This window comes from Burkholderia sp. BDU5, assembly GCF_001522845.1.
Classification (GTDB): Bacteria; Pseudomonadota; Gammaproteobacteria; order Burkholderiales; family Burkholderiaceae; genus Burkholderia; species Burkholderia mayonis.
Window position 1 is genome coordinate 115,344 of sequence record NZ_LOWC01000171.1, and the last position, 49,279, is coordinate 164,622.

Sequence of the window (49,279 nt, forward strand, 5' to 3'; positions counted from 1 at the left end):
GCTTCAGCACCGCGACCTTCGGCGACATCCTGCTCTTGCCGAACAGGATCGCCTCGATTGCCTCGGGAATCCCGTGGCCGCGGATCTTGTCCGAACCGAAGCGCGCGATCAGTCCGACGACGCCGCCGCCCACGACCGGCGCCGCGACCACCCAGGGTCCGAGCGTGTTCAGTGCGGGCGAGCGGTCGGCGAACGAAAACTGCTGGAAGAAGAACAGGTTCGTGAACAGGTGGATGAGACTCAGCAGCGCGAATGCGGCGAACGTGCTGAGCACGCCGATCGCGAGCGCGAGGAGCGCGATGCGCGGCAGTCGTGCGTTCGACGCGAAATCGCGTTTGTGTGGGGCGGCGATGCTCATGATGTCGGGGGAACGTGGTTGGTTTTATCGGATCAGTAATCGATCTGCGGCACCTGGAACGCGCCGCGCAGCGATTTCAGCTCCGCGCGGTGCAGCTCGGCGAGCCGTGCGAGCACGCGCTCGCCGGCCGGCTCCAGATGCACTTCGACTTGCCGGCGATCGGTCTCGCTCGGCTTGCGCCGGACGAGCCCGACCGCTTCGCAGCGCGTCACCAGCGCGACGACGCCGTGATGCTGCGCCTGCAGCCGCTCGGCGAGCTCGCCCACCGTCGCCCAGTCGCGCTCGGGATAGCCCTTGATGTGGAGCAGCAGCAGGTATTGCAGCGGCGTGATGCCCTCGCTTTGCGCGGCCCGCTCGGAGAAGCGCTCGAAGCGCCGCATCTGATAGCGGAATTCGGAAAGCTGTTCGAAGTCTGCCTTGCGCAGCTCGCGTGCCGGTTTCGTCATCGACGTTCCAACGTGATCGAAAAGTGCGCAAATATATCATAATGTGATGTATTTTGACGGCATCCGGCGTGCTCGAATTCATTGTGCCGATTCCTTGCGCGATTCCTTGCGCTTACGCGGCGAGACGCACCTGCGACTGCCGATAGAGCCCGGCGATCAGGTCCGCCTGCGTGACGATGCCGGCGAGCGTCTGGTTCGCGTCGACGACCGGGATGTGGTGGTGGCCGTGATCGGCGAAGAGCGGCACGAGCTCGGCGATCGGCGTCGTCGTGCGCACCGTGTGCACGCGCGTGCTCATCACCGTCCGCGCGACGAACGCCGGGCCGGCGAGCGTGCGCGGCAGCCGCGCGGACAGGCTGCGCAAGAGGCTTGGCGTCGCGTACGGCGCGGCCCTCGACAAGTCCGCGCGCGTGACGATGCCGACGACGCGCGTATTCGCATCGACGACGGGCAGCGCCTTGATCCGGTGCCGGTCGAGCAGCGTCATCGCGGCGGGCAGCGGCGTGTCGGGCGCAATGCTGATCGTCGGGCGCGTCATGATGTCGGCGCACGACAGCTCGTCGAACGTGCGCGCGTACGCGCGCAGCTCGGTTTCGCGCAGCAGCGATTCGAGGTCTTCCGGCGCGACGTCGAGCCATTCGCTGCGGCTTTTCAGCACCGCTTCGAGATCGGCGCGCACGAAGCGCGCGTGCAGCGGCGTCACGGCCGCATCCGACTTCGGTTCCGGCTGCGGCTGCGCGCCGCCGTGCGGATAGCGGTGGCCGGTGAGTGCGTGATAGACGAGCGCCGCGCCGAGGAGGGCGGCCGATTGCAGCGCGATCGGCTCGACGACGAAGCGAAAGCCGAGCGCGTGCACGGCCGGGCCGCCGACGACCGCCGTCAGCGCGACCGCGCCCGACGGCGGATGCACGCAGCGCAGCGCGAACATCGCGCCGATCGCGCACGCGATCGCGAGCGACGCGGCGAGCACGGGATCGGCGATCCATTGCGCGCACCCGACGCCGACCGTCGCCGCGACGAGGTTGCCCCCGATCAGCGACCACGGCTGCGCAAGCGGGCTCGCCGGCACCGCGAACAGCAGCACGGCCGAAGCGCCCATCGGCGCGACGAGGAGCGGCACGTCGCCCGGAATGCCCGGCAGCATGCGCATCGCCACACCGACGCAGCCGATGCCGGCGAGCGCGCCCGCGCACGAACGCAGGCGTTCGCGCCAGCCGAGCGTCACCGGAATCGGGACGAAACGCAGGAGCCAATGATGAAGGCGATGACGAAACACGAGAGACGAAGACAAGGTCGGACTGCCGTAGCGTAAAGGGAAGGTGCGCCGGTCGGTCGCGCGCCGAGCGCGAAATTATATGTCATTGTGATACAAATTGCCGACCTCGCCGAGCACGGGGCCGGCTGTCGGCGTTTCGGGATGCGGGAAAATGGGCGCGAGCGAGCGCGCCGGCGCGCATCGGCGTACAATTTCGCCGATCTGATCCCGACGAATCACATAATTTGCCGTCCCCGATGCCCGCCTTCCGCCTTCCCATGGCCTGCGCATCCGGTCGATCAGCCGCCTTCCGGCCGCGTTCAGCGGCGCTTGCCGCATCTCGCCGGCCATCGTTTCTCATCCCTACCCGAAGCCAATCCCATGGACATGCTCGATAACATGCGCCTGTTCGTGCGCGTCGTCGAAGCCGGCAGTTTCACCGCGGTCGCGAAGGAAATCGACGCGACCACCGCTCAGGTGTCGCGTGCCGTTTCGAATCTCGAAGCGCACGTGCAGACGCGCCTGTTGCACCGGACGACCCGTCACCTCGGGTTGACCGAAAGCGGCCAGCGCTACTTCGAACGCGCGAAGTCGATCCTCGCCGAGATCGACTACGCGAACGCCGAGGCGCGCAACGCGCTACTGCGGCCGAGCGGCAAGCTGCGCATCCATGCGATGACGGGGCTCGGGCAGAGTCACGTGGTGTCGTCGATCGTTCGCTATCAGGAGGACAATCCCGACGTGTCGGTCGAGCTGACGCTCGCGCAGCGGATGCCGAATCTCGTCGAGGAGGGCTACGACGTGTCGATCGTGTCGGCATCGCATCTGCCCGATTCGGGCTACGTCGCGCAGACCTGCGGGACGAGCTGCAGCGTGCTCGTCGCGTCGCGCGAGTATCTCGCGCGGCACGGCACGCCGACGACGCCGGAGGCTCTCGCGAAGCACGTGTGCCTGCGGCTCGACACGCCGGCGTCGCCGGGCGGCGAATGGCGGCTCGAGCGCGACGACGGCGACGAGACCGTGTATGCGCTGCCGCCCGCGCCGTTTCAGGCGAATGTGCCCGATGCGCTTTCGGTCGCGGTGCGCGCGGGGCGCGGGATCGGCTCGATCGCGCTGTACACGGCGCTCGACGACATCCGCGAAGGGCGGCTCGTCCGCGTGCTGCCGAACTATCGGCTCGACACGCTGAGCGTCTACGCCGTCTATGCGACGCGCCGCTACCTCGACGCGAAGATCCGCACGTTCCTCGATCATCTGCGCACGACGTTGACGCCCGCGCTCGCCGAGGACGTCGTGGAGCTCGACCGGCTCACGCGTGCCGCCGCCCAGCCGGCGCGCAAGCGCGCGTGAGCGTGAACGTGTGAGCGGCTGCCGCGTTCCGTGCGCGCAATGATCGCAACGCAACGCGAACGGCGCGGGCCCGGCGGCTCGCCGCCGAATTCGACAGAGGGAGACGTGAAGCGAAGCCGCGCGCACCGGACGGTGCCGACGCGCGCGGGCGGCGTCAGTGCGTGACCGACAGGAACAGGTAGGCGGCGAACAGCGACAGGTGCACGACGCCGTGCAGCACGGTCGTGCGTCCCAGGCTCAGCGTGAGCGTGCTGACGAGCAGCGTCAGCGACAGCAGCACCGTCTCCATCCCGCCGATGCCGAGCGTGAGCGGGGCGCCCGTCGAGATGAACACGGCCGCGACGGTCGGGATCGTGAGGCCGATGCTCGCGAGCGCGGAGCCGAGCGCGAGATTCATGCTCGTTTGCAGCCGGTTCGCGCGCGCCGCGCCGACCGCGGCGAGCCCTTCCGGCAACAGCACCAGTGCGGCGATCACGATGCCGACGGCCGCTTCGGGCGCGCCGAGCCTGAACACTGTGCGCTCGACTGCGGGCGACAACAGCTTCGCGAGCAGCACGACCGCGATGAGGCTCACGAACAGGAACACGATGCTCGTGAGCGTGGTGCGGCCGCTCGGCGGCACCGCGTGGACGGATTCGTCGGCGCTGCCGTCGATCAGGAAGTAGTCGCGGTGACGGACCGTCTGCACGAACACGAACATGCCGTACAGCACGAGCGACGACACGCCGGCGAACGCGAGCTGCGACGTCGACAGATGCGGGCCGGGCGCGGCGCTCAGGTAGTTCGGCATCACGAGCGACAGCACCGACAGCGACGCGAGCACCGCGAGCGCCTTCGTCGCGCCGCGTCCCTGGAAGTCCTGCTCGCCGTGCTTCCAGCCGCCGACGAGCAGGCACAGCCCGACGATCCCGTTGCAGACGATCATCACCGCGGCGAACACGGTATCGCGCGCGAGCCCGGATTTCTCGGGGCCGCTCGTCAGCATCACCGACACGATCAGCGCGACCTCGATCACGGTGACGGCGATCGCGAGCACGAGCGTGCCGAACGGCTCGCCGACGCGATGCGCGACGACTTCGGCATGATGGACGGCGGCGAACACGGCGCCCGCGAGCGCGGCGGCGACGATTACGATGACGAAGCCTTCGGCCGGCACGACGCGCGACAGCGCGAGCACCAGCCAGGCGGCGAGCGGGGCGGCGAGTGTCCAGCGCGGGAGGGCGGGCGATGAGATCGGCATGGCGTGTCCTTGGTCGAGGCGAGGCGCGAGCGGGGATTCTAACAGGCGGTCCGGCGCCGATATCCGGCAAGCGGCCGCGCGATGCGGCGCGGACCACGCAGACGGCCAAGCCGAAACACGCCGCCGTCGCGCCGCCGACGGTTGCGAGAACTGTAAGACATCTCGATGGCCGGCGGGCGTCGCGGTGCTGCCCGCGGGCGCGATTTCGACGACCGCGACGGGCAAGGCGAAGCGGGTGATCGACCGGCGCGGCGAGGCGGCGTGAAGGCGGCGGCCGCGTGGCGGCGCGCATGCGGCCGGCCGTTTTGCGCGCCGCGCATGCTCTACAATGGCGCGGCCGCGCGCGGCGTCTCTCAACCTTTCGTCTTCCCGGCCACTCGATGATCGTCGACCGCCTGATCTCCGAAATCCTGTTCGGCTTCACCGGCCTCATGGGCATCATCAATCCGTTCGGCATCGCGTTCCTGTTCCTCGAACGCACCGAGTCGCTCACCGAATCGCAGCGCGCGGCGCTCGCGCGCAAGGTCGCGATCAACGCGTTCATCGTGCTGCTCGCCGCGTTCTTCGTCGGCACGCCAGTGCTGCATTTCTTCGGGATTTCGCTCGAGGCGCTGCGGATCGGCGGCGGCCTGGCGGTTGCCGTCGCCGGCTGGCAGATGCTCAACCAGCCCGACGTGCCGAGCGGCGGCGACACCGCGGCGCAGCCCGTCGAACCGCGCAACGCGATGGCGCGCGCGTTCTTCCCGCTGACGATTCCGCTGACGACGGGCCCCGGCTCGATCGCGACCGCGATCGCGCTGAACGCGAACCGCACGCACAAGCTGTCGGAGTTCTTGCTGTCGAGCATCGTGTCGGTCGCGGTGTCGGCGCTCGCCGCGCTCGTGATCTGGCTGACGTACAGCCGCGCGGCATTCCTCGCACGCTACCTCGGCAGCGAAGGGACGAAGGTTGCGATGCGGGTGTCGGCGTTCCTGCTGCTGTGCGTCGGCGTGCAGATCATGCTGACGGGCTTCTCCGAGTTCCTGCAGCCGCTCGCCGACCAGATCAAGTGATCGACGCGGCGTGACGCGCGGCCGGACCGGCCGCGCGCGAGAAGACGCTCAGCGTGCGGCCGCGAGCATCGGATAGGTGAACAGGCCGAAGTGCGCGAGATTCAGGCCGACGTGCGCGAGCACCGCGGCTTGCAGTCCGCCCGTGCGATACGCGAGCCCGTAGCCGATGCCCGCGACGGTCGCGAGCGCGATCCATTGCCAGCCCCCTGCGGCGTGCGCGGCGCCGAACAGCAGCGCGGCGGCGACGAGCGCGACCGCGCCTGCGGCCGGTACGCGGTTCGCGAGCAGCCGGCTCAGCCCGCCTTGCAGATAGCCGCGGAACAGCGCTTCTTCGGCGAAGCAGACGAACAGCAGATTGTTCGCGAGCCACAGCCATGCGGAGTCGGGCCACTTCGGCGCCCAGCCGACGAGGCCGACGCCGAGCGCGAACACGAGGCAGACCGCGGAGGTCGCGACGGCCGCGACGATCCCCGTGCGCCATGCCCGCGCGCGGTCGTCGATCGGCTGGAGCCATGGCAGCACCCACAGCAGCCAGAAGCCGGCGAGCGGCTTGTCGAGATTCACGTACATCGTAAACGGCGCGGCGTCGGGCGTGTAGCGCACGGGGCCGATCACGCGCGGGTTGTGAAAGCCCGGCAGCCAGTGGAGCATCAGCGCGACCGCGAGCACGACGAAAACGACGTGTCCCGCAACGCGGACGGCCGCGGGGCGCTGGGGGGCGACTGCGTACGCCGCGGCCGCGAGGAGCGCGATCGGCGCGAGCGCGACGGGTGCCATCAGGCCGGTCGCAAATGCCCCCGCATAGCCGAGCGCGCCGAGGCCGATGCTCGCCGCGCGCAGCTTCGGAATCCAGACGGCCGCGAGCGCGGCGACGAAGAGAGCGGCCCATGGAGCCGCGAGCCAGAGGGTATTGCCAGACATGAATCGCACCACGAATGATCTGATGAAAGGCCGCACATCATAACGCGTTCGTGGTCGCGAGCCGGACGCTCGTGGCGCGGACTCGCATCGGAGGCGGTGCGGCGCGCGTCGAATCGTCTGTTTTCCGGGCCATGCGGCGCGCCGGGCGGCGTCGTCCGACGTTGCCGCGCCCGCGCGCGTCGGGATCGCCGAGTGCGGATATCGGGCGCGCTCCGGCTCCAGGCTAACGCGCCACCCACGCGAACAGCCGTTGTCCATACCGGGCGCCGGCAACCGACGCGAGCACCGCGACGCCGACATTCCAGACGAGAATCATCGCCGTCGCGTCGATCGGATGGAACAGCGACAGCGCGACCGCGGACAGCGCGGAAACCGCGAGCCCGCCCGCCGTCGCCACCGGCATCGGCGCGAGTCGCGCGACGTGGCGCGACATCAGCAGCAGGGCGAGCGACAACGGCACGCCGACGAGCGTGAGCGTCGCGAAGCAGCGCAGCGTTTCGCCGGGCGATATGCCATTCGGCCCGATCTCGACCCAGTCCGTCAGGCAGCCGTAGCCGATCGTCGACATCCAGACGAGCAGCGCGGGCGTCGGCAACAGCAGCCATCGCAGCGAGCGTCCCGGGATGCCGACGACGAACGCGGCGACAGCCGACAGCACGCCGGTCAGCATGGCGGCGGCCACGCGCGTCGCGAACATCGGCTCGTGCAGCTTGAGCGGCAGGTCGGGCCGCGTCCGGTGCGCGACGGCCACGCACACGAGCAGCGCCGCCGCGAACAACAGCCATCCGGCCGCCCGCCAGGTCGGCGCGTGCAGGCGCCGGACCGGCGCGGCATCGGTCACGAGCGATTCGATCAGTGCGCCGGTCGACCTCATCGGCCATTTCCCCGTTGTTGCAGCAGCTTGCGCAGCGTCGCGACGCCGCGATGCACGGCGACCTTCAATGCGGCGACGGTCATCCCGGTCGCCAATGCGGCTTCCTTCAACGACATCTCCTCGAATTTCAGCAGACGGATCGCGTCGCGCTGTCCGGCCGGCAGCCGGGCCAGCATCTCGCGCAGCACCGCGGCGTCGGCGGCTTCCTCCATAAGATTCGCTCCGACGCCGGGCAAGGTTTCATGCTCCGGATCGAGCGGGATTTCGCGAGCGGCCGCGCGTCCCGAGCGGCGCAGCGCGTCGACCACGCGCCGGCCGGCGATCGCCACGAGCCACGGGCCGAACGGCCGCTCGGGCGCGTACGTGTGACGCATCTGATGAAGGGTGATCAGGATGTCCTGCACGGCATCCTCGACGGCATCCGGATGGACGCCGTGGCGGGCCGCGAAGCGCCGAAGGTACGGCGCGACGCTGTCGAGCAGGCGGCGGTACGCGCCGCGATCGCCTGCCTGCGCGCGCGCCATCAGCGTCGACCAGTCGGGCGAGCCGTCGGCGCGGATCGCGGTGTGCGCGCAAGCGTCGTCTCGCGCGCTGGGGGCGGGGGGCGGCTCGCTCGCCCGGAGCCGCGTCCCGTCATGATGCATTTCGTCGGTCATGGTCGTCCACGCTCTGCGTCGGTGGCGCGGCGCAAAAAATCTTCGTTGCGCCGCGTAACCTTTTGTCGCGCCGGCGCGAAATTTCTGACAAGGTCGCATCCCCGCGATCGCAAATCCCCTCTCAGGAGAAGACACCATGAGCAGATCCGCTTTGACGATTTCGTCGCTGTCCGCCGCGATCGGCGTCGCGCTCGCGATGCAGGCCGCGCCCGGGCAGGCGCAAGGCATGAAGGACATGAGCGGCATGCCGCAGATCGTGAAGGACAATATGGCAAGGATGGCGCAAAACAAGCTCGAGAAGTGCTACGGCATCAATGCGATGGCGAAGAACGACTGCGCGGAAGGCGCACATTCTTGCGCCGGCCAGGCGAGCCAGGCGCGCGACCCGAAGTCGTTCGTGCTGCTGCCGGCGGGCGATTGCAGCAAGATCTCGGGCGGCATGCTGAAGGCCGGCTGACGCGCGCCCGATCATGAGCACGATCCCGGCGCGGATGCGCCCGACGCCCGGTGACGCATCGCCCGGCGCGATTGCCGGGCGAGCGGGCATCGGCCTGCGTTTTCGCCATCATCGGGCGGTGCTCGACGAGCGGCCCGCCGTCGCATGGTTCGAGGTGCATACCGAGAACTACATGGGCGGCGGCGCCGCGCCGCGCGTGCTGGACGCGATTCGGCGCGACTATCCGGTGTCGCTGCACGGCGTCGGGCTGTCTCTCGGCAGCGCCGACGGGATCGACGCCGCGCATCTGGCCCGCGTGCGCGACGCGGTCGCGCGCTACCAGCCGGCGCTCGTGTCCGAGCATCTGTCGTGGAGCGCGGTGGGCGGCGCGTATCTTGCCGATCTGCTGCCGCTGCCGATGACCGAAGAGGCGCTCGACGTCGTGAGCCGGCACGTGGATCAAGTGCAGACGGCGCTCGGCCGGCGGCTGCTCGTCGAGAATCCGTCGACCTATCTTCGCTTCGCGCATTCGACGATACCCGAGTGGGAATTTCTGGCGGCGCTCGCGCGGCGCACCGGCTGCGGCATCCTCTGCGACGTCAACAACGTCTATGTCAGCGCGTGCAATCACGGCTGGAATCCGCTGACTTATCTTGCGGCGCTGCCGCCCGCCGCGATCGGCGAGATCCATCTTGCCGGCCATCGCATGGTGCGGCTAGACGGGGGCCGCGTGCTGCGCATCGACGATCACGGCTCGCGCGTCGCGCCCGCGGTTTGGGCGCTGTATCGCGTCGCGCTGCACAGCTTCGGCGCGGTGCCGACGCTGATCGAATGGGACACCGACGTGCCGCCCGTCGGCACGCTGATGCAGGAAGCGGCGATCGCCGAGTCGGCGCTGGAGGAGGTTCGACATGAATCCGCGAACGCCGACGCTGGCTGAATTGCAGTGGGCCGTTCGACGCAGTCTGTCCGATGGCGGCGCCGCCGGCCCCGAGGCAACGGACTGGGTGCTGCCGGACGGGCTGGCGCCGGCCGCGCGTCTGCGCGTCTATCGGAACACGTCCGCGAGCGTGCTGCGGGACGCGCTGCGGCTTGCGTTCCCCGCGACGGAGCGGGTGGTGGGCGCCGCGTTCTTCGAAGGCGCGGCCGGTCTTTTCGCTCGTGCATCGCCGCCGGCGAGCGCGTGGCTCGACGCGTATGGCGCCGAGTTTCCCGCATTTCTCGCGCGGATGCCGGAGACGGCTTGCGTGCCGTATCTGGCGGACGTCGCGCGTCTCGAATGGCAGGTCGATCTCGCGCTGCACGCGCCCGATGTGGCGACCCTCGATCTCGCGCGCCTTGCGCGACTCGGCGAACCGGCGCTTCGCGCGCTCCGGCTGCGGCCGCATCCCGCCGCGCGGCTGCTGCGCAGCGCGTATCCGGTCGACGCGATCTGGCGCGCGGTGCTCGAGCAGGACGATCGTGCGCTGCGGCAGATCCGGCTCGACGACGGCCCCGTGCATCTGCTCGCGCAGCGCACCGACGACGGCGTCGACGTGCTGAGGCTCGACGAGGCGGATTGGCGCGTCGCGTGCGCGCTCTTCGCGGGCGAGCCGATCGACGCCGCGCTCGCGAACGCGCCGCAGGCGGACGCGCATGCGCGCTTCGCCACGCTCTTGTCGCGCGGCTGCTTCGCCGATGCGGCGGCGCAGGACGGCGACATCGACTCGACGCACGGGGGATCGCGATCATGACTCGCCCGATTCGAACCGGCGGCATCTGGCGCGCCGAGTGCAAGGCGGGGCTGTTGCGCGTCGCGCAGCGGCTCGAACGCGTGCCTTACTGGCTGCTCGCGATTCCGCTGCGGCTGGCGGTGGCGACGATCTTCTGGAATTCGGCGATGACGAAGCTCGCGAACTGGGACACGGCGCTCGCGTTGTTCCGCGACGAGTACCGGCTGCCGTTGCTGCCGCCCGAGCTGGCCGCGTACGCTGCCGTGTCGATCGAGCTCAGCACGCCCGTGCTGCTCGTGCTCGGCCTGGCCACGCGGCCTGTGGCGGTGGCGCTGCTCGGCATGACCTCCGTCATCGAGATATTCGTGTATCCGCAGGCGTGGCCGACGCACATCCAGTGGGCGGCGATGCTGCTCGTGCTGCTGTGTCGCGGCGCGGGCACGCTGTCGGTCGATCATTGGTTGTGGCGGCGCTGGCTGCGCCCGGACGTGTCGGCGACGGTTGGCGGGGCGTAGGCGAGGCGGATCAGGCCGAGCGTCGGCCGCGCCAAGCGCGAGCTCGCTGCGGGGAGAAAGCGATGAACGAGATCGTGCGGGAATCCGTGCTGACCTGTCCGCACTGCGGTTTCGCGCGGGAGGAAACGATGCCGGAGGATGTCTGCCTGTTCCATTACGCATGCACTGCTTGCGGAGCGCTGCTGCGTCCGCGTCCGGGCGATTGCTGCGTGTTTTGCTCGTACGGTTCGGTGCGTTGTCCGTCCAGGCAGCGGACATCGGAGTCCGACGATTCGGCCTGTTCTTGACGATGGGCCAGCCGCCCGGCGTCGAGCACTGCGGCGTGCACGCGGTCCCGGCTCGGGGCGCGATGTCGCGCTCGACGGCGCGGCGCGAACGCCGGCGACGTCGTGCGCGACGCGCTTGCCCGCAAGGCTTCCGCCGCTTGGCGGGCGATGGCTCCGATTCCGCCGCGCAACCGCCGACATCGCTCACGCGGCCGGCTTCTCCCCGACGACGAATTCGAACGACGCGACGCCGTCGACGCCGCCCGTCACGCGGTCGCCCGGCTGCAGCGCGGCGACGCCCGCCGGCGTGCCGGTGAAGATCAGGTCGCCGGCGCGCAGCTCGATCGCGCGCGACGCGTAGCTGACGATGTCGGCGATGGGCCAGATCATGTCGGCAAGGTCGCCTTGCTGGCGCGCGTCGCCGTTCACCGCGAGCCAGATCCGCCCGCGCTGCGGATGGCCGATCGATGCGGCCGGATGCAGCGCCGTCAGCGGACCCGACGCGTCGAAGCCCTTCGCCCAATCCCACGGCCGGCCCGCTTTCTTCGCTTCAGCCTGCAGATCGCGTCGCGTCAGGTCGACGCCGACGCCGTAGCCCCACACGTGGTCGAGCGCCGAATCGGCGGCGATCGCGCGGCCGCCGCGGCCGATCGCGATCACGAGCTCGATCTCGTGATGCAGATCGGACGTGAGCGTCGGATACGGCACCGTGCCGCTCGCGGGCACGATCGCGTCGGCGGGCTTCGAGAAGAAGAACGGCGGCTCGCGGTTCGGATCGGCGCCCATCTCGCGCGCGTGGTCCGCGTAGTTGCGGCCGACGCAGAACACGCGGCGCACCGGAAAGCGCGCGGCGGAGCCGGCAATCTCGACGGACGGAACGGCAGGCGGCGCGAAAACGTAATCGGTCATCTTCTGATCTCTGAAAGGGTTTCGGAAAGCGAAAACGGAAGCTGCGGTCTTCGGAAGCGGGACGCCCGGCCGTGCATCGCGGCAGGCGTCGGCGACACGTCGACGATAGCAATGCGGCGCGCACGGCGATGCGACGGATGTGTCGTCTTCATGGACAAAACTACGCGCGCGGCTTCGCGGCCGCCCGGATCGCGCCTTTTGCACCGGCGGCGTCCTTCGCATCCTCGGCGGCTCGCGCGACGGCGGCGTCGGGTGCGCCGTTCGCGTCGCGGTAGTCCTTCGGCGATACGCCGACGCACGCGCGAAAGCGCCGCGAGAAATACCCTTCGTCGCGAAAGCCGACCGCGTGCGCGACGTCGGCGATCCGCCGCGTCGTGTGCGCGAGCAGCGACTGCGCGAGCGCGATCCGACGCTCGGTGACGAGATCGGTGAACGTGCTGCCGGTTTCCTTGCGGATCAGATGCGCGAGGTAGTTCGGCGACAGGAACGCCGCGCGCGCGGTGCCCGCGAGCGTCAGTGCGTCGTTCGTCAGGTTTGCGCGCACGTGACGCAGCACGCGCGCAAACGCGTCGCGGCGGCCCGTGCGGTGCGCGCCGTTCTGCGCGAGCTTCGTGAGCGGCCCCGCATACTGCGTGCAGACGAGTCCGATCAGCTGCAGCAGGTAGCCGCGCAACAGCGGCGCCGAGCCGAACGTGCGCGCGCGGTCGGTTTCGAGCATCCGCTGCGCGAGGCGGCGCGCGTCGTCGAACGCCGCGCCCGTCAGGATGAAATCGAGGTGCTCCTGGAAGCGGAACGGCGCGAGCTCGGGCGCGCGCTGCGCGGACACATCTTCGAGATCGAGCGGATCGACGTCGAGGTCGGCGCGCAGGAACGCCAGCGAAAAGTTGATCACGACGAAGTGCGCGCCCGGCGGGTGCGGAATCAGATGCTCGCGGTGCGGCAGCACGAACGCGAGCGCGCCGCGTGGAAACGGGCGCGTGACGCCGCCGATTTGCTGCTCGGTGTCGCCGCCGAGGTTGAACTGGATCTGGAAATACGCGTGCCGGTGCGGCTCGGTGATCGCCCGGCGGGCGGCCTCGTCGCGGATGTAGAAGTCGAGGCGGTCGCTGCGCTCGGGCATGCCGTACGTGCGCGGCTTGACGGTGGATGGCATGGGCGGTCGGGGCGGTCGTGATGCGGGTCTTGCAATCGGCCGCGCGCGGCGGGGAATCGTCAGATTGTCGCAAAAATGCGTGAGCGCGGGGGCGGGCCGGCTGCGGCATCGCGTCTGCTGTCGATGCCGCGTGCAGGCTGTCGCTTCGGCATGGCGGCTTGCGTTGCTTCGGCGCACGTGCGGGGCGGCGTCGCCGGGCGTCCATGCGATGGGAGACGCCGTCGCGCAAACCGCCATTTTCTTCAACTGCCGGAACGGCGATTCTTGCATTGCCTCAGGGGGCTGCTTTCATGTGGCCGCCCGGCGAAACCGCCGCCGAAACCGGCATGCGTATCGAGCCCCGGGCGGATGATCGCGCGCCGCTATTTTGACAGACATCGCGATGGTCGCCCGCAACCCGTAATCCGCAACCCGCAACAGCAATCGGCAATCCGCTCACGACCGCTCGGCAGGCGCGCAACCGCGGCCAGGTTGGCGTCGACGCGCGCCGCCCAACTCCCGAAACGGTTCCACCGCGTTTTCCGGAACGTGTCCCAGGCGCGATCCGGCCTATCTTTGTGGTTACGGACGTCCGGAAGCGTCGGAATAAAGCGCGCCCGACGAACGTTCTTGTACACATGGGCGCCGCACGCCGCGGCGTGCGAGCGGCGTCCGAACGCAACAGGCGCGCCGCCGGGAGGCGGAAATGACATCGACACGGGTTCTTTCGGCCGTATTCGCGCTGCTCGCGCTGATGCTGTCCGCGGGCTGCGCATCGTCGGACGACATGTCATCGTCCGGCCATGCCGCGCCGACGAGCGGCTACGGCAGGGGCAGCGGCGGTGGCGGCGGCTATTGACGACGGCGCTGCGCGTGAGCTTCGAAACGGATGTGGTCGGCTGGCTGCCGCAGTTGCGCCGCTATGCGCGCGCGCTGACGGGCGATCCCGCGTGGGCCGACGATCTGGTGCAGGACACCGCCGAGCGCGCGCTCGCGCGAATGCGCGCGTTTCGCCCTGACAGCAACCTGCGCGCGTGGCTGTTGACGATCCTGCGCCATCTGTACATCGACCAGTTGCGCGCGCGCCGCGAATTCGCCGTCGACGAAGACGACGGCCCGTGGCGCACGCTCGAAGCGCCGGCCGGCCAGGTCGATGCGCTCGTGCTGCGCGACGTGCAGCGGATGCTGTACCGGCTGCCGCTCGAGCAGCGCGAAGTGCTGTTGCTCGTGTGCGTCGAGGAACTGAGCTATCAGGAGGCGTCGACGGTGCTTGGCGTGCCGGTCGGCACGGTGATGTCGCGGTTGTCGCGCGCGCGGGAGCACATGCGCGCGCTGCTGACCGACGCGTCGCAGCGACGACCGTTGTCCTTCACCACAGCGAGAAATCATCGATGAGCGACGATCTCGATCCCACTGTCGCGCCGGAATTCGACGAACCGGGGCTGCTCGCGTTGTCGGCGTTCGTCGACGGCGAGCTGCCGGAGGCGGAGCGTCGCGCGATCGCCGAGCGGCTTGCCGACGATGCGCGCGCGGCGGACGTCGCGTCGCACTATCGCGCGCAGCGCGCGGCGTTGCGCGCGCTGTTCGCCGCCCCCGCCGCGCAGAGCAACGGCCCGTGCGTCGTGCTGCGCGTGCGCGCTCCTTGGTGGCGTCGCGCCGCGTTCGCTGGCGGCGCGCTGGCGGCGGGCGTCGCGCTCGGGTGGTTGGGCGGCGCGGTCGCGCCGCAGTTCGCGCCGGAATTCGCGGCGCCCGCAGCCGCGCAGACGGTTTTCGCGCGCCAGGCGAATCTCGCATACGCGGTTTACGCGCCCGACGCGCGGCACCCGGTCGAGATCGCAGCCGGCCGCGACGGCGCGCTCGCCACGTGGCTGTCGGCGCGGATCGGCCGGCGAATCGTCGCGCCGTCGCTCGACGAATACGGCTTCGCGCTGCTCGGCGGCCGGCTGCTGCCGGGCGCGGCCGGCCCCGCCGCGCAGTTCATGTACGAGAGCCCGGCGGGGGGGCGGCTCGCGCTCTACGTGAGCGCGTCCGCGCAGCACGAGACGGCGGTCGAGCTGCTGCGCGACGGCGAGCGGCGCACGTTCTACTGGGTCAGCGATCACACCGCGTACGCGCTGTCCGGGCAGCTCGCCGAAGACCGGCTGCGCGCGATCGCGGTCGATGTCTGCGGCGAGCTCGGCGGCCATCCGGATCGATGGCGGTAGGCGCGAGCCGGAGTGTGACGTCGATGCGGCAAAGAGGCGATCATGGGTGCGGCAGGCTCATGCGGGAAAGCAGTCGCGACGCTCGCGTGCGTCGCCGACGGCCACTTCAGCCGGACGTCGTTCGGACTGTCGCGCTGGCTGCCCGCCGTCGGCGACGACGTGCGGATGCGGATCCAGGCCGAATTTGTCAGGGCGCGCGCGGATCCGTAGCCGGCGCGCCCGTTTTCTTCGTTCAAGGAGAGTCATCATGATCAAAATCCTGCTGGTCGCGATTGCGTGCGCGGCGCCGGCCGCGGCGCTCGCGGAGCCGCCGAGGGCGTCGAACGGCATGGTCGTCGACGGCGGCGGCATGACGCTCTACACGCTCGACCGGGACACGATGCCCGGCAAGAGCGTGTGCGTGGGCGGCTGCGCGGCGAACTGGCCGGCGGCGCTCGCCGATCCGTACGACAAGCCGGGCGGCGACCTCGGCCTCATCGCCACGGAGGGCGGCAAGCATCAATGGACGTACAAGGGGCATCCGCTGTATCGCTTTTCGGGCGATAAGCAGCCCGGGCAGCGCAACGGCGACGGCTTCGGCGGCATGTGGCATGTCGCGAAGCCTTGACGGGCGCGGCCGCATCGCCGGCACGGCGGGCGACGGCGGGTGAGCGCGTGCGCCGCGCGCTGCCCGGGGCGGCCGTCCGCGGCGGCGCACGGTGAAACGGGAAAGGGGGCGCAGCCGCGGCCGCCGCCGGACAGCGCCGATCGTTCGGGACGCGAATGCGGTCGCGTACGCGAGCGCGACTGGAGGCGACGGCCGCAAGCGAAGCGCCGCGCGGCTGGGCGAGCGCATCGGCGGGCGCGCGTCCGGACCGGCAGGCGGTCATGGCGAGCGAAGACGAAAAGAAAGTGGCGGCTGTCCCGCAGATCGCGACGACACGCTCGCCGCACGGTTGCAAGCTTGTATATAATAATCATTCTCATTTACAAAACCGCATCCCGGCGCGACGATCCGGGGGAATCACGTCCATGCCGGCCAACACTCTGCCTTTGCAGCGAGAGATCGCTGCGCTCTACACCGGTCATCGCGGCTGGCTGCACGGTTGGCTGTCGAAGAAGCTCGGCTGCGGCGAACGCGCGGCCGATCTCGTCCACGACACGTTCATCCGCCTCCTCGCACGCGACGAGCCGATCAGCGCTGCCGAGCCGCGCGCGTTCCTGACGACGGTCGCGCAGCGCGTGCTGTACAACCACTGGCGGCGCGAGCGGCTCGAGCGCGCGTATCTCGACGCGCTCGCGCAATTGCCGGAGGCAGTCGCGCCTTCGCCGGAGACGCGCGCGATCCTGTTCGAGACGCTGCTCGAGATCGAGCGGATGCTCGACGGGCTGCCCGCCGCGGTCAAGCGCGCATTCCTGCTCGCTCAGCTCGACGGGATGACGCATGCGCAGATCGCGGCCGAGCTGCGCGTGTCGCTCGCGACCGTCAAGCGCTATCTCGTGAAGGCAGGCGCGCAGTGCTACTTCGCGATCGCCGCATGAGCGGGGCGGAGCGCGTCGGCGGGCCGCCGGCGGTGCCCGCGCCCGTCGCACGGCGTGCGGTCGAGTGGTGGGTCGAGCTCGGCTCGGGCCGCGCGACCGACGCGACGCATGCGCGCCTCGCGCGGTGGCGCGCGGAGGACCCGGCGCACGATGCCGCATGGCGGCACATCGAGACGGTCAACGGGAGACTCGGCCGCGTCGCCGACACGCTGAGCGCGCAGGCCGCCCGCGCGGCGCTGCTGCCGTCGCGCTCGCGCGGGCGGCGCGCGGCGGTCAAGTCGCTCGCGGTGCTGCTGTTCGCGGGCGGCGCCGCATGGACCGCCGGCACCTGCGTGCCGTGGCGCGCTTGGGGCGCGGACGTGCGCACGGCGGTCGGCGAGCGGCGCACGGTCACGCTCGCCGACGGCACGACGGTCGTCCTCAACACCGACAGCGCGATCGACGTTCGCTTCGACGACACGACGCGCGGCGTGCGCCTGCTGCGCGGCGAGATCATGGTGACGAGCGGCCGCGACGCGGCGCGCGCGGCCGCGCGTCCGCTCGTGATCGCGACCGCGCACGGCGACGTGCGGCCGGTCGGCACGCGCTTCTCGGTGCGCGAGCGCGGCGAGGCGACGCGCGTCGACGTGTTCGAAGGCGCGGTGCGGATCGCGCCGCTGCGCTCGGCCGGCGAGCCGCGCGTGATCGCAGCCGGGCAGGGCGCGGACTTCACGCGCGATGCGCTCGTCGGGCCGCCGCGCACGATCGGCGGCGATGCGGGCGCGTGGGCCGACGGGATGCTCGTCGCGTCGAACCTGCGCCTCGCCGACCTGCTCGCCGAGATCGACCGCTACCGCCCGGGCCGCGTGCGTTGCGACGCGGCAGTCGCGAACCTCCGCGTGTCGGGCACGTACCCGCTCGACGACCCCGACCGCATCCTCGATACGCTGCGCGAGACGCTGCCCGTCGACGTCGAATACGCGACCCGCTATTGGGTGACGGTCGTCGCGGCGCGCGAATGAGCGCTTCGGGAAAAAATCTTCGCATGGCCTGAGCTGTTTTCGATGTTCGCGTGACATGGGGAATGAAGGCTGCACTCAACCCATCGTCAACGAGTCATCGATCATGGATTCAATCTGCAATCGCAATTCGCGCGGCAGCGCGTTCGCGGACCCGGCACGCTCGCCGGCCGAACCGGCGGCGCGCATCCGGCGCGCCGCGCGCGGGCACGGGCACGGCTGCCCGCCCGCGGTGCAAGGCGGCGAAGCGACCGCGCCGCAGTTCGCGCCGCGCCGCATCGTCACGCGCCTCGCCGCCGCCGCGCTGTTCTCGGCGTTCGCCGCACCCGCGGAGTCGAACGCCGCCGAGCCCGCGGCCGCGACGCGCGCATACGACATCCCGGCTGGTCCGCTCGAAGCCGCGCTGAACCGCTTCGGCCGCGAGACCGGCATCCTGCTGGCGTTCCCGGGCGAACTGACCGCGGGGCTGCAAAGCCCCGGCCTGCACGGCCGCGCCGACACGGCCGCGGCGCTCGACCGGCTGCTGACGGGCACGGGCCTCGTCGCGGTCAGGCAGCCGAGCGGCGGCTACACGCTCGTCAGGCTGCCCGCGGCTTCGGCCGCGTCGAGCGCGGCGGCGGGACTCGCGACCGACACGACGCTGCCGACGGTCTCGGTGCGCGCGAGCGGCCTGCACGCGGACAGCTACCGGCCGCCGCGCGAGGCGGCGGGGCTGCGCAGCGACGCGCCGCTGTCGGAGGTGCCGCAGGCCGTCAACGTCGTGCCGCAGCAGGTGCTGCGCGATCAGCGTCCGCGCAACCTCGACGACGCGCTCGCGAACGTGAGCGGCATCACGCAGGGCAACACGCTCGGCAGCACGCAGGACACGGTGATGAAGCGCGGCTTCGGCGACAACCGCGACGGCTCGGTGATGCGCAACGGCATGCCGATCGTCCAGGGCCGCTCGCTGAACGCGACGACGGACAGCGTCGAAGTGCTGAAAGGCCCGGCGTCGCTGCTGTACGGGATCATGGACCCGGGCGGCGTGATCAACGTCGTCGCGAAGCAGCCGCGGCTCGCGCGGTACCACGCGATTTCGGTGCTCGGCTCGACGTACGGGCACGGCAGGAACGGCGGCGAAGTCACGTTCGATTCGACGGGCGCGATCGGCGACTCGCGGCTCGCGTACCGGCTGATCGTCGATCAGACCGGCGAGCAGTACTGGCGCAACTACGGCGAGCATCGCGAGACGCTCGTCGCGCCGTCGCTCGCGTGGTACGGCCGCGACACGCAGGTCGTGCTGTCGTATGAATATCGCCGGTTCCTGATGCCGTTCGATCGCGGCACTGCGCTCGACCCGCGCACGAACGAGCCGCTCGCGATCCCGAGCCGCCGCCGCCTCGACGAGCCGTTCAACGACATGCGCGGCGAATCGAACCTTGCGCAACTGACGGTCGACCACCAGCTCGCGCCCGGCTGGAAGGTGCACCTCGGCTACAGCTACAACCGCGAGACCTACGATGCCAACCAGATTCGCATCACGGCGATCGATCCGGTCAAGGGCACGCTCACGCGCAGCAACGACGCGACGCACGGCTCGCGCAGCACCGACAGCTACGGAATCGCCTACGTCGACGGCCGCGTCGCGCTCGCCGGGATGCGGCACGACGTGCAGTTCGGCGTCGACAGCGAATACCGGCAGGTCTATCGCGCGGACATGCTGCGCCAGGCGGTCAAGACGCCGTTCAGCTATCTGGACCCGGCGTACGGGCTGATCTCGCCGTCGACGACCGTGTCGCCGTCGGACAGCGACCAGAGCGACACGATGCACACTGCGTCGGTGTTCTTCCAGGACAGCATCCATCTGACCGACAAGTGGATTCTCGTCGGCGGCGCGCGCTTCGTCCGCTACAGCCAGCTCGCGGGACGCGGGCGTCCATTCCATGTCAATACGGACCTGAGCGGCACGAAGTGGCTGCCGCGCGCGGGCATCGTCTACAAGTGGAACGACGCGCTGTCGCTGTACGGCAGCTACACGCAGTCGCTGAAGCCGACGTCGAAGATCGCGCCGATGTCGGGCGGCTACGTGATCGACGGCTCGACCGCGCCCGAAGAGGGCGCGTCGTGGGAGCTCGGCGCGAAGCTCGACATGCCGAGCGGCCTGACCGGCACGCTCGCGTTCTTCGATATCGACAAGAAGAACGTGCTCGTGTCGCAGTACAACGACGCGACGAACCAGACCGACTGGCGCACGTCCGGCCGCGCGCGTTCGCGCGGGATCGAGCTCGACGTGTCGGGACGGATCGGCGAGCGCTGGAACGTGATCGCGAGCTACGCGTACATCGACGCGAAGACGACCGACGATCCGCTCTACGCGGGCAACCGCTTGTGGAACGTTGCGCAGCACACGGCGTCGCTTGCGGCCGTCTACGACGCGGGCCCCGTATTCGGCGGCGACGACCTGCGGATCGGCGCGGCGGGCCGCTACGTCGGCACGCGGCCGGGCGATTCGGCGAACAGCTTCACGCTGCCCGCGTATGCGACCGCCGACGCGTTCGCGACCTACGACACGCGGATCGGCAAGCAGAAGCTGCAGTTCCAGTTGAACGTGAAAAACCTGTTCAACCGGACGTACTACCCGTCGAGCGTGAACCGGTACTTCGTGTCGGTCGGCGACGCGCGGCAGGTGTCGCTGCTGACGACGCTGCAGTTCTGAGCGGCGGCCCCGTTTTCATTTTCCGATTTCCATATCGATCAGGCGCGCGCCGTGCCGCGCGGCACACGGCGCGGCGCGCGCGGGAGAAACCGATGAAGCAACGATTCGATCGTTTGATGCAGATGCGCCGTCGCGTGCTGCGCGGGTTGGGCGGCGCGGCGCTCGCGTGCGGTCTTGCCGCGGCGGCGCCCGTCGTCGCGTACGCGGGCGCGTCTGCGCCTGTGCCTACGTCTGCGGAACAGCGCGCGTCCGGCGACGCGCTTCGACCGGGCGCCGGCAAGCGCATCGCGATGCTCGTCCAGCTGGGCGGGCCCAATCTGAAAACCGACGAGAACGCGAAAGCGCATCTGGCGTCGCGCGGCTACGCGGTGCGGTTCGTCGACGAAGCGCAGCCCGTCGACGCAGCGGCCGACGCCGATCTCGTGATCGTGTCGTCGACGGTATCGAGCAAGCGCGTCGCGCGCGGCTGGCGCACGCTCGCGAAGCCGCTGCTGACGTGGGAGAACGACCTGCTCGACGATTTCGCGATGACGGGCAAGCGTCACGACGTCGACTTCGGCGAGACGGGCAAGGCGCGCTATCTATGGCTCGTGAACGCGCCGCATCCGATCGCCGCGGGGCTGCCGGCGGGGACGACGAACGTCTACGGCCGGCAGGCGGGGATGAGCTGGGGCAAGCCGGGGCTCGGCGCGAGCATCGTCGCGACCGTCTACGGCGAGCCGGACAAGGCCGCGATCTTCGCGTACGAGACGGGCGCGACGATGGACTATGAAACGCTCGCGCCCGCGCGCCGCGTGATGTTCTTCCTGAACAACGACACGTTCGGCAATCTGTCGCCCGAAGGCGTCGCGCTGTTCGACGCGGCGGTCGACTGGGCGGCGGGCCTGCGCTGAACGGAGCGCGCGCGGCGGGTCGACGATCGGGGGAATCGTCGAAACCGTTGAAACCGTTGAAACCGTTGAATCCGTTGAATCCGTTGAGATCGGCGGCAATCGAGCGGTGATCGGGCGGTGATCGAGGGGCGATCGAGCGGCGATCGAGCGGCGAAACCGTCGAGACCGCCGGAGTCGTTCGTGTCGATGAAGGCCGAGGTCTCGATCAGCAACGCGTCGATCGCGAGATCGACGGGACCGTCGACGCCCGATCGTCCGGACGAAGTGGAGGGCGGGCGGCGAAGGCGCAAGGATGGACGCGGGCCGGTCCCCCGGGCTCGCGCGAGACACGACGCGTCGAATACGGCGTCCGGCCCGCAGCCGCCCGCCTAGCCAGCTTCCCGCGCGAGCCCGCCGCGCCCGAACCCCGAGCCGAGCACGAGCACCGCGAACACGAGCGCGCCGCTCGCCGCTTGCTGCCAGTAGAAGTTCCAGCCGATCAGCAGCAATCCGTTCGCGACGAAGCTGACGAGCAGCACGCCGATCAGCGTGCCCGCGACGTTCGGCCGGCGCGTCGCGGACAGCGTCGCGCCGATGAACGTCGCGCCGATCGCGTTCAGCAGATACGCGTTGCCCGCTTGCGGCGCGTACGACTTGACCGTCGACGACAACACGAGCCCCGCGACGCCGTAGATCAGCGCGCTCGCGACAAACGCGCCCGCCGCGAGCGCGCCGACGCGCAGCCCTGAGTAGCGCGCGACGCCCGGCTGCGCGCCGAGCGCGCGCAGCCGCCGGCCGAGCGTCGAGCGCTCGAGCGCGAGATGCAGCGCGAGCGCGAGCGCCGCGACGATCCACAGCGGCAGCGCGACGTTGACGAACGCGCCGTGCGCGAGCGCATCGAACGCGGGCGGCGGCGCGACACTCAGCAGATAGATCGGCTGTCCGCCGCCCGTCGCAAGCTGCTGGATCGTCTGGCCGATGAACAGCGTGCCGAGCGTCGCGAGAAACGGCGCGATCCCGAGCCGCGTGACGAGGAGCGCATTGCCCGCCCCCACCGCGAGCGCCGCGCCGAGTCCCGCGAGCGCGGTGGGGGTGAAACCCGCGCGATGCGCGAGCGCCGCGACGAACGCGAGGCTCGCGACATCGATCGCGGTGCCGAGCGACAGATCGATCGCGCCGATCGACAGCGCGAGCGTCATCCCGAGCGCGGCGATCGCGAGCAGCGCGAAGGTGTTGACGAGCACGTGCTCGACGTTCGCAAGCGTCGCGAAGCCCGGCGCGGCGACCGTGAAGAACACGAGCACGGCGACGAGCGCGCCGACGACGGCGAAGCGCTGCAGACGGTCGAATGCGTCACGCATCGAACGGGCCCTCCGACTGGCGGCGGCGCAGCAGCGCGACGGCTGCGACGACGAAGAGAATCAGCGCGCCCTCGACGCCGCTCATCCAATAGCTCGACACGTTGTTCAACTGAAAACCGTTCGCGAGCATGCCGACGAACAGCACGGCGACGAGCGTGCCGGGAATCGTCGGCGCGAGCCGCCGCGAGAACACGACGCCGAGCAGCACTGCCGCGATGACGGGCAGCAGGTTGTCGCCCGCGCCGGGCGCGCTGCCGCTCAGGAGCGCCGACGATGCGAGCGCCGCGAGCGCGGCGGCGAGGCCGCATGCGAGATAGCTCGACGCGACGTAGCGGCGCGCGTCGACGCCCGCGGCGAGCGCGGCCGCGCGATGCGCGCCGACCGCGTGCAGCCGCAGCCCGTAACGGGTCCGGTGGACGAGCACGCCGAGCGCGGCCGCGACGCTCACGAGCGCGTACGCGAGCCACGGCGCGCCGAACGGACCGGCGCCCGCGAGCGCGGCGACGAGCGGGCTCGCGGACGGCAGCGGCGTGTTCTCGGTCAGCACGAGCTCGAGGCCCGCGCAGACGTTCATCGTCGTCAGCGTCGCGAGGAGCGGCAGGATTCGCAGCCACGCGACCGCCCATGCGTTGAGCGCGCCGACCGCGACGCCCGCCGCGCAGGTCGCGGCGAATGCGATCGCGTCGCCCTGTCCGTCGCGCGTGACGACTGCGAATACGGCCGCGCACAGGCCGAGATTCGCCGCGATCGACAGATCGAGCCCGCCTTTGATCGCGTCGGCGCCGCCGCCGATCATCACGATCGTCAACCCGAACGCGAGCAGGCCGGTGACGGCGCTTTGCTGCAGCACGTTGCCGAGGTTCGCGAACGTCAGGAACAGCGGCGAACTGACGGAAAAGCCTGCGATCACGACCGCGAGCGCAAGCCATGCGCCGCCGCGAACGAGGACGCGGCGGTCGATTGGGCGATTGCGCGCGTCCGCGCGTGACGTGGCCGGCGTGCCCGATGTGGCCGCATCCGCGCGGCCGAGATCGAATGCGCGGGCGCTGATGCCGCTCTTTTTCGCTGGCCAAGACATCAGGCGGCCTCCGCGGCGGGCGGCGCGGCGTTCGTATCGGGCGAAGCCTCCGCCGGATTCGCCGCATCATGCTCGCCGGCGCCCGCATTGCCGCGCTGCGGCTCGCGCGCGAGCGTCGCCCAGGCGAGCACGTCCTGTGTGGTCGTCCGCGCGGACGCGCGCGCCGCGACGATCTCGCCGCGCGCCATCACGTACACGCGATCGGTCACGTCGAGCAGCTCGGTCAGGTCGCTCGTGAACAGCAGCACGGCGGCGCCCGAGCGCGCCAGTTCGTCGATCAGCCGGTAGATCTGCGCCTTCGCGCCGACGTCGACGCCGGCCGTGGGCTCGTCGAGCAGATAGACCGTCGACGCGCGCCCGAGCCACTTCGCGAGCGCGACTTTCTGCTGGTTGCCGCCCGACAGGACGCGCACCGGCCAGTCGGCGCGCGCGGGGCGGATGTCGAGTCGGCGGATCAGCGCGTCGGCGGCGTCGGCCTCGCGTCGGCCGCGCACGAAGCCGAAGCGCGACACGCGCGGCAGGCCCGCGAGCACGACGTTTTCGCGCACCGACAGCGCGCCCGCGACGCCGTGCGCCAGGCGGTTTTCCGGCACGAGCGCGATGCCGTGCGCGACCGCGTCGCGCGGCCGCCGCACGCACACGGCACGGCCGTCGATCGCGATGCCGCCACGCGCGCCGCGCGCGAGACCGAAGAGGGCGCGGATCACGTCCTTGCCGCCGGAGCCGAGCACGCCCGTCAGCCCGACGACCTCGCCGCGCCGCACCGACAACGACAGCGGCCCGAAGCGGCCGGGCAGCGCGAGGTCGCGGGCTTCGAGCGCGATCTCGCCCGGCGTGCGCGGCGCGACCGGCTCGCGGCGCGGCGTGGCGTTTGCGTGCGGCTCGCCGATCATCGCGGCGACGAGTGTGTCGCGCGACGCGGCGCGCGCGTCGAGATGCGCGACGTCGACGCCGTCGCGCAGCACGGTCACGCGATCGCACACGCGCGCGATCTCGTTCAAGTAATGCGATACGTAGAGAATCGTGTGGCCGTCGGCGCGCAGCCGCTCGATCGTCCGCAGCAGCCGGTCGACCTCGCTCGTCACGAGCGCCGCGGTCGGCTCGTCGAATACGAGGATCTCGCTGCGCCGGATCAGCGCGCTCGTGATCTGCACGATCTGCTGCTCGGCGATGGAGAGTTCGCCGATCAGCCGATCGGGCGGCAGGTCGACGCCGAATTGCTCGTGCAGCACCGCGCGGCAGTCGCGCCTCATCCGTCCGACGTCGAGCGGCAGCAGGCGGGCGAGCCGCGATGCGCCGCCGAGCGTCGGCGGCTGCGGGAAGAACAGCGCCTCGGCGACCGTGAACGTCGCGGGCAGCAGCCGTTCCTGGTGGATGAAGCCGATCCGGGCCGCCTGCTTGCGCGTGGAGCCGGAGCCAGAGCCGCTCGCCGCGAGCGACGCGCCGCCGATGACGATCTCGCCTTCGTCCGGCGCGTGGAGGCCCGCGAGGATCTTGATGAGCGTCGACTTGCCCGCGCCGTTCTGGCCGATCAGCCCGTGCACGGTGCCGCGCTGCACCGCGAGCGATGCGCCGCGCAGCGCCGCGACGCCGTTGAAGCGCTTGACGGCGCGCCGCACGTCGAGCGCGAGCGGCGCGTCGACTTCGGGCGCGGCGGATGCCGCGTGAGCCGCCGTCATCGCCGCGCGGCCTCGGCGTCGACGGACGCCTGTCCGAGCGTGCGCTGCGCGACGCCCGCGTTGTCTTTCGCGACGAGCACCGACGGCACGAACGTGTAAGCGGGCAGCGACCGGTCGCCCGCCAGATAGCGCGCAACGTTGCGCACCGCGGTCCGGCCGATCAGCGCCGGCTGCTGCGCGACGACGGCCGCCGCGCTCGACTTCGGATTCCTGACGAGCGCGACCGCCTCGGGGCTGCCGTCGACCGCGTATGTGCGGATTTCGGCGCGGCCGGCCGCGTCGACCGCCTGCGTCGCGCCGACCTGCGGGATGTCCCACGCGGCCCAGATCGCCGAGATCGACCCCTTCGGATACTTCTGCAATAGCTGGCTGATCTGCGCGTACGCGTTCTGTGCGGTGTTCGGGATCACGTCGCGCAGCTCGGGCTCGATGATTTTCACCTTCGGATACCACTTCAGCACGGCCTTCAACTGATCGTATCGGATCGCGCACACGGGCACGCCGTAAAAGCCGTTGAAGACGAGGATGTTGCCTTCGCCGCGGATGTCGTTGACGAGCTTGAGCGCGAGCTGCGAGCCGATCAGGAAGTTGTCGGACGTGACGACGTTCAGGCTCGACGCCGATGCGGTGTCGATCGTGAAGAGCGGGATGCCCGCCTGCCGGATCTTCTTCAGCCACGGCTCGAGCACGGACGCGGTGCCGAGCTGCTCGACGATCGCGTCCGGCTTCTGCGCGATCAGCGTCTGGATCTGTGCGATCTGGCGACTGTCGCTGCGGCCCGCGTCGAGCGCGATCGGCGTGCCGCCGAGACGCTTCACTTCGTCGACGGCGCCCTGGTACGCCTGCAGATCCCAGTCATGGTCGGTGCCGGCGACCGTGATGCCGATCCGCTTGCCGGCGAGCGGCAGCGTCGCGCGGTCCGGCTGCCCGGGTGGCGCGGCGCGGGCGGATGCGGCGGCGATGCCGACCGCGAGCGCGGCGGCGAACAGCGTGGACAGCAGGCGAGCGAACGGCGGGAGCGGACGTGGCATGGTTCGTGGGCGTTCGGGCAATGGTGTTGAGATGAACGAATGATTCTGTGCAAGCGCGTCGGCGAAGGGAACGATGGATTCGTGCTTTGGTTATGGGGATCCGGAAAATGCACGGGGCGCACAAGCAAAGATGCGATGCTGGAATCGGAGACGGTCGGCGTTAGCCCGCGATCGTTATGTCGATTTTGTCAGGCTAATGAAAATTGACATCGAGACGACGCTAAATAGATTAGCGATCGATTCGCCGAGCCAATGATCAGTGCGCGGGAAAGAGCGGGTAAATACCGTGGCGAGCAAAAAGTCATGATGAACAAAGACTGCCCCGGCGTATCGTCAGAGCGGCCGGAACGCACGCCAGCGCTGCTGGAAAACCCGAATGATCGATGCGAGAGCCGCGTTATTCCAAACGAAAATCGTATGGCCTGTTTCGTCCGTTTTTTTCGCAAATGATTGCATTGGGGCGAATCGGGAAAACCATCGATTTTTATAGGATGACTTAACCTAATTTTTAGATTCGACGTGTCGGCGCGCTGCAGCACCGTGATAAGCTAAACCGGCAGAAAACAAGTATGAGACGAACGGGGGTGTTCGCGATGAAACACGATATCCGGCCGCCGATGGCCACGAGAAGACACGGCACGGCGACCGCATTGGCGGCGTCCGGCCGTCCGTGCGCCGCGCACGACGCCGAGGGCTTCGTCGGCATCCTGATCGAAGTGTTCGCGCGCGTCGTCGCGGCGCTTGCGCTAGGGGTTTTCGCGTATGCGGCGTACACGCAGTGGCGGCTCGATCCGTCGCGAATCACGCTGATCCTGCTTGCGGTCTCGATGACCTTGACGGTGGGTCTGTCGCTGTTCGCCGAGCCGCCGACAAAACGCGACTGGAGCCCGCTTGCGTTGCTCTTCTCGCTCGGCGGCACCTACTACTACCTCGTCTTCCAGCTCACCGCGAGCCGCCAGCTGATCCCCGAGACGTTCGGCGCGGCGATCCAGTTGTTCGGCCTGTTCTGGCAGCTTTTCGCGAAGCTGTCTCTCAGGAAATCGTTCGGTATCCTGCCGGCCAACCGCGGCGTCGTGTCGCGCGGGGCTTACCGGTTCGTCCGGCATCCGATGTATCTCGGCTATCTGATCATCGATACGGGCTTTCTGCTGACGAACTTCAGCACGCGCAACCTGCTCGCGGTCGCGCTGCAGATCGGGCTGCAGGTCGGCCGGATCTACCGCGAGGAACGGATTCTGTTCGAGGACGTCGCGTACCGCGCCTACAAGCGATCGGTTCGATATCGGATGATTCCGGGCCTTTTCTGACCGCGTCGGCGCGCATCGGAGGCTCGATCGCGCGGGCGACGCCACGCGGCCTCATCGCCTGCCCGCGTTCGACGAGACGAGCATTCGTTATTCAAATCGATATGCCGCGCCCGCGTGCCGCCGATATGTGCACGTTCCGGCGATGTGCGCCGCGCGCGATTCGATCGGATACCTACCAAAAATACTAGGTGCGCGTCGCGGACGATGACCTAGTATTCGAACTGGCTTCACGGGCTGGCGGGGCGCACTCCGGCGGGCCGGCGCCGCCAGCCCCCGCTACCCGGTCCGCCTGGGAGATGCGACATGGCTTACAAGAATCTCGTCAATCAAAGTGGATCGCCGCTCAGCATCGAGCTGGTGACCCGCCAGGGCTCCGATCCCAGCCAATCCGGCGCGACGATCGCCGTCTCGCTGGCAGCCAACGGCAAGCAGACGGTCGAATACGGCAACAACCAGAATCCGTACCTGAATGCACTCGTCATCACATCGGCGGCGAACGGCGCGTTTGCGAACGGCTCGCAGATCGTGACGACGCGCGGCAGCACGTGGGACAACTTGCTGAACACCAATAACACGTTGACGTTCAGTGGCGTGGGCGGCCTGAACGTCGTCGGCTCCAACACGTGACGGCGTCGCGCTAGCGGTCCGCCCGCCTGCCGCCGCCGCCGGGCGCCAGGCGGGCATTCGCGGCACATCGATGCGCGGCACATCGATTGGCTGCGCGGTTCACGCCGCCTTTTCTTCCTGCTTGCCGGGCCCGCTGCCGATCTGCCATCCATACGGCGGCTCGGTTTCGTTGACGGCCCAGTCTCCGACGATCCTCGCTTTGTAGACGAGCGGATTGTGCGACGCGACCGTGCGCGCGTTGCGCCAGTGACGGTCGAGCGCCTTCGTCGTGCTGATCGCCGATGCGCCGGGCGCGTCGAACAGATGCGTCGCCGCGCGCAACACGCGCTCCGATACGACCAGTTGGCCCTGCGCCGATTCAATTTCGGCCGCGACGTTCGCGTCGTGCTCGGTGGCGGCGTCCTCGCCGAAACGCGCCTCGTACGCGCGCTGCGAAGGCTGCGCGGCGCGCAGCGCGATCGCCTCGGCCGCATACGCCCATGCCGAGATTTCGCCGACGACCTGCAGGATCTGTGAGTCTTCGCTGACACGCGACGCGTTGCCGTGGCTGTAGACCCGCTTGTGATCGCGCACGAGCGCGCTCGCGTCGCGCCCGACCGCGCGGCCGATGCCAGCGAGCGCCCGAAGCCGAGCCCCGTGAGCGGAAGTCGGCAGGGTGACGGCAGCGACGAGCGTGGGAAGGGAGCGGCGAATGAAGGCGATCCGCCGGAGCCGGAAGCGCGCTCGAAGACCACGCGGGCTGGTCGAAATCCACGCGCCGAGCGAAGCGGGAGCCGGGCCAATCGCGCGACGCGCCGATCACGGCCCGCGCCCGAGCCGGTTCGCGCGGGGCCGTTCATCCGGCGCGTAGGATATAGTTCCAGCTTCCGAGGCTACGGCCCCATCGCTCCGGCAAACCAGCATGCATACCATTTCGAAGTTGTGGAATGAGAACAAGAAGTTGATCGCCTTCCTGTTCTTCATGGCGATCTTTCGCAGCGCGGTGGCCGACTGGAACGTCGTGCCGAGCGGCTCGATGCTGCCGACCATCCGGCTCGGGGACCGCATCCTCGTCGACAAGATGGCCTATGACCTGCGCGTTCCGTTCACGCATGTCAGGGTCGCGCACCTGAGTGACCCGCGGCGCGGCGATATCGTGACCGTCGATTCATCGGCTGCGCGCGAATTGCTCGTCAAGCGCGTGATCGGCCTGCCGGGCGACGTCGTCGAGATGCGAGACAACGTGCTTTACATCAACGGCGCGCAGGTGAGCTACCGGCCGCTCGGCCAGAACCTGCTGTCGAGCGACGCGAGCGCGCGCGGCGAATATCTGGCCGAACGGCTGGCCGGGGCGGCGCATGTCGTCCGGCTTTCTCCCGATGCGCCGAGCCCGCGCAGTTCGTTTGGGCCGGCGGTCGTGCCGAAGGGCGCATACCTGATGCTCGGCGACAACCGCGACGACAGCGCGGACTCCCGCTATTACGGCTTCTTCCCGCGCGACGAAATCATGGGGCGGACGCGTCGCGTGGCGTTTTCGCTCGATCCGTCGCGGTTCTATCTGCCGCGAGTCGATCGGTTCGGGGCGCGCCTCGACGGTTCGCCCGGTTGAGCGGGAATCGAGCCGCAGGCGGTTCGGGCGTCGGATTCGGCCACGCCCTCGACGCGCGGGAACGCCGGCGAACGCGCATCGAGCCCGCGCCGCGCGCGATCGCCCCGAATCGCCGCCCGATCGCGCCCGGCTACGCCTTGTAGCCGATAGTGCGCAGCAGTTCCTTCCGCCAGCGCACGTCCTCGTCGTTTTCGACGCTGACGGGCGGGAATCCGTCGACGACGCCGAGAATGCTGCGCCCTTGATTGGTCTGCGCGACGACGACTTCGGTCGGGTTCGCGGTCGCGCAGAAAATCCGGCAGACCTCGGGCACGGCCTTGATCGCATTCAGCACGTTCACCGGGTAGAAACCGTCGCCGAGAAAGACGACAAAGCAATGCCCGGCGCCAATCGCGGTCGCGTTCCTGCAAGCGAGCTCGGTCAACGCGGCGTCGGTGCCGGAGCGGCGCACGAGGCGCTTGCCGGACGCTTCGCAGAACGCGATGCCGAACTTGATGCCGGGCACGGCGCCGACGAGCGCTTCGTGGATGTCCTCGACCGACTTGATGAAATGCGTCTGGCCGAGAATGAAATTCGTCGTCTCGGGCTTGTCGATCACAACAGTATGCAATTGGAGCATGTCGCACCTCGTCTCGTGGTGACGCGAATGCATCGACGCGCATGAACGGCGCGGACCGGATCGTTTTCCAGCTTAGTACGCGGCTTCCGGCGACGAAAGCGCGGTGCCGGCCGGCGTCGTCATCTATTCTTGTGGTAGGTCGGGCCGCCGGCGGAGCGGCCGGCCGAAGGGGAAAAGATCATGGACGTGCGGCAGGGTTTCGTCGACTGCGTGGGACGGACGCCGCTGATCCGCCTGGCGAAGCTCAGCGCGGAGACGGGTTGCGAGATACTTGGCAAGGCCGAGTTCATGAACCCGGGCGGATCGGTCAAGGATCGCGCGGCGCGCTACATCATCGAGGACGCCGAACGGCGCGGCACGCTGAAGCCGGGCGGCACCGTCGTCGAGGGCACGGCCGGCAACACCGGCATCGGACTCGCGCACATCTGCGCAGCGCGCGGCTATCGCTGCGTGATCGTGATCCCGGAAACGCAATCGCCGGAGAAAATGGAAGTGCTGCGCACGCTCGGCGCGGACGTGCGTCCCGTGCCGGCCGCGCCGTACAAGGATCCGAACAACTATCAGAAGATTGCCGGGCGGCTCGCGACCGAGCTCGACAACGCAATTTGGGCCAACCAGTTCGACAACCTCGTCAACCGCCAGGCCCACTACGAGACGACGGGGCCGGAGATCTGGCGCGATACCGCCGGCACGGTCGATGCGTTCGTCTGCTCGACGGGAACGGGCGGCACGCTCGCCGGCGTGAGCCGTTATCTGAAGGAACAGAATCCCGAGATCCGGATCGTGCTTGCGGATCCGCACGGCAGTGGACTCTACAGCTTCGTGAAAACGGGCGAAATCAAGGTGGAGGGCAACTCGATCACGGAAGGCATCGGATCGAGCCGCGTGACGGCGAATCTCGAGGGCACGTCGATCGACGACGCGGTGCGCATCGACGACCGCCTCTGCGTGACGATGGTCTACCGGATGCTGCGCGAAGAGGGCCTGTACGTCGGCGGCTCGAGCGGGATCAACGTCGCGGCGGCCGTCCGGCTTGCGCAGCAGTTGGGGCCGGGCCATACGATCGTGACGCTGCTTTGCGACCGCGGCGACATCTACCGTACGCGGCTCTTCAACCGCGAATGGCTGCGGGAAAGGGGGCTCGAGCCGTCATAGGTGCGGCGATGCCGCATTGTTCGGACAAGCGAACGCGACCTATCCTAGAAAGATCCTGCCAACCGGCGGAGATCAACGCTTATTAGACGGAGGTGTGCCATGTCGATGTCCGCCACCTTGCAGGACTGCCTGCGCCAGAAGGCTTCGCGATACGAAGTCATCCATCATCCGTACAGCCACTCGAACATGGAGGCCGCCGCGGCGGCGCATATTCCGGGCGATCGTCTCGCGAAGACGGTGCTGCTCGAAGACGCGCAGGGCTACGTCGCGGCCGTGCTGCCGACGACGCACGCCGTGCGGCTATCCGAGCTTTGGGCTCAAACCGGACGCCATCTCGTGCTCGCGAAGGAAGTCGAACTGCGCGAGCTGTTCAAGGATTGCGACGTGGGGGCGCTGCCGCCCGTCTGCATGGCCTACGGGATGCAAACCTTCCTCGACGAGAGCCTTGCGCGGCAGCCGGACGTGTATTTCGAGGCCGGCGATCACGAGGAACTGGTCCACATGGATCGCGACGAGTTTCTTTCGCTGATGGACAAGGCAGAACGGGCGAGCTTCTCGCACAAGATTCAGGGGGTGGTTTCTTGACGAGCGCCGTGTGCCGCTGAATCCGTCGGAGCGCGGCCATCCCCGATGCGCGAGGAACGCTGCGGGAAACGCGGCGCGATTCGTGCGTCTTGCGCATGCCGAATCATCCGGTTCGCGCGGGACATCGAGCAATGCGCGCGGCATCGCGTCGCCGATCGGTCCGTGGCAGGCAGCGCCGCGATGGGTGGTATTCGCCCCGGCGGAGCAATCTGTCCGGATCAGCGGTCGCCGCCTCGCGTGCGCATGACGATCGAGCCAGGTGCTGTCGTTCGTTCATCCAGTGAGCGCGCCGCCCATCGCGCGATGCGTCAAACTCGCGCCGAACCGTTCGGCAAGGCGCGTGATAGGCGTGTTGCCGTTCGATCATCGACCTCCTCGGTCATGCCGATTTTCGCCTTCCGCGAGGGGGCGGGCTCGTCGATTGCTTCGTCGATCACGTCAGTGTTTCTGCTCGCACGCGAGTGTCTAGCGGATCGGCGGCGATTCAAAGCGGCTGGATGCAGGTGCGGCGGACTGTCCGGCCATGACGTCGGCGGGCAATACGATGCGTGGCGTCACCGATTCAGGGCTCTCGATTTGCGCCACCAACGTGCGCCACCAACGTATTGACGGCGGCGCGCGCCATTTGCGGAAAAGGTTGTCGTATCGTCGTCAGTGACGGATGCACCTGCGACGCCATCGGAATGTCGTCGAATCCGTTGATCGGGATGTCGTCGGGAACGCTCCGGCTCACCGGTTTCATGCGACTTGCCTTCAAGGAAGGGATGCGCGACACGGAGGGCGATTGATCGCTTTCCTTGGCATCCCTGCGCGGACTGCCAAGGCCGATCGCAAGGCGCACGGCGTGCTGTGGGCGGCCGCCGGTTTCGCGGCCACCGAGATACGGTGGAAAATGGAACGGGAAGAAACGTATTGGCGGGCATGAAAACACGTCTGACTTCGACACCCCGCCGGCATCCGATCCTGCCGACTATCGCGACGCCGACGGACTTTACATGCTGCGTGCGTGGCCTGCGGCATGCCCGGCCGCAAAGCGGCGGAACACCACCTGCCGGATCGCGTCGGAGCAGGACGGTCGGCCCGAGGCATTCTCGGCGGGATTCGGCGACGACCGGTGACGATCGCGCGGCGGTTCGGCGGGCCGTGAATTTCACCATTCCAGGAGGAGACGATGGACGAAGTCCTGTTCGCTACGGATGGCGCGATCTGCACGATCACCCTCAACCGGCCGGAGCGCCGCAACGCCGTCGATGGTCCGACCGCCTCGCGGTTAAGCGAGGCGTTTGAACGGTTCGAGGCCGATGCCGCGCTCGGCGTCGCGATCCTGACGGGAGCCGGAGGCAACTTTTGCGCGGGTGCCGACCTGAAGGCGGTCGGCGATCCCGCGCGGCGCAACGCGCTCGACGCGACGGGAGGCGGTTCGGGCCCGATGGGACCGAGCCGCATGGCGCTGTCCAAGCCGCTCATCGCGGCGGTTTCCGGCTATGCGGTAGCGGGCGGGCTGGAACTCGCGCTGTTTGCCGACATTCGCGTCGCAGAAGAAGACGCCGTCTTCGGCGTGTTCTGCCGGCGCTGGGGCGTGCCGCTGATTGACGGCGGGACGGTCAGATTGCCGCGTATCGTCGGCATGGGACATGCGATGGACATGATCCTGACCGGACGTTCCGTCGACGCATCGGAAGCCAAGGGCATGGGGCTCGCCAACTATATTGCGCCGAAGGGCGAGGGGCTGTCGTACGCGACTCGCATCGCCCGACAGATTGCTCAGTTTCCTCGGCAGTGCATGCTGACAGACCGGCGCTCCGCATACGATCAATGGGATTTGCCTCTGGCGGAAGCGCTGCGCGAGGAGGGGGCAAGGGGTGCGCCGATCGTCCTTGCGGAAGGCGTGGCCGGCGCCGAGCGCTTTAGCGCTGGAGAAGGGCGTCACGGAACGTTTTCCGACTGAAGCGCTTCGCCGCCCGTCGTCGACGCAAGTGCGGCAACGAAACCGTCAGCGCGCTTTGAAACTCATCCATGGAACATGGAGGCGGACATGCCGAAGATCACGAGGGAAAGCGTCGCGGCAGCAGTGAACAGGATTCTCGGAGCCCGGCTGGCGTCATCATTTGCGGCGTGCCTGGTGAGCGCCGCGCTCGCCATGGGGCCGGCGCGGGCGCAGCCTCCGTCGTTCGAGACGTTCGCCGTCCCTGCCGGCAGCGCACCGCACGACGTCGCGCCGGCGCCCGACGGTACCGTGTGGTACACCGCGCAGGCGCGGGGCGCGGCCGGACGGATGGATCCGCGTGGCGGCAAGACCGACTGGGTCCAGCTCGGCGAGGGAGCCGCGCCGCACGGCGTGATTATCGGTCCAGATCGGGCGGCGTGGATCACGGACGGCGGCCAGAACGCAATCGTCCGCATCGACCCGAAGACACTCGCCGTCACGCGTTTCCCGTTGCCGAAAGACCGGGCGAACGCCAATCTGAACACGGCGGTCTTCGACAAGCGCGGGCATCTGTGGTTTACCGGACAAAGCGGCATCTACGGCGAACTCGACCCAGCGAGCGCCAAAATGCGCGTCTTCGATGCGCCGCGCGGGCGCGGGCCCTACGGCATCTGCGTGACCCCTGACGGCAGCGTGTACTTCGCGTCGCTGGCCGGCAGCTATCTCGGCCGTATCGATCCCGCGAACGGCGCGGTGCAGGTCATCGATCCGCCGACACCGAATCAGGGCGCGCGCCGCGTATGGTCCGATTCGAAAGGGCGTGTGTGGGTCAGCGAGTGGAACGCGGGGAAAGTGGGCGTGTTCGATCCGGCGGCGCATCGATGGCGCGAATGGCGACTGCCTGGCCAGGATCCGCATGCATACGCGATATTCGTCGACGACCGGGACATCGTCTGGCTCAGCGAATGGAGCGCCAACGCGCTCGTGCGCTTCGACCCGCGAGCCGAGCAATTCGACGTGTTGACGCTGCCGCGCCCGCACGCGAACGTACGCCAGATGATGGGCCGACACGGGGAAGTCTGGTTGTCCGAATCCGGCACCGATCATCTGCTGCGCTACCGGTCTCGCGTAGCAGATGCCGGCAGCCGCCGATGATGCACGGCGGCGATATTTCCCAATGCCTCGAAACACCGTGAGCCCGCGATGGCCATTTCAGACGAATCGGAGTGCGGCGGTCGCCGGAATGACGCAGCGGCCGGTGAATCGCCGTTCGAAGGAACACGAAGGCGCTGGTGGCACCGTGCTGTCTGCCGGCCCGCAGCTCTGCTCCGCTGCAATCTGACGACAGAAATCAAATGGCCGTGCCCGGTGAGCCGCGACGTGCGAGGAATCGATCCAGTTGTCCCGCGAACGCCTTGCTGTCGCGTGGGCTGTATGGCGCCGGACCGCCCGTATCGACGCCCGTACTGCGCAATTGCTCCATCATCGCACGCAGTGTCAGACGTTCCTCGATATTTTCACGGCTAAACCAGCTTCCGCGTGGGTCGAGCACATAAGCGCCACGGTCGAGGGCGGCGGAAGCAAGGGGTATGTCCGCGGTAATCACGAGGTCGCCAGCCGTCACCAGTTCGACGATGCGGGCATCGGCGGCATCGAAGCCCGCTGGCACTTGCAATGCCTTGATGAAGCGCGAGGGCGGCGTGCGTAAATATTGGTTCGCGACCAGCGTCACGCACACTTCGGCACGTCGCGCGGCCCGAAACAACATGTCCTTGACGACAACCGGGCAGGCGTCTGCGTCAACCAGCACTTGCATTGCAGTCTTTCCGATACATGAGATGTACGATCCTACATCACCGTCGGCGCGCGTCGCGCAACGGACCAGGGAGGCAGATTTCCAGGCAGTCGATCGCCGACGCATCCCTCAGCCGTCGAAACCTGTCGCGCGCCGGCACAATCGGTTCGAACGTTCGCTATCGTCCAGAACACGAATGCCTGCATCGAAACCCTCCGCGACGATATCGGCGAGCCTCGAATCCGTGACGAATTCAACGCGACTACCCGGATATCGCGCCAAAAACGCGGGCAGCACATGGCTTGGCGCACAAGCAATTTCGCCGCGCGCCCGGACGCGCTGATCCGGATGATCCTGACCGTTGCGAAAGGGTGGATGGACGATCGAGCGAAGCGCGCGGGGCGGATGCGTTTTCATCGCGACCGGGGTGGCGCGAACACCTCGCGTCGGGTGTCGCCGTTCGCGCGTTACTTCTGGAATGTGCCGAGCAATTCGGCGTGCGCCACCACGTGGCCTTGCATCGCCTTCTCCAGCGCTGCCTTGGTGGGCTTGTGAAGATCGGGCAGCACCGTATCGAGCGCATACAGCTTGTGGAAATAGCGGTGACGGCCAACTGGCGGGCAAGGGCCGCCATACGCGGCTCGCTGGAAGTCGTTGGTGCCTTGAAGCGTGCCCGCCGGGAGCGCGCTCGCGGCGACGCCCTCCTGCAAACCGGGAGCCGTCGGCGGAATGTTGTAGAGCACCCAGTGGACCCATGTCATTCGTGGCGCGGCCGGATCGGGTGCGTCGGGGTCATCGACGATCAGCACAAGGCTTTTCGCATTGGCGGGCACCCCGGACCACGCGAGCGGCGGCGACACGTCCGCGCCCTTGCAGGTGTGGCGTCCGGGAATCTCGCCTCCCTCATGGAAGGCTTGCGAGGTGAGAGTCAAGGTCATCGTGCGCTCCTCGGCGTCGGTCTGCGCCGCCCATCCGGCGACGCAGATCAGCAAGATCGGAATGGATGCTGTGCGGCTGCGCATCCCATGTGCTCCATCGGGTTCATCTGCGGCGATCGCGAATTGCGAGGGCGGCCGGTTATTTCGCGCCAAAGCTATTCCCATCCGCGTTTGTCTGGACGCCGCAGCATCATTCGGGCATCTAAAAAGCTAGTGCAGGTTGGGGCCCAATTCAACTGGCGCGCTGTGCCGCAGCAATGGGAAACACAGGTTTCTCGTCGGACAAAGGGCAAAGCAAGCCAAGCGGTGCGTTGACCCGTTTTCCGCGGTAATCGAGCGTGCCTCCTACGTTTGTCATGAAGCAACGTGGCCGCCGACACGCCTTCATCGCGAGCGACGCGGTCGATGTCTATCCGATGACCGCATTAACCGATCTTCCGCCAGCCGCGAGCATGGAACGTACGCCGGTTGAACTTTGGAGGCCGCCATCCGCGCGACATCGTGCCGGACGACGAAAGCAGCGCGACGCCCAACATATGATTCGCTTCACGCGGAGCGGCCGCTCGCCGCGACTGTTCGGCGAGCGACGGAAGCCGTCCAGGCGGGAAAGTCCCCACGCACTCGAACGCCCCGCTGCAAACACCGCCTAGAGTCGCGCGAGCGTGTTGTGATCCGCTTCTCCGCCGAAGTACTTTTCGAGCGCGTCCACGAATACCGCGTTGTCCGGTGTTGCATGCGAGAACAATGTGACCGACGACCTGAACTTCAGGTAATCCGGATATCCGAAAATCGTCTGGATCGAATGGCCTTCGACATCGTTGACGAGCCGTGTGCACTCGCGCAGCCGCGCGCCGAGCAGGGGATGCCGTAGATACGCGTCGGCTTCGCCCAGCGTCGAGATCGCGTACCGTTGTGCGATCGCGCTGTCACCGAGCCCCGCGATCTGCGGAAACACGAACCACATCCAGTGGCTTCGCTTGCGCCCGTTTCTTAGCTCATCGCGTACCTGCGCATACACGGGATCCTGTGCGTCGACAAAGCGCTGAAGGTCATAGGGATCGTCCATGTTGCCCTCCGTCCTTTCCGGCGCGGCGAGCCGCGCGAACGATCATTGTGGGCGTTGCCTCGATGGCGCGCAAACGCGAGCGAACGCGCGCCAAGGCCGCGAGCGCACTCGACTTCGCATGGCGCCTGCGGGAGCACGAGCGATCGAATGCGCCGCGCTGCGATCGCGCGTCGCGCGTTCACGCGCGCACGCCGCCGTATGGCCGCGCGCCGGCTACGGGCGTAGCATTGAGACTCTGGCCAGCCGCGATCCTGGCGGATCAGCGGTGCGCCATGGTCCCGTCGCGGCCGGCCATGCGCAAGTGGGCCGGCAAAGGAGTGTCGATGCGCTCGCAAGCGACGTCCGTTTCGCGTCTGAAACGCTATGCAATCACGGCTGCGATCGTCGTCGCCAGCCTGATCGTCATCGGGCGCATCACCGGCGTCCTGGTCGACTGGCTATGGTTTTCCTCGATCGGCTACGTTGCCGTTTTCTGGACGATCCTGTCCGCCAGGGTGCTGCTGTTTATCGTCGTGCTTGCCGCGTCGGCGGCCGTGATCAGCGCGTCGGGGTTCCTGGCGCATCGTTACGCAACACGCGTCGACATCTGGCAAGTGGAAGCCAGATCGCCGACGCGTGCGGAGGAGGTCGTCCGGGCGCTGGCCGGGCAGGTCGCGTCGCGCATTCCTTGGCGCGCCGTCATCGCCGGCAGCGCTGTGCTCCTTGGGCTTGCCATCGCTGGCAACGCAATGTCGAGCTGGGACATCGCGCTTCGCTTTCTTCATCAGGTGCCGTTCGGCGAACGCGATCCGATCTTCGGCAGGGACATCGGCTTCTATCTGTTCTCGCTGCCCGTCTGGATCGCGCTCAAGAATTGGCTGCTGCAACTGGTCTTCTGCTGCGCGGTCGTCGCAGGCGGAGTCTACTGGCTGCGCGGCGACATCATGCTCCGGCCGCCGAAGGGGCTTTCGTCGGCCGCTGCCGCTCACGGTTCGGTACTGCTTGCACTGTTCTTCCTGCTGAAAGCCTGGTCCTGGTGGCTCGACCGCTTTTTGCTGCTCTACGACAACAACGGCGTCGTGGTTGGCGCCGGTTATACCGATGTCCACGTCGTGCTGCCCGTGCTGTGGCTGCTCATCGGCCTTGCCGCGGTTTCAGCCATTGCGTTGTCGGTCAACGTGCGCCGGCCCGGCTATCGGCTGCCTGCCGCCTCGATGCTGTTGGTGTTCGGCAGTTCGTTTGCGCTCGGCCTCGTCTACCCCGCGCTGTTCCAGCGCTTCTACGTCAAACCGAGCGAATTGCAGCTGGAAACCCCCTATATCGAACGCAACATCGCGCTGACGCGGCGCGCGTACGGTCTCGCGCAGATCGCCGTCAAGCCGTTTGCGGCCGAGCAGGGCTTGAATTTCGCGTCGCTGCAAGCCAATCGCGCGACCATCGACAACATCCGCCTGTGGGATGTGCGACCGCTGATGGATACCTACGCACAGTTGCAGGAGATCAGGACTTACTACAAGTTCTTCTCCGTGGACATCGACCGCTACTCGCTCGACTCCGGTTACCGGCAGGTCATGCTGTCGGCACGCGAACTGGAGCCGGCGATGCTTCCGGAGAACGCCCAGACCTGGGTGAACCTGCATCTCCTGTTCACCCACGGCAACGGCGTCGTGATGTCGCCCGTCACCGAGAAATCCGCGGAAGGTCTGCCTTCGCTCTATCTGCGGGACATTCCGCCCGTCGCCCAAGGCGGGCCGGCGATTCACGAACCGCGCCTCTACTTCGGAGAGGGCGAGCAGGGCTATGTCATCGTGAAGGGCAGTGTGCCCGAATTCGACTACCCCAAAGGCGACAGCAACGTCTACACCGCTTACAGCGGGCGCGACGGCGTCGCCATCGGCAGCATGGCGCGACGCAGCCTCTTTGCGTGGCAGCTCGACGATCCCAATATCCTGCTGACCCGCTACGTCACGGGCGAGAGCCGGATCCTGCTTCATCGGGACATTCGGGACCGGATACGCACGATCGCGCCGTTTCTCATCCTCGACCATGACCCGTATCTCGTTGCGAGCAACGGACGCCTTTTCTGGATGCAGGACGCCTATACCACCAGCCGATGGTTTCCGTATGCCCCGCCGGGTACCGGCGACGGCGACAATTACATTCGCAACGCGGTCAAGGTGGTGGTCGATGCGTACAACGGAACGGTCGATTTTTATGTCAGCGATCCTGCCGATCCGCTCGTGCGGACTTACCAGCGTATCTTCCCTGGCATGTTCAAGCCGCTCGATGCGATGCCGGAGAACCTTCGGCAGCATATTCGCTACCCGGAAGACCTGTTTCTGATCCAGGCGAACCTCTACCGTGCCTACCACATGGACGCACCGGAAGTCTTCTACAACCGCGAGGATCTCTGGCAGTTTCCTCGAGAACTGGGCGACATCGACGGTGGAGACGCCGCCAGCACGCGGATGGCGCCGTACTACATGATCATGCGATTGCCTGGAGACGCGCGCGCCGAGTTCGTCCTGATGCTGCCGATGGTCCCGAGCCAGCGCGAGAACATGATCGCCTGGCTGGCGGCGCGGTGCGATCCGCCCGGGTACGGCAAGCTGATCGTGTACACCTTCCCCAAGGACAAGCTGGTCTATGGGCCATTTCAAATCGAGGCCCGCATTCAGCAGAATACCGAAATCTCGCAACAGATCTCGCTGTGGAATCAGATGGGCTCACGCGTCATCCGCGGCCATCTCGTGGTTGTGCCGATCGAGAACTCGATCCTCTACGTCTCTCCGCTTTATCTGCGCGCGGCGTCCGGTCAACTCCCCGAGTTGAAGCGCGTGATCGCCGCGTACGGCGACCGTGTCGTGATGGAGGAAACCCTGAGCGATGCTCTCGGGGCGCTCTTCAAGGAGACGGCTCCGATGGCAGCGCCGGCCCGTGGCGCGACGGATGCGCGCGCCCGCGAAGCCCTTGCCCATTATGACCGCGCGATCGAGCGACTGAAGGCGGGGGACTGGGCCGGCTTCGGCTCGGAACTCGAGGCCCTCCGGCCGTTGCTCGAGAGGCTGGGCGCCGACCATGCCGAGAACCAGAAGTAGGCCAGATGTGAATGAAAGGGCGCCTGTGCGATTCGATGGGTTGGCCGTGCGTTCCTTTTCTTGTATCGCAGCCAGCCAAGACGTTCGGCGTCGATACGGGAACCGCAACGGACTTACGGAATTTCGACCGTAGACTTCGAGCGATGTTATATCGGTGCTGATGCTTCGTGACTTGTATCTTTGGTATCTGTCGAATATTGAATATTCGATTAGCTGTTACCGGCAAAATATGATTCGCACACCAAACGTCAATGGCTCTGAAGGCTGCCCGTTTTTCATGTAGGCATCCGTACTGAATTCACGATACGTCTTGCCGTTCACAGTTACCTCGCGGCGTGTCGAGCGTTCGATCGTTGCCGGTTCGCTTGCATTCCATTGGCGGACAGTTCCGGACGCGGTTACGTGTGAAGATTCCGCAATGCGCTTTGTCGTCATGTCGGCGTCGGGCCAGGGTTTGGCCTGCATATTGGCGGTGCGATGCTGGGCCGATCGCAAGGCATCGGGCGCGCTCCATGAACGGGCTTCGAAGGCTGGCGTGTAATCGAAGTGCTCAGACTGCCACGCGGGTGCGTGACCTTCCTGCGGATCGATGTAGGTGACCTGCGGATCGTCCATCATGACCATCGGAACACATCCCGCATTTTCAGCACGCGGCGGCATAGCGAACGTCTGCGGAATGCTGAGAGCATTGGCAGCACTTTGCTCGACGAGTAAGGCCTGGCTTGATGAGTTGACCTGAGCGAGCGCCTGCCCGCTACAGAATGCCAATATAAGTAATGCGTTCCTCATGATCGCCTCCATACGACTTACTCGGCAAAAAGGGGTGCAGGCCCGGGGGAGCCGGCACCCTTAAAGTAAGGGGAATATGGGAAGTACTATTCCCCTTCGTGCGCACCCGGCTACCCCCTTCCGCTAAATACGCGGAATATGGCTCGGGGCTATTCCACATTTTAGGATGTGGAGCTTGTCGACGCGGTTTTCGGGGATGCGTCAGTGGCTGGTGCGGTGTTTTGTTCCGTTACCGGTTCGTTCACGCTTTCCGGCGCGGGAATGGCGACGGGCGCTGTCTGAGGCTCGGATGACAGCGGCGCCACTTTCGTGTCGCTATCGGCCGCCGTGGCTCCGTTCGACGAAAAGCCGGTTGCGGGGATGGGCTTCGCGACAAGGTCGGGTTTCGATGCATCGGATGCATCGTTTTCCTGGACGGCGGTCGTCACCGGTACGGCGAGCGGGGCAGGGACCGGGGTCTGAGCCGCGGCTGGCTCGACCGACAGCAACGACGGGCTATTCGGCACTGGGGTGCTCATTGCTTGCGGTTTCATGAGATCCCCTGTGTTTGCCGCCGATGTGCTCGAGACGGTCTGTGCCGCAGGCGCGTCTGTTTCGATGGCAGCAGTGTGATGGGGATCCGGCGCTTGCGTCGTCTCGGCTGGGGCGGCGTGCGGATCGACAGGCGCAGTTGCGATCGTCGGCAACGGTGCAGGAAGCACCGCGGGCACGGGTACCATCGCTGGCGCGGCGGAAACGACCGGCGCCGCGGATGGCTCGGGAGCGGGGACTGCCTGCGCGGCTGAACCAACTGGTGCCGCAACGTGCGCAGAGGCACTGGTGGCTTCGCGCGATGTGCTGACGCGCGCGGCCGTACGGACGGGTGTTGCGTTGTTTCCCGCGACATCGAGCGGTGGTAAGCCTAGACGCTGGCGCACCAACGGATCGCGATATTTTTCGTCGTCCGCTACGACGGCTTCGACGTTGGCCGCACTGTTGGAGCGCGCGAGCGGTGCCGTGGTGCCCGGGCAAAGATGACCGGTCGCCTCGACAGCGCGCCGATTGGCATCGCTCTGGCATAGCAGGGCGAGCGCGACATCCGTCAACCCCATGGCCCGAAACTCGCGGGCGTCGAGGCGACGAACGCAAGCCTGATCGACCAGTGTTGTCCCACCTGTTGCGCCGAACCCGGGGAGCGACAATCCGATGCTGAGGGACCCCATGCAGGTGTCCGACAGCGTCGTGGTCAAACCCGGCGCCTGGATGGTTGGGTTCGTCTTGATAGTCTGCGTGCCGGAGTAGTTCACGTTGTCGGTGGTCTGCGTGTTGTACGGGCTCGAGCCTGGGGTTCCCACATCCTGGGCCGCGAGGGTTGCCGCTGGCGATGAACTGGTGCCACTTGACGGCAACGACACATTGACTTGAACATTTGAATTCCCGCTGCCGCGCACCTGCGACGAACTGTTGCTCGTGGCGTCTCCTCCCCGCGCATTCCCGCCGCGCGACGTCGTCGTCGTGTTGATGGTGTTGAGGCTTGAGCCTCCTCCTTGCCCAATCGACACGGAATTGGACGCGGACTGCGCACTCGAATTCGAGTTTGACGTCGTCTGTGCGTGCCCGCTGATCGTGGCCAATGCAAATACTGTCGCGCACGCCACCTTGATCTTTTCGCTGTTCATACGATACTCCGGATTAGGTTAACCTCCCGACCCTAACAACCGAATCACTTCCCGGTTCCTGCTCTACCTACTTTTTTGCTTCCCCGAGCTGTTTCCAGCCGTTGCCCAATTCGCTCCACGAATCGACCCAATAACCTCGATCCTGTTGAGCACCTGCTTCCTCGGCAGGGTTGCTTTTCGATGGCGTCGCCTGTTCCCGCGAGATGGTCGCTTGAGTTTGGTCGTTTGGCGTTTGCAAAGACGATTGCGCATCGCCAACCATATTGCGGTCGACGCAATAAGCCGATGTCGCGGCAAGCGCTAGCGCGACGGCAATCAATGTCTGCTTCATGCCAACTCCTTACGATGACAACAGAACCAATCTAAAGACCAGCGTTCGCGAGAAGCTGGTCCCCAACGGACGCGTCACTTGCTGCTCGAGAAGGCGCTGGCGTCACCTTGGCTTCCGCCAGATGCAGACGGCAAGCCGGCGTAACCCGTGCTGTTGGCGCTGGAGGTATTGATGTGACCTGCGCCGGCGATCGTGGCGGAGCCGTTCTTCCCGGTCAGCGCGATTGCACCCGCATTCGCATTGCCCTTGTCGTTCGCAGTAGTGGTCGTGTATTTCCTCGCGCCCAGAACGATCGTTGCAGTGACGCCGCCGGATAACGCATCGGCGTTTGCATTCGTGTCCTGGGTTGTTCCGCTGGCGCCGGCGACACCGATCCCACCGCCGGCTGCGAACGCGCCTCCGTCTTTTCCAGAACCACTGGCGGTCGAAGTCGAGTTGTGCATCGCGGAAGCCGTTGCGGTCGAGCCTGCAGGCGTGGCCGTGCTGTTTGCCGCCGATCCTGCAACGGACGTCGAGTTACTGGTATAGCTTCCCGAGCCGATGAGTACTGATCCGGACACGCCGCCCGTGACGGATTGCGTTTGGCTCGACGTAGTCGGCCCCGCCGCCGCAGCGGTCGAAAGCACTGCGAGAGCCGCCGCCAAAATGAAATTCGCTTTCATGACGATCCCTTTCTTGAAGGACGATTGGCAAGAAAGGAGACTGAATCCGTCCTCCCTGATGGCTTCGTTAGGATTCAGCCTCCACTTCGCTACCTGATGTCGAGTTCCCGAAACGCGCCTTAGTAGTGGTGGCGCATGCCGAGGGTCGACCATGCCTGCGCGCTTGCATCGGCGCCGCTCATGCCCTGCGCTTGCGCGTTGCCGTCGCCCTTACCGCTTACCGAGGAGGTGTTCGTATGGCCGGCGAAGGAGATCGTGCCGCTGCCGGTCACGTCCTTGCTCGAGCCTGCGATGGCGCCGGCCGCGCCGAGAGCTGCGCCTTTATCGGTCGCGGTGAAGGATCCTTTGCCATACACCGCCGCCGACGTTACGCCACCGCTGGTGGCGTCGCTCGACGAGGACGTGCCGGTACCACTCGCGAATGCCGCACCCGACACCGCGAGTACTGCTGCTGCGATCAGAAGCTTCTTCATGGCATAACTCCTATGGCGTGAACGTGGAGAAAAAGGGAAGGCTGCACGCCATCGGCCTTCCTCATTTAATTAGGATATCTAATATTAAAATTTATGTCGCAAATTCCATGGTGTTGTTTGGTTTATAAATTACCCAATTTAATATGGGGTGGCGAATCGCCTTTAAACATTGGATTTTTTAATGCGCACGATGATGCAAGGCACATATCGCCAGCATGGAGCAATTAGGAGCCGTGCTTTCGAGTATTGGGGGAGAGAGGGGGCCGGGCACGAGGATAGCTTGCTTAGCCGCCACCTCGCTCGTATCGGTCAGTATCTTGCCTAAGATTCCGCTGAGCGGCTGTCCGATCATATACATTTGAGCAAGCTTGTATGGCGGCCGATATCCTCGATCAGGACAAGTACAGTTATGAATAACTGAAAATTCTAGGCGGTTCGATTGGGCAGCGCCGTGAACCATTGCTGATTTCGTCATGAAAAAATCAAATTTGGGGATTTTTTTATATATTGATGCGATGCCAACTGGATGAAAATAGGAAATATTTCCAACGCATTTTATCGCGTTATCCATAACAATCTCCCCAGATTGCTTGTATTAATCGAGTCGTCCATTGTCTCAAGCCGGAATTGCGACTCAGTGGGTGACGAGCAAGGTGCGTGCCAAATATTAAATTCTGAAGAGTTCCAGTGGGATAAGGGCTATGCTGGACAGGGATGGCGCGACTTCCTTGGTGTCCAGTCTCAAAAATGAAACCTGGCGACTAGGCTGAAGTGAGCGAACTACCATCAGTTGATATGGCGACCAACGAACAACGCCAGACATGACGCCGCTTCTTGCGTATCGAGCTTCCTTGTTTGCATGTCGTCTCAATTTTGATACATGAGGCGATCGGGTACATCATAACTTACTAAGGATTGTTGATCTGGTGCGAAATAATCGTCCCTGTCTTAGTGATTTGGAAGTGAAAAATGCGTCTTGTCGAGGAAGGGACATCGCCTCCATAGCATTTTGCGAGATATTCTGGGGTGACGGATTTTGAAACATGCGATCAGTTTATAATTTCATAATTGCTGAGACATGAAGTTCGTCTATGCGTTTTCCTCGGATAAGGGCATCGGATGGAAACGGTCACGAGAAGGCGTGATTTTCGATTGAAACAATCGGCTCGCGAGCCGGTGTTCGAAATTTGAGAGGCAGGGCTGCCGTGCGATGGTGCCTTGCCTGGCATCTTTCTCGCTTCTCGAATCAATTTTGGTTTTGGAACAGCTGCCGGCGCGTCTGCCAGGGACGCACTCGGTCACGTGCTGGTCAGTCCGTTCGTTTTCGCTATCGTCCCGATAGACCGACGATCGCGCAGCCGAGCACTGCTGTAGGCGCAAACCCATGACACATCCGGCGTTCGAGAAGGTCGACGACGTGAGCGACGATTCGGGGTGAGCATGCGCAAGAGAATCGCGGTAGATTCAACGCGCCAAGAGATGTTGGTGCCAGAAATGTGGGCCGCGCGGGCTGGCATTTCGCCGAGCACGCGCTTAATGAGAAGCGTTGCTGGAGGCTGCTTTGATCGCCCGCGTCGGTTTGCATAATTTTGTTCCTGACTACAGGCTGGCCTGACGCCCTGTGCGGATGCCAAGGAACAATCTTTCCGCAAGACGGTTTGCGTGAAATTGTTCTTGCATCGGACGAATGAGGCGAAGCTTTGGATGTTCCGACTGAGGCATGCACCTGCCACACGCCAGTGGATATTCATGTGCCGATTTGCTTGACCGCGTCCCATATCAGCTTGCATTCCCGTAAACACCCACTATCGTTAGTGCTATCTGGGATATAGGGACTCAACTCACCGGGAGTGCGCATGGCAGCAGACGGTGATCGTGACGGCGGACCTGACTATTCGCGACGGATCATTGGTGGGCGAAGTATCGATGTCTCGCAGTGGGCTACACCCGATGAAGGGGCAATGGACAGCGCGCAGCGTGAACTTTACTTCGCTCGCAAGCGGGCCATTTCTCTATATCTGTCTGGCGCTTCCGAAAACACGATCAAACAGGCTACGTCTCTCGGAGCAAAGCAGGCCTATCGCCTGATTCGGGAGCGGTGTCTGGAAACGCATCCGGACGGCCGTCCATATGGTTGGCGAGGAATCGTGCCGTGGCTCAGGCTTAAGCCGTATCGTCGGCGCACCAAAGTTCAAATCGACCGGTTCGGTTCTGGCGGCGCAGGTGCACTGCAGACACTGCTCGATTGCCATCCAGATCTGCAACAGGCCTTCGAATCCCGCATCCGAACCAGCTATGCCAGCAAACGGCTGGTTGAAACCAATCATTCCCACAAGCGACATTGGGACTGGCTGATCAACCAGTTGCGGGACCTTGGCTATGAAGCCAGAGGGGAGTGGCCTTTCAATACGTCGAGCCGGGGCTATTACTCTATCCGACGCCATATCGAGAGAGTACTCGCGGCCGATCCACGCGCGCTGGCCGCCAAGACAGGTGGCCCGGACATGGTAGCAAAACTGAAGACCGGCGATGGTAGCAATCGTCCTGTGCTGAAATTTATGCAGCGGGTCGAAATGGATGCGCACAAACTCGATGGCCGATTCTGCGTTTCGATTCCGCTCGCGGATGGGGATTCCCAGGAAAAAATTGTCCATCGGCTTTGGGTTATCGTCATTCTGGAAGTCGTTTCTCGCGCCGTACTCGGATATTTCTTTAGCATGCGCCGGGAAGTGTCGAGCGATGATGTGATGAGTGCCGTGAAACGGGCATTGTGCCGATGGAGTGTGCGGCCGGTCAGCTTCTGTGATATGCCGTACTTGCCGGAAGCTGGGCTTCTTTCCTCACGAGGCGAACATTTCGTTGGCCTTTGCTGGGACGAAACCAGCGTGGATGGAGCCCTCGCTGAAACGAGTCAGCACATTCGAAACTCACTGCGCGACGCGGTTGGATCGATCCTACTGGAGCCGAGCAATGCGTTCTCCAAGAGGCGTAGCAAGGACGACCGCCCATTCATTGAATCCTTCTTTCGTAACCTTGCCGGTAGAGGCTTTCAGCGCCTCTCCAATACGACCGGAGCCAAACCTCAAGACCGCAAGGGAAAAATGCCTGAGGCGGTGGCGTTGGCCAGCCGTTTCCAGTATGAATATGCGGAAGAACTGCTGGATGTACTAATCGCCAATTACAACGCCTCACCGCATCGTGGAATCGGCAACCGAGCTCCACTTGCCTACGCAGAATTCCTTTACCGCAATTCTCCGTCGCCGTTTCGGCGAGCCGACCCTGCGCTCGTCGAATCGCTGTTCAGCGTGCGGAAACGGTGTGTCGTTCGGGGCGGGGCTGCGGCGGGAAGAGCGCCGTTCGTGGAGTTCTTTTACGCTAGATATACCAATGAGGTGCTGCAAAGTCGGCATGACCTCGTCGGCTCGGAAATCTGGGTGGTCTGCCACAAGGAAAACGACTGTCGGGTTGCCATGGCGTCCACGCTGAACGGGATGTCGCTTGGCATACTGCGCGCTGCTCCGCCATGGAATTTGGCTCCGCACAGCCTCTCAGTGCGCAAGGCAATCAGCCAAGCGTGTTTACACGGACAGTTTTCGATTCCGGCCGGCGCCGATGCGATCGAAACCTTCATGAACTATGTGGAGCGCCATGCGCATCACAAACTGCCCGTACATCCGGCGTACCTCGAAGCAAGACGAATTCTAGCGGAGGCGACTACGCAATCGATCGGTGAACGAATGCTGGATATGGCCATCGCCAGGAGCAAGGTGGATATGACTCGAGCCGTACAATCCCAGATGAAGTCTACGTCAGAACCCGCATCTATCGGACGAGGCATACCACGCAGCGATGCCGGTATCGAACTTCCTCCCCGACGAATGGCTCGGTCAAAGTAGCCTATGACTTTGCTCCTGCCCGAGCATATCGATCCGCGGCACTGCGTTGTCACTCGGCAATACGCGGTCTATACACCGCCGATGCACGAGATGATTACTCAGATCGGTGACTGGATCGATCAGCAACGACCGGGAGGATACATTTACGGGTAAGCACCTCGCGAAGGCCGTTCGCAATGCGAAGCGCACGTGAGGCATGATTGGGTATCGGTCGCTCGGGTTCGC

General features: G+C 66.5%; 49 protein-coding genes and 4 pseudogenes (1 of these 53 running past the window's edge). 26 read left to right on the forward strand and 27 right to left on the reverse strand.

From position 1 onward, the window contains the following. The 4 genes and pseudogenes from WS69_RS28625 to WS69_RS28640 all read right to left on the reverse strand — a co-directional run. Window positions 1-358: the 5' end (the start) of a chloride channel protein gene (locus WS69_RS28625; RefSeq protein WP_059474005.1), read on the reverse strand. It extends 1,484 nt beyond the left edge of the window; 358 of the gene's 1,842 nt are visible here — the first part of the coding sequence; the start codon lies at window positions 356-358; the stop codon falls past the left edge of the window. A 32-nt stretch (window positions 359-390) separates the two neighbouring features. Beyond that, window positions 391-804 (reverse strand): MarR family winged helix-turn-helix transcriptional regulator, encoded by a 414-nt coding sequence (locus WS69_RS28630; protein WP_059474006.1) that lies wholly within the window; start codon window positions 802-804, stop codon window positions 391-393. Window positions 805-916: 112 nt separating this feature from the next. After that, window positions 917-2,095, reverse strand: coding sequence for an HPP family protein (locus WS69_RS28635; RefSeq protein WP_059474007.1), 1,179 nt, complete (start codon window positions 2,093-2,095; stop codon window positions 917-919). Between the two features lie 60 nt (window positions 2,096-2,155). Further along, a pseudogene (locus tag WS69_RS28640) lies at window positions 2,156-2,420 on the reverse strand (hypothetical protein). Between the two features lie 20 nt (window positions 2,421-2,440). Between WS69_RS28640 and WS69_RS28645 the strand changes: the two are divergent. Then, window positions 2,441-3,409 (forward strand): LysR family transcriptional regulator, encoded by a 969-nt coding sequence (locus WS69_RS28645; RefSeq protein WP_059474008.1) that lies wholly within the window; start codon window positions 2,441-2,443, stop codon window positions 3,407-3,409. Between the two features lie 154 nt (window positions 3,410-3,563). Here the strand turns inward: WS69_RS28645 and WS69_RS28650 are convergent, their stop codons facing one another. Further along, a complete protein-coding gene (locus tag WS69_RS28650) occupies window positions 3,564-4,649 on the reverse strand; it encodes a calcium:proton antiporter (protein ID WP_059474009.1) in 1,086 nt (361 codons plus the stop codon). Between the two features lie 380 nt (window positions 4,650-5,029). Here WS69_RS28650 and WS69_RS28655 point away from each other — a divergent pair, with 380 nt between their 5' ends. Beyond that, the gene (locus WS69_RS28655; protein ID WP_059474010.1) at window positions 5,030-5,701 is read left to right on the forward strand and encodes a MarC family protein; all 672 of its coding nucleotides are present in this window, start codon (window positions 5,030-5,032) and stop codon (window positions 5,699-5,701) included. Window positions 5,702-5,749: 48 nt separating this feature from the next. On the opposite strand, the gene WS69_RS28660 is transcribed toward WS69_RS28655, so the two are convergent. The 3 genes from WS69_RS28660 to WS69_RS28670 form a co-directional block, all read right to left on the reverse strand. Beyond that, window positions 5,750-6,658 (reverse strand): CPBP family intramembrane glutamic endopeptidase, encoded by a 909-nt coding sequence (locus WS69_RS28660; protein ID WP_331457991.1) that lies wholly within the window; start codon window positions 6,656-6,658, stop codon window positions 5,750-5,752. A 187-nt stretch (window positions 6,659-6,845) separates the two neighbouring features. Then, window positions 6,846-7,496 (reverse strand): NrsF family protein, encoded by a 651-nt coding sequence (locus WS69_RS28665; RefSeq protein ID WP_059474012.1) that lies wholly within the window; start codon window positions 7,494-7,496, stop codon window positions 6,846-6,848. Continuing rightward, window positions 7,493-8,152: a sigma-70 family RNA polymerase sigma factor gene (locus WS69_RS28670; RefSeq protein ID WP_059474013.1), complete on the reverse strand. Its 660-nt coding sequence runs from the start codon at window positions 8,150-8,152 to the stop codon at window positions 7,493-7,495. Before WS69_RS28670 ends, WS69_RS28665 begins: the two co-directional genes overlap by 4 nt. A 136-nt stretch (window positions 8,153-8,288) precedes the next feature. Between WS69_RS28670 and bufA1 the strand changes: the two genes are divergently transcribed. The 5 genes from bufA1 to WS69_RS32675 all read left to right on the forward strand — a co-directional run bounded on the left by bufA1 (window position 8,289) and on the right by WS69_RS32675 (window position 11,102). Further along, the gene (bufA1, locus tag WS69_RS28675) at window positions 8,289-8,609 is read left to right on the forward strand and encodes a BufA1 family periplasmic bufferin-type metallophore (protein ID WP_059474014.1); all 321 of its coding nucleotides are present in this window, start codon (window positions 8,289-8,291) and stop codon (window positions 8,607-8,609) included. Between the two features lie 13 nt (window positions 8,610-8,622). After that, window positions 8,623-9,528: an MNIO family bufferin maturase gene (gene bufB, locus WS69_RS28680; RefSeq protein ID WP_442854928.1), complete on the forward strand. Its 906-nt coding sequence runs from the start codon at window positions 8,623-8,625 to the stop codon at window positions 9,526-9,528. Continuing rightward, window positions 9,500-10,321 (forward strand): HvfC/BufC N-terminal domain-containing protein, encoded by an 822-nt coding sequence (locus WS69_RS28685; RefSeq protein WP_059474016.1) that lies wholly within the window; start codon window positions 9,500-9,502, stop codon window positions 10,319-10,321. Before bufB ends, WS69_RS28685 begins: the two co-directional genes overlap by 29 nt. Next, window positions 10,318-10,815, forward strand: coding sequence for a DoxX family protein (locus WS69_RS28690; RefSeq protein WP_059474017.1), 498 nt, complete (start codon window positions 10,318-10,320; stop codon window positions 10,813-10,815). The genes WS69_RS28685 and WS69_RS28690 overlap by 4 nt, the downstream gene beginning before the upstream one ends. A gap of 62 nt (window positions 10,816-10,877) precedes the next feature. Next, a complete protein-coding gene (locus tag WS69_RS32675) occupies window positions 10,878-11,102 on the forward strand; it encodes a GDCCVxC domain-containing (seleno)protein (RefSeq protein WP_082716570.1) in 225 nt (74 codons plus the stop codon). 183 nt (window positions 11,103-11,285) lie between these two features. On the opposite strand, the gene WS69_RS28700 is transcribed toward WS69_RS32675, so the two are convergent. Together WS69_RS28700 and WS69_RS28705 are read right to left on the reverse strand one after the other, a co-directional pair. Continuing rightward, a complete protein-coding gene (locus WS69_RS28700) occupies window positions 11,286-11,990 on the reverse strand; it encodes a fumarylacetoacetate hydrolase family protein (RefSeq protein WP_059474019.1) in 705 nt (234 codons plus the stop codon). A 160-nt stretch (window positions 11,991-12,150) separates the two neighbouring features. Next, complete coding sequence (locus WS69_RS28705) at window positions 12,151-13,110, reverse strand: helix-turn-helix transcriptional regulator (protein ID WP_059474057.1); 960 nt, start codon at window positions 13,108-13,110, stop codon at window positions 12,151-12,153. 718 nt (window positions 13,111-13,828) lie between these two features. Between WS69_RS28705 and WS69_RS32680 the strand changes: the two genes are divergently transcribed. The 9 genes and pseudogenes from WS69_RS32680 to WS69_RS28740 all read left to right on the forward strand — a co-directional run bounded on the left by WS69_RS32680 (window position 13,829) and on the right by WS69_RS28740 (window position 21,433). Beyond that, on the forward strand, window positions 13,829-13,981 hold the full coding sequence (locus WS69_RS32680) for a hypothetical protein (RefSeq protein WP_082716572.1): 153 nt from the start codon (window positions 13,829-13,831) through the stop codon (window positions 13,979-13,981). Window positions 13,982-13,995: 14 nt separating this feature from the next. Beyond that, window positions 13,996-14,517, forward strand: coding sequence for a sigma-70 family RNA polymerase sigma factor (locus tag WS69_RS28710; RefSeq protein WP_059474058.1), 522 nt, complete (start codon window positions 13,996-13,998; stop codon window positions 14,515-14,517). After that, window positions 14,514-15,326, forward strand: coding sequence for an anti-sigma factor family protein (locus WS69_RS28715; protein WP_059474020.1), 813 nt, complete (start codon window positions 14,514-14,516; stop codon window positions 15,324-15,326). The genes WS69_RS28710 and WS69_RS28715 overlap by 4 nt, the downstream gene beginning before the upstream one ends. A gap of 78 nt (window positions 15,327-15,404) precedes the next feature. Then, window positions 15,405-15,536 (forward strand): annotated as a pseudogene (locus tag WS69_RS33905) (YceI family protein); the annotation flags it as partial. 37 nt (window positions 15,537-15,573) lie between these two features. After that, window positions 15,574-15,933, forward strand: coding sequence for a COG4315 family predicted lipoprotein (locus WS69_RS28720; RefSeq protein ID WP_059474021.1), 360 nt, complete (start codon window positions 15,574-15,576; stop codon window positions 15,931-15,933). 404 nt (window positions 15,934-16,337) lie between these two features. Beyond that, window positions 16,338-16,847 carry a sigma-70 family RNA polymerase sigma factor gene (locus tag WS69_RS28725; RefSeq protein WP_059474022.1) on the forward strand — a complete coding sequence of 170 codons (510 nt, stop codon included), beginning with the start codon at window positions 16,338-16,340 and terminating at the stop codon, window positions 16,845-16,847. Next, the gene (locus WS69_RS28730) at window positions 16,844-17,848 is read left to right on the forward strand and encodes a FecR domain-containing protein (RefSeq protein WP_059474023.1); all 1,005 of its coding nucleotides are present in this window, start codon (window positions 16,844-16,846) and stop codon (window positions 17,846-17,848) included. Before WS69_RS28725 ends, WS69_RS28730 begins: the two co-directional genes overlap by 4 nt. A 55-nt stretch (window positions 17,849-17,903) precedes the next feature. Then, the gene (locus WS69_RS28735) at window positions 17,904-20,540 is read left to right on the forward strand and encodes a TonB-dependent siderophore receptor (RefSeq protein WP_156438446.1); all 2,637 of its coding nucleotides are present in this window, start codon (window positions 17,904-17,906) and stop codon (window positions 20,538-20,540) included. A 92-nt stretch (window positions 20,541-20,632) separates the two neighbouring features. After that, window positions 20,633-21,433 carry a hypothetical protein gene (locus WS69_RS28740; protein ID WP_059474025.1) on the forward strand — a complete coding sequence of 267 codons (801 nt, stop codon included), beginning with the start codon at window positions 20,633-20,635 and terminating at the stop codon, window positions 21,431-21,433. A gap of 368 nt (window positions 21,434-21,801) precedes the next feature. On the opposite strand, the gene WS69_RS28750 is transcribed toward WS69_RS28740, so the two are convergent. From WS69_RS28750 to WS69_RS28765, 4 genes are read right to left on the reverse strand one after another with little or no spacing between them, the layout of a single operon-like run. Then, on the reverse strand, window positions 21,802-22,773 hold the full coding sequence (locus tag WS69_RS28750) for an ABC transporter permease (RefSeq protein WP_059474027.1): 972 nt from the start codon (window positions 22,771-22,773) through the stop codon (window positions 21,802-21,804). Next, window positions 22,766-23,851, reverse strand: a complete 1,086-nt coding sequence (locus WS69_RS28755; protein ID WP_059474028.1) for an ABC transporter permease — start codon at window positions 23,849-23,851, stop codon at window positions 22,766-22,768. The genes WS69_RS28750 and WS69_RS28755 overlap by 8 nt, the downstream gene beginning before the upstream one ends. Next, a complete protein-coding gene (locus WS69_RS28760) occupies window positions 23,851-25,530 on the reverse strand; it encodes a sugar ABC transporter ATP-binding protein (protein ID WP_059474029.1) in 1,680 nt (559 codons plus the stop codon). The genes WS69_RS28755 and WS69_RS28760 overlap by 1 nt, the downstream gene beginning before the upstream one ends. Further along, entirely contained in the window at window positions 25,527-26,561 is a 1,035-nt protein-coding gene (locus tag WS69_RS28765) for a sugar ABC transporter substrate-binding protein (protein WP_059474030.1), read from the reverse strand. Before WS69_RS28765 ends, WS69_RS28760 begins: the two co-directional genes overlap by 4 nt. A 303-nt stretch (window positions 26,562-26,864) precedes the next feature. Between WS69_RS28765 and WS69_RS33910 the strand changes: the two genes are divergently transcribed. The 3 genes from WS69_RS33910 (at window position 26,865) to WS69_RS28775 (ending at window position 28,495) form a co-directional block, all read left to right on the forward strand. After that, entirely contained in the window at window positions 26,865-27,011 is a 147-nt protein-coding gene (locus WS69_RS33910; protein ID WP_156438448.1) for a hypothetical protein, read from the forward strand. 167 nt (window positions 27,012-27,178) lie between these two features. Beyond that, complete coding sequence (locus WS69_RS28770; RefSeq protein ID WP_059474031.1) at window positions 27,179-27,868, forward strand: methyltransferase family protein; 690 nt, start codon at window positions 27,179-27,181, stop codon at window positions 27,866-27,868. A gap of 303 nt (window positions 27,869-28,171) precedes the next feature. Beyond that, window positions 28,172-28,495 (forward strand): hypothetical protein, encoded by a 324-nt coding sequence (locus tag WS69_RS28775; protein WP_059474032.1) that lies wholly within the window; start codon window positions 28,172-28,174, stop codon window positions 28,493-28,495. 99 nt (window positions 28,496-28,594) lie between these two features. Here WS69_RS28775 and WS69_RS28780 read toward each other — a convergent pair. After that, window positions 28,595-29,122 (reverse strand): annotated as a pseudogene (locus WS69_RS28780) (monooxygenase); the annotation flags it as partial. Between the two features lie 274 nt (window positions 29,123-29,396). On the opposite strand from WS69_RS28780, the gene lepB reads away from it, so the two are divergent. Then, window positions 29,397-30,083, forward strand: a complete 687-nt coding sequence (gene lepB / locus WS69_RS28785; protein ID WP_059474033.1) for a signal peptidase I — start codon at window positions 29,397-29,399, stop codon at window positions 30,081-30,083. A 130-nt stretch (window positions 30,084-30,213) separates the two neighbouring features. On the opposite strand, the gene WS69_RS28790 is transcribed toward lepB, so the two are convergent. Next, a complete protein-coding gene (locus WS69_RS28790) occupies window positions 30,214-30,702 on the reverse strand; it encodes an adenosine-specific kinase (RefSeq protein WP_059474034.1) in 489 nt (162 codons plus the stop codon). A gap of 180 nt (window positions 30,703-30,882) precedes the next feature. Between WS69_RS28790 and WS69_RS28795 the strand changes: the two genes are divergently transcribed. Beyond that, on the forward strand, window positions 30,883-31,857 hold the full coding sequence (locus WS69_RS28795) for a cysteine synthase A (protein ID WP_059474035.1): 975 nt from the start codon (window positions 30,883-30,885) through the stop codon (window positions 31,855-31,857). 99 nt (window positions 31,858-31,956) lie between these two features. Beyond that, entirely contained in the window at window positions 31,957-32,442 is a 486-nt protein-coding gene (locus WS69_RS28800; protein WP_059474036.1) for an aminoacyl-tRNA deacylase, read from the forward strand. A 562-nt stretch (window positions 32,443-33,004) separates the two neighbouring features. Here WS69_RS28800 and WS69_RS33915 read toward each other — a convergent pair. Then, window positions 33,005-33,388: a substrate-binding domain-containing protein gene (locus tag WS69_RS33915; protein ID WP_156438450.1), complete on the reverse strand. Its 384-nt coding sequence runs from the start codon at window positions 33,386-33,388 to the stop codon at window positions 33,005-33,007. 225 nt (window positions 33,389-33,613) lie between these two features. Between WS69_RS33915 and WS69_RS28805 the strand changes: the two genes are divergently transcribed. After that, window positions 33,614-34,390 carry a crotonase/enoyl-CoA hydratase family protein gene (locus WS69_RS28805; RefSeq protein ID WP_059474037.1) on the forward strand — a complete coding sequence of 259 codons (777 nt, stop codon included), beginning with the start codon at window positions 33,614-33,616 and terminating at the stop codon, window positions 34,388-34,390. An 87-nt stretch (window positions 34,391-34,477) separates the two neighbouring features. Next, entirely contained in the window at window positions 34,478-35,524 is a 1,047-nt protein-coding gene (locus tag WS69_RS28810) for a Vgb family protein (RefSeq protein ID WP_059474059.1), read from the forward strand. A gap of 196 nt (window positions 35,525-35,720) precedes the next feature. Here the strand turns inward: WS69_RS28810 and WS69_RS28815 are convergent, their stop codons facing one another. The 4 genes and pseudogenes from WS69_RS28815 to WS69_RS28825 all read right to left on the reverse strand — a co-directional run bounded on the left by WS69_RS28815 (window position 35,721) and on the right by WS69_RS28825 (window position 38,168). Continuing rightward, a complete protein-coding gene (locus WS69_RS28815; protein ID WP_059474038.1) occupies window positions 35,721-36,185 on the reverse strand; it encodes a YaiI/YqxD family protein in 465 nt (154 codons plus the stop codon). 150 nt (window positions 36,186-36,335) lie between these two features. Further along, a pseudogene (locus WS69_RS33920) lies at window positions 36,336-36,487 on the reverse strand (LysR family transcriptional regulator); the annotation flags it as partial. A gap of 144 nt (window positions 36,488-36,631) precedes the next feature. Beyond that, window positions 36,632-37,102, reverse strand: coding sequence for a YbhB/YbcL family Raf kinase inhibitor-like protein (locus WS69_RS28820; RefSeq protein ID WP_059474060.1), 471 nt, complete (start codon window positions 37,100-37,102; stop codon window positions 36,632-36,634). Window positions 37,103-37,748: 646 nt separating this feature from the next. Further along, a complete protein-coding gene (locus WS69_RS28825; protein ID WP_059474039.1) occupies window positions 37,749-38,168 on the reverse strand; it encodes a DUF1810 domain-containing protein in 420 nt (139 codons plus the stop codon). Between the two features lie 323 nt (window positions 38,169-38,491). On the opposite strand from WS69_RS28825, the gene WS69_RS28830 reads away from it, so the two are divergent. Next, entirely contained in the window at window positions 38,492-41,245 is a 2,754-nt protein-coding gene (locus WS69_RS28830) for a UPF0182 family membrane protein (RefSeq protein WP_059474061.1), read from the forward strand. Between the two features lie 216 nt (window positions 41,246-41,461). Here the strand turns inward: WS69_RS28830 and WS69_RS28835 are convergent, their stop codons facing one another. From WS69_RS28835 to WS69_RS33925, 6 genes are all read right to left on the reverse strand, one after another. Next, a complete protein-coding gene (locus tag WS69_RS28835) occupies window positions 41,462-42,046 on the reverse strand; it encodes a hypothetical protein (protein WP_059474040.1) in 585 nt (194 codons plus the stop codon). 149 nt (window positions 42,047-42,195) lie between these two features. Then, window positions 42,196-43,692, reverse strand: coding sequence for a hypothetical protein (locus tag WS69_RS32695; RefSeq protein WP_082716576.1), 1,497 nt, complete (start codon window positions 43,690-43,692; stop codon window positions 42,196-42,198). Between the two features lie 67 nt (window positions 43,693-43,759). Then, complete coding sequence (locus WS69_RS32700) at window positions 43,760-44,023, reverse strand: hypothetical protein (protein ID WP_082716577.1); 264 nt, start codon at window positions 44,021-44,023, stop codon at window positions 43,760-43,762. A 74-nt stretch (window positions 44,024-44,097) separates the two neighbouring features. Next, entirely contained in the window at window positions 44,098-44,685 is a 588-nt protein-coding gene (locus tag WS69_RS32705) for a hypothetical protein (RefSeq protein WP_082716578.1), read from the reverse strand. A gap of 119 nt (window positions 44,686-44,804) precedes the next feature. Then, entirely contained in the window at window positions 44,805-45,158 is a 354-nt protein-coding gene (locus WS69_RS28850) for a hypothetical protein (protein WP_059474043.1), read from the reverse strand. Window positions 45,159-45,336: 178 nt separating this feature from the next. Continuing rightward, window positions 45,337-45,729, reverse strand: a complete 393-nt coding sequence (locus WS69_RS33925) for a hypothetical protein (RefSeq protein WP_156438452.1) — start codon at window positions 45,727-45,729, stop codon at window positions 45,337-45,339. Window positions 45,730-47,014: 1,285 nt separating this feature from the next. Here WS69_RS33925 and WS69_RS32710 point away from each other — a divergent pair. Continuing rightward, the gene (locus WS69_RS32710) at window positions 47,015-49,054 is read left to right on the forward strand and encodes a hypothetical protein (RefSeq protein WP_082716579.1); all 2,040 of its coding nucleotides are present in this window, start codon (window positions 47,015-47,017) and stop codon (window positions 49,052-49,054) included. Window positions 49,055-49,279 lie beyond the last annotated feature (225 nt).

What these genes read in the sequence shown, in the direction of transcription:
- WS69_RS28835 (WP_059474040.1), bottom strand. Translation starts at nt 42,046, where the DNA reads ATGGAGGCGATCATGAGGAACGCATTACTTATATTGGCATTCTGTAGC.
- lepB (WP_059474033.1), top strand. Translation starts at nt 29,397, where the DNA reads ATGCATACCATTTCGAAGTTGTGGAATGAGAACAAGAAGTTGATCGCC.
- WS69_RS28720 (WP_059474021.1), top strand. Translation starts at nt 15,574, where the DNA reads ATGATCAAAATCCTGCTGGTCGCGATTGCGTGCGCGGCGCCGGCCGCG.
- WS69_RS28655 (WP_059474010.1), top strand. Translation starts at nt 5,030, where the DNA reads ATGATCGTCGACCGCCTGATCTCCGAAATCCTGTTCGGCTTCACCGGC.
- WS69_RS28690 (WP_059474017.1), top strand. Translation starts at nt 10,318, where the DNA reads ATGACTCGCCCGATTCGAACCGGCGGCATCTGGCGCGCCGAGTGCAAG.
- WS69_RS28795 (WP_059474035.1), top strand. Translation starts at nt 30,883, where the DNA reads ATGGACGTGCGGCAGGGTTTCGTCGACTGCGTGGGACGGACGCCGCTG.
- WS69_RS28670 (WP_059474013.1), bottom strand. Translation starts at nt 8,152, where the DNA reads ATGACCGACGAAATGCATCATGACGGGACGCGGCTCCGGGCGAGCGAG.
- WS69_RS28775 (WP_059474032.1), top strand. Translation starts at nt 28,172, where the DNA reads ATGGCTTACAAGAATCTCGTCAATCAAAGTGGATCGCCGCTCAGCATC.
- WS69_RS28830 (WP_059474061.1), top strand. Translation starts at nt 38,492, where the DNA reads ATGCGCTCGCAAGCGACGTCCGTTTCGCGTCTGAAACGCTATGCAATC.
- WS69_RS28810 (WP_059474059.1), top strand. Translation starts at nt 34,478, where the DNA reads ATGCCGAAGATCACGAGGGAAAGCGTCGCGGCAGCAGTGAACAGGATT.
- WS69_RS28760 (WP_059474029.1), bottom strand. Translation starts at nt 25,530, where the DNA reads ATGACGGCGGCTCACGCGGCATCCGCCGCGCCCGAAGTCGACGCGCCG.
- WS69_RS28725 (WP_059474022.1), top strand. Translation starts at nt 16,338, where the DNA reads ATGCCGGCCAACACTCTGCCTTTGCAGCGAGAGATCGCTGCGCTCTAC.
- WS69_RS28750 (WP_059474027.1), bottom strand. Translation starts at nt 22,773, where the DNA reads ATGCGTGACGCATTCGACCGTCTGCAGCGCTTCGCCGTCGTCGGCGCG.
- WS69_RS33910 (WP_156438448.1), top strand. Translation starts at nt 26,865, where the DNA reads ATGATGAACAAAGACTGCCCCGGCGTATCGTCAGAGCGGCCGGAACGC.
- bufB (WP_442854928.1), top strand. Translation starts at nt 8,623, where the DNA reads ATGAGCACGATCCCGGCGCGGATGCGCCCGACGCCCGGTGACGCATCG.
- WS69_RS28685 (WP_059474016.1), top strand. Translation starts at nt 9,500, where the DNA reads ATGAATCCGCGAACGCCGACGCTGGCTGAATTGCAGTGGGCCGTTCGA.
- WS69_RS32675 (WP_082716570.1), top strand. Translation starts at nt 10,878, where the DNA reads ATGAACGAGATCGTGCGGGAATCCGTGCTGACCTGTCCGCACTGCGGT.
- WS69_RS28770 (WP_059474031.1), top strand. Translation starts at nt 27,179, where the DNA reads ATGGCCACGAGAAGACACGGCACGGCGACCGCATTGGCGGCGTCCGGC.
- WS69_RS28735 (WP_156438446.1), top strand. Translation starts at nt 17,904, where the DNA reads ATGGGGAATGAAGGCTGCACTCAACCCATCGTCAACGAGTCATCGATC.
- WS69_RS28730 (WP_059474023.1), top strand. Translation starts at nt 16,844, where the DNA reads ATGAGCGGGGCGGAGCGCGTCGGCGGGCCGCCGGCGGTGCCCGCGCCC.
- WS69_RS28820 (WP_059474060.1), bottom strand. Translation starts at nt 37,102, where the DNA reads ATGACCTTGACTCTCACCTCGCAAGCCTTCCATGAGGGAGGCGAGATT.
- WS69_RS28700 (WP_059474019.1), bottom strand. Translation starts at nt 11,990, where the DNA reads ATGACCGATTACGTTTTCGCGCCGCCTGCCGTTCCGTCCGTCGAGATT.
- WS69_RS33925 (WP_156438452.1), bottom strand. Translation starts at nt 45,729, where the DNA reads ATGGATAACGCGATAAAATGCGTTGGAAATATTTCCTATTTTCATCCA.
- WS69_RS28755 (WP_059474028.1), bottom strand. Translation starts at nt 23,851, where the DNA reads ATGTCTTGGCCAGCGAAAAAGAGCGGCATCAGCGCCCGCGCATTCGAT.
- WS69_RS28850 (WP_059474043.1), bottom strand. Translation starts at nt 45,158, where the DNA reads ATGAAGAAGCTTCTGATCGCAGCAGCAGTACTCGCGGTGTCGGGTGCG.
- WS69_RS28645 (WP_059474008.1), top strand. Translation starts at nt 2,441, where the DNA reads ATGGACATGCTCGATAACATGCGCCTGTTCGTGCGCGTCGTCGAAGCC.
- WS69_RS28765 (WP_059474030.1), bottom strand. Translation starts at nt 26,561, where the DNA reads ATGCCACGTCCGCTCCCGCCGTTCGCTCGCCTGCTGTCCACGCTGTTC.
- WS69_RS28800 (WP_059474036.1), top strand. Translation starts at nt 31,957, where the DNA reads ATGTCGATGTCCGCCACCTTGCAGGACTGCCTGCGCCAGAAGGCTTCG.
- WS69_RS28815 (WP_059474038.1), bottom strand. Translation starts at nt 36,185, where the DNA reads ATGCAAGTGCTGGTTGACGCAGACGCCTGCCCGGTTGTCGTCAAGGAC.
- WS69_RS32705 (WP_082716578.1), bottom strand. Translation starts at nt 44,685, where the DNA reads ATGAAAGCGAATTTCATTTTGGCGGCGGCTCTCGCAGTGCTTTCGACC.
- WS69_RS28665 (WP_059474012.1), bottom strand. Translation starts at nt 7,496, where the DNA reads ATGAGGTCGACCGGCGCACTGATCGAATCGCTCGTGACCGATGCCGCG.
- WS69_RS28630 (WP_059474006.1), bottom strand. Translation starts at nt 804, where the DNA reads ATGACGAAACCGGCACGCGAGCTGCGCAAGGCAGACTTCGAACAGCTT.
- WS69_RS28790 (WP_059474034.1), bottom strand. Translation starts at nt 30,702, where the DNA reads ATGCTCCAATTGCATACTGTTGTGATCGACAAGCCCGAGACGACGAAT.
- WS69_RS32700 (WP_082716577.1), bottom strand. Translation starts at nt 44,023, where the DNA reads ATGAAGCAGACATTGATTGCCGTCGCGCTAGCGCTTGCCGCGACATCG.
- WS69_RS28715 (WP_059474020.1), top strand. Translation starts at nt 14,514, where the DNA reads ATGAGCGACGATCTCGATCCCACTGTCGCGCCGGAATTCGACGAACCG.
- WS69_RS28705 (WP_059474057.1), bottom strand. Translation starts at nt 13,110, where the DNA reads ATGCCCGAGCGCAGCGACCGCCTCGACTTCTACATCCGCGACGAGGCC.
- WS69_RS28805 (WP_059474037.1), top strand. Translation starts at nt 33,614, where the DNA reads ATGGACGAAGTCCTGTTCGCTACGGATGGCGCGATCTGCACGATCACC.
- bufA1 (WP_059474014.1), top strand. Translation starts at nt 8,289, where the DNA reads ATGAGCAGATCCGCTTTGACGATTTCGTCGCTGTCCGCCGCGATCGGC.
- WS69_RS28650 (WP_059474009.1), bottom strand. Translation starts at nt 4,649, where the DNA reads ATGCCGATCTCATCGCCCGCCCTCCCGCGCTGGACACTCGCCGCCCCG.
- WS69_RS28740 (WP_059474025.1), top strand. Translation starts at nt 20,633, where the DNA reads ATGAAGCAACGATTCGATCGTTTGATGCAGATGCGCCGTCGCGTGCTG.
- WS69_RS32695 (WP_082716576.1), bottom strand. Translation starts at nt 43,692, where the DNA reads ATGAACAGCGAAAAGATCAAGGTGGCGTGCGCGACAGTATTTGCATTG.
- WS69_RS32710 (WP_082716579.1), top strand. Translation starts at nt 47,015, where the DNA reads ATGGCAGCAGACGGTGATCGTGACGGCGGACCTGACTATTCGCGACGG.
- WS69_RS32680 (WP_082716572.1), top strand. Translation starts at nt 13,829, where the DNA reads ATGACATCGACACGGGTTCTTTCGGCCGTATTCGCGCTGCTCGCGCTG.
- WS69_RS28825 (WP_059474039.1), bottom strand. Translation starts at nt 38,168, where the DNA reads ATGGACGATCCCTATGACCTTCAGCGCTTTGTCGACGCACAGGATCCC.